Here is a 57,671-nt window from a genome sequence, read left to right as displayed (position 1 = left end):
TTTCCTTCCAGAAGGGCGCCTGGTTCCAGAAACGTGAACAGATCCATGTAAGAATGGACTTCTGTCTTGGACGTGCGGCGGATAATATGTTCCGGCCCAAGTTCAGACGGGTGCTTTAGTCCCGATGCTTCAAGCAGGTTCATCAGCGCCTCCAGAGTGTTTTTGTGATAGTTGTAAACACGCTGGCTTTTATCCTCGACATCGAGCTTTTTGCTGCGCCTCGGGTCTTGGGTTGCAACGCCGCTTGGGCACTTTCCAGTATGGCAGTTGAGCGCCTGTATACAGCCGAGAGAGAACATATAGCCCCTTGCCGCATTACACCAGTCTGCCCCCAGCGCCAGGGTTCTAGCTATGTTGAATGCCGAGGTGATCTTGCCCGCAGCGCCAATGGCAATGTGCTCACGCAGGTTGGTGCCCACCAGTGTGTTGTGCACCAGTAGCAGGGCTTCCGTCATGGGTGTTCCAATACGGTTGATGAATTCCAGCGGGGCGGCTCCGGTGCCACCTTCGCCACCATCCACAACGATGAAATCCGGTGTTTTTCCTGTCTCCAGCATGGCCTTGACGATGGCGAACCACTCCCAGGGGTGACCTATAGCGAGTTTGAAGCCCACCGGTTTGCCGCCCGACAGCTCACGAAGTTTTTCCAGGAACTCGAGAAACTCCTTTGGCGTAGAGAACGCTGAATGGCTGGCCGGGGAAACGACATCCTTACCAGGTTCGACGCCTCGGGCCTCAGCAATTTCCGGCGTCACTTTCTCGCCGGGAAGAATGCCTCCATGTCCAGGTTTAGCCCCCTGAGATAGTTTGACCTCTATCATTTTTACCTGGTCGAGAGTGGCGTTGCGGGTGAACATCTCTTCGTTGAAGGTGCCGTCTTTGTTGCGACATCCGAAGTAACCGGAGCCGATTTCCCAAACCAGATCTCCGCCGGGTTTCCGGTGATACCGGGATATGGAGCCCTCGCCAGTGTCGTGATAGAAATCGCCCATTTTTGCGCCCGTATTGAGGCTCAGAATGGCATTGGCCGACAACGACCCAAAGCTCATTGCCGAAATGTTGAAGACGCTGGCGTTGTAAGGTTTTGCGCACTGCTTTCCGATCACGATCCGGAAATCCGCATCTTTCAGGGTGGATGGCCGGAGAGAATGGTTGATCCACTCAAAACCTTCGTTATACATACCCAACTGCGAGCCGAAAGGCCGCTTGTCGAGCACGTTCTTTGCTCGCTGGTAAACGATGGTGCGCTGTTCTCGTGAAAAGGGGCGTTCGTCGGTGTCGGACTGTATGAAATACTGGCGTATTTCCGGGCCAATCGATTCGAGGATGTACCGGAGGTGGGCGAGGATGGGGTAATTCCGGCTAACAGTGCGTTTACGCTGGAGAAGATCCCATGTGCCGATCGCCGCCAGCAACCCGAACAGGATGGGTGCAAGATAAAACCAGCCTCCCCAAATGACACTGGCCAGTGACGAAACCATAAAGCCAGTCAGGCTCAGCGCATAAAGCGTATAGCGGAAGGGGAAGGTTTTGGTTTTATCCATAAGCTCCTCGGAGTGAATGTGCGGTTTGCTTGCGGAATGTTAACAGTATTTGCGCGGGACTTACGTTCCAGTATGGCAAAGCGGATCAAAGAGTATTTTGTACGAACACGGAAATATTGGTCTAAGATTGTTTTCAGGGCGTATGTGTCCGCTCTTTGATGTTTTGAACTCAAAGCAATAAGATGGCGAGCTCGTAACGTTTGCATCCGCATATTGAAACGTTTTACACAAACAGGAGGCTCAAAACGTGGGCGACGTTGTAAAAGACGAATACCAGACGGATTACGTCGCAGGCCAGGATAATATAAATCCTTTCGGCTTGGACCTACACGCGCCAGTTTTTCCGATTACGGCAATAATAGTCGTTGCGTTTGTAATCGGAACGCTGATTTTCCCGGGAGAGGCAAAAGAACTTCTCGACGGCGCCAAATGGTGGACCATCGCACAATTTGACTGGTTCTTCCTGCTCAGTGCCAATGTTTTTGTTGTTGTGTCTCTCGCGCTTATATTCATGCCGGTTGGCAAAATCCGCATCGGCGGAATGGATGCCAAACCGGAATTCTCGACAATGTCGTGGTTTGCCATGCTTTTTGCGGCAGGTATGGGTATCGGCCTCATGTTCTGGGCTGTTGCCGAGCCGGTCGCATACTACACCGGGTGGTATGAGACGCCACTGGGCGTTGAGGCCAATACGGCCGAGGGCGCGAGGCTGGCCATGGGTGCCACCATGTATCACTGGGGCCTGCACCCCTGGGCGATCTACGCGATTGTGGCACTGTCATTGGCATTCTTCGCTTACAACAAGAACATGCCATTGACCATCCGTTCCGCGTTCTTTCCACTGCTCCGCGATAAGGTTTGGGGTTGGCCCGGCCATATCATTGATATCCTGGCGGTGGTGGCAACCATTTTCGGTCTTGCGACTTCCCTTGGTTTCGGCGCGCAGCAGGCCGCTTCCGGTCTTGATTACCTGTTTGGTATTTCGTCCGGTATCAATGTGCAGATGGCGATTATCACGGGTGTGACGGCTCTTGCCCTGATTTCAGTGCTGCGCGGCCTTGATGGTGGCGTAAAGATTCTGAGTAATATCAACATGTCGTTGGCCGGCATTCTGTTGTTCTTCATCATCTTCGCCGGTCCGACCATGACCATCGTCGAGACCATCTGGGTAACTTCATCCAGTTACGTTGGCAATGCCTTGGCACTGAGCAATCCGTTTGGTCGCGAAGACCAGGCCTGGTTCCACGGCTGGACAGTCTTCTATTGGGCCTGGTGGATTTCCTGGTCACCGTTCGTTGGTATGTTTATCGCTCGCGTCTCCAAGGGCCGCACCGTTCGTGAATTCGTGACAGCGGTACTGATCGTACCGACCGTCATTACCGTGGTTTGGATGAGCGCATTTGGTGGTTCCGCTCTGGAGCAGATTCAGGACGGCATCGGTGCTCTGGCTGAGAATGGTCTGACAGACGTGTCTCTGGCAATGTTCCAGATGTTCGCTAACCTGCCGTTCGTTGCGATCTCATCCTTCGTGGGTATCGTGCTGGTGCTGGTGTTCTTTGTAACATCGTCTGATTCCGGCTCGCTGGTTGTAGACAGCATTACCGCGGGTGGTAAAACCGACGCCCCGACAGCGCAGCGTGTGTTCTGGGTAGTGATGGAAGGTGCTATTGCCGCGGCACTGATTTTCGGTGGCGGCGAAGATGCATTGGGCGCAATTCAGGCGGCTGCCATTACGGCAGGGCTGCCGTTCACAGCCGTGTTGCTGGTCATGACCTGGGGGCTGTTGAAAGGCCTCACCCATGAGCGCAAGCTGCTGATTGCCGAGGGCAAGCTCTGAGAAACGTGAGAAAGTAAAAAACCGGGGCTTGGCCCCGGTTTTTTTGTGCCTGCTATTCGAGGTTCAGATTTGAGACGTGAAGGTGTCCATGGCGAATGCGGCCCTTTCTTCCGGGGTAAAGTGTGTTCTTCGGAGGGCTTCGATCTGTCTCAGGCGCGGTAGCAGCCCGCGACCATTAGCCATCTGGATAGCGAGGCCTGGGCGAGCATTCAGCTCAAGCAATAAAGGCCCTTCATTGACATCCACCACCAGATCGACCCCCATATAACCTAGCCCGGTAGCTTCATAACACCGCGACGCCATAACCAACATCTCCTGCCAGTCATCAATCAACAGGTTCTCCAGCGCAAGACCAGTGTCGGGATGCAAGGTGATGGGGCGATTGAATTGCACTGCGTTCAGGCTGCGGCCGTTGGCGATGTTGAGACCAACACCAACGGCGCCCTGGTGCAGGTTCGCTTTGCCGTCCGAGGCCTTTGTAGCCAGCCGGAGCATGGCCATCACGGGATAGCCCTGAAAGACAACGATACGGATGTCTGGTACGCCCTGGAAAGAGTATTTCGCCAGTTCAGGAATGGATTCCACCAGGTTCTCTACAATCGCAACATCGGGCGTGCCGGCCAGTGAGTAGAGCCCGGCAAGAATGTTGGACAGGTGTCGCTCAAGGTGACTCGAGGATACCCGCGAGCCCGATGCCTTGATGTATTCGTCATCGTCCCGGCCGGTGATCACGGTAATCCCTTTACCCCCGGAACCTTTGGCCGGCTTGATGGCAAAGCCATCCAGGTCCTCTGCCATTTCCCGGAAATGGGAGATTTCGTGTTGCTGGCGAACGATCTGCAACAGTTTGGGCGTGCGAACGTCGTACTCTGCGACAACAAGCTTGGTTTTCAGCTTGTTGTCAACCATCGGGTATGACGAGCGACTATTGTACCGCGCAATGTAGTCAACATTGCGCCGGTTCATATTCAGCATGCCCAGTTGGTTCAGTTTGAAGGGCGAGATCCAGCCCATCAGCTGTACGCCTTCATCGGGTAGAAACGACGGAGCTCGGTCAGCTTATAGCCGGTGTATTGTCCCATCAGCAGAATGATCCCCAAGACCACGAAATGGAGTTCCGGGAAGTTAAATGTCAGATGACTGGCCAGGGGCGCGCTCATGATAAGGAAGGCACAGACCGCCACAAACAAGCTGCCGGCACCCTGTACGAACACCTCTCGGGCGCCTTCCTCTTCCCAGAGTATGGACATACGTTCTATCGTCCAGGCGATAATCACCATTGGGAAAAAGGTGACGGTCATACCCGTATTAAAGCCCATTTGATAACCTGCGATGCTCAGTCCGGCCGTGATAAAGATCACAAGAATGATAAGCGCTGAAATTCGAGAAACCAGCAACAGGTTGAGGCTCGACAGGTAGCCGCGCATAAGCAGGCCAATGGCCACCACGGAAATAAAGGCTATCAGCCCCGGAATCAACGTTGTCTGAACGAATGCCACGGCGATCAGTATCGGCATGAACGTGCCGGACGTTCGTATGCCGACGACAATACGCATAAAGGCCACGACAAGTGCCCCGAGGGGAAGCAACAGAAGCATTCTGAACATGCTCTGTTCCTCGATGGGGAGCTGGTAAAGACTCAGGAAACCGAGACCATTCTCGCTGGATTGGGCCTGCGCCAACTGCAGCGCCGGGATGGTTTGCCGAAGCATGGAGAAGCTAACGTCTGAATTGTCACCGCCGACAATATCCAGCAGGGAAGCCGCTGCCTGTCGCCAAAGCAGAACGTGCTCTGGAAGCCCCTGTTCCGCTGTGCGGGGGTTGAAAGTCAGCCATCGAGCCCCGTCGTAGATCTGCAGGAACGGACGAAGTTGCTGGCGTCGTCTCGCATCCTCCAGCGCCAGGCCGTCTGCCGTCCGGGCGGGAATACCGGCATGGTTGAGCATGCGTGTAAGCAGGTCAATGTAGTTTGCTTCGGACACCAGTAGAGTGGTGTTCTGGGCACCCTGGTCGGGCTGGAGCAGTTTAATCAGTTCCCGAGTCATGCTTTCAGGTGTGCTGGAGCGTTCAGCGGCCTGTTGTAACAACTCTTCTACGGCCGTTGCCTGTGGTTCTTCCCAGAATACGGGTTCAGGTTTGGGCGGTCGTTTGGGTTGGCTGCCCAGGGCTCTGTCATCAGGGATCAGTTGAACCTTGAAGTAAAGCGTCTGGGGGCCGCTGACGTTGCGCTTGGACCACTCAGCCCGGCGTTCACCAGAGTCATCTACAATAGAAAAGCCGTATCCGGGAGATGCAGCCTGCTCTGAAATAATGCGGAATTGGGGGGGCTGATCGGGGATGTTCAGGCTGGCGAGTACGGGTTCGCCAGTGCCGTCGAAGTCGACACGGGCTTCGACCATCCAGACGGGTTTTTGCTCCCCAGTAAACCAGGGAATGCCGAGCTCAACATGCCGCCAAATGGCGATAGAGATCCCCGCTGCAATAAGAAGGAGGATGGCGAAAAAAAACGGAATGCGTGAACGGCTCACGGTTGGCCCCCGTTTTCTTCGGCGGGCAGCTTATCGGGCAGTTCGGTGGCGAACTCCTTGCCCACATCAATCAGCATGACGTCCCTCAAAATGTTGCGGCCAACCAGCACCGTGTGCGAGAGATGCTCTCTGTTGGTCAGTGTAAACTCAGCCTGTTGCCGGTGGTTGCCAATCATGAACTGTAGTTCCACAACCACGCGGCGCTCTGATTCATCGGTGCTGGATTGGATAATCCTGACCCGGCGTGAGATTTCCCTCTCCAGCGTCACGAAGTCGTCGGCGCCGGGGACCGGAACGTCAAATCGTACCCAGTTGTTACCATCTCTTTCAAACCGGGTAATGTTCCTGGCATCCAAAGAGGAGGTTTCCGCTCCACTGTCAATGCGAGCGTCGTAAATCAGGCCAGGGCCAGCAAGATAGAATTTCTCCAGCTCACCAACAACAACCTTGCCCTTGAGTCGGTCGGCCCTTCCATCGCTTTTGGAACCAGACTGCCCCGCTGTGCAGGCCTGCTGTTTGGGGGTAGGAGGGCAGGCGGGTTTCTCGACTTGTTCGGTGATGGCATCGAGGATGGTTTTCGTGGATTCCTCATTCAGGCGGGTCAGTGCCTGGAAGTTCTCATCCGTTCGGTTCTCAAGGCGAACGACTTGTTCCCCCTGATTAATAACGGAGCTATTGAGTGCTTCAAGGTCCTGCTTCGGCACCATAAAGTAACGATCCGCAGTGCAGCCGGTGATGAGTGATATCACAAGGCCGGCCGCAGCCAACTTTCCAAACTCTGAACGTATAGACAAGATCCGAAACCCCTGAATCCACGGCTTTGATACTTTAATTACAGAGTGCTGCAAGGATAATTCGGGTGTGCTAGAACAGCCACTTGTAATCACAGGCCGGCAGTATACAACAACATAACTGTTGAGTTGGTTTACAGATCATTAACGGCGGGTATTATTTTCTTCCAGATGCCTGGGAAAGGAAGTGGTTCTCGGCAAGGACCTCTTCGGAGCGAAGATATTCCTGCACGACGGGGGAGCAGTTCAGGTAAAACAGCAGCAGTTCTCTCTGGACATCCTGATCCTGAATACGGGAAGCGAAGTGAATCAGGTCACGGATGGATTCGTCCCCATTGTTCTGAAAGGTCCTGCCGTAGCGCCCCTTAAGGATGCCGGTCAACCGTTCCAGGTGGAATTCCCCGGTGTGGGTCATATGGGGAAGCAGGCGGAAGCCGCCGTGGCAGGCTTGAGTGCCGGGCTTGCGGTATTCACGGCCTTCCACGTCCGAACACCCGGAATGGGAAAATTCAGATCCCAGTTTTCTCCATAGCTCTTTGAGCATGTTGAATTCCTGTCCCTTATACTGCTCCTGGACCTTGGTACCTGGCAGCAAACCAGCCATTCTGTCGGCAATCAGGCCACATTCACCGTTTTAGATGATATTACGTTCCGAGTCCAGAGCCGGATGCTTTGGGTCGGGAAATTTGCCAATTGGTCCACTAGAACTACTGATTGGCAAACCTTTGACGGGGGGCCGAACAAAAAGGTTCCACCAATACGGTAAACTGTTGTTCTTTCGTAATGTTTGAGTCAGTTATTAGAGGAGATCGGGGTGCCCGAGGCAATCATCGAGTTAGTGGGGCGTAGGCCGGAAACCGTTACGTTGCTGATTTTGCTGGTGCTGGCGCTGTGCTGTCTGGTGTTTTCAATGGTTAAGGGTAGCCGTGCCAGCTCCGCACTGCGGGAGCTCGAGTACACACGGGCGACGGACGAGCAGCGCCTCCATCAGCTTGAAGCTGCTCTCGAAAACAGCAAAGCCGAGGCGGAACAGGCCAGCCTGGACACCGAACACTGGCGACAGCGTGCGGCAACCCTGGAAAATCGCGTGGCCGGGCTGGAATCCGAAAGTAAGGCGCGGCTGGACCGTATAGGGCAACTCGAAACCGAGAGGAAGTCCCAGCAGCAGCGCGCCGACGAACTCTCCCGCGAGCTCGGCGACGCCAGGGTTGCCCAGCGTGAACAGGAAGTAACGCTGGATAAGGAGCGCCGTGCAACCACGGAGAAACTGGAGTTGTTGGAGCGCAACCGTGATGCGTTGAAACAGGAGTTCGAGAATCTTGCCAATCGTATTTTCGAGCAGAAAAGCGAGCGCTTCAGCCAGCAGACTCGTACCAGCATCGACACCCTGCTGAACCCTTTCCGGGATCAACTCCAGGACTTCCGAAAACGGGTAGAGGATGTCTATACCACCGAAACGCGGGATCGGCAGGCGCTAAGGAGTGAGATCAAGTCCCTGCAGGAGCTGAATCGCCAGATCACGGAAGAAGCCTCCAACCTCACGAAGGCACTTAAAGGGGACAAAAAGATCCAGGGCAACTGGGGCGAGCTGATTCTGGAGCGCGTACTGGAACGCTCCGGTTTGCGAAAGGGTATCGAGTATGAAACTCAGGGCAGCTATCGCGATGATGACAATCAGTTGCTGCGCCCGGATGTCATCGTTCATTTGCCGGACAGCCGAAACCTGGTGGTGGATTCAAAGGTGTCTCTGCTGGCATACCAGCAGTGGGCAACGGAAGAGGACGAGGCTGCCAGGGAAGAAGCCCTTCGCCAGCACGTTGAGGCGGTGCGTAATCATATTCGCGCTCTGAGCGAGAAGGATTACAGTCAGCTTCACGGCCTGCATTCACCGGACTTCGTGTTCCTTTTCATGCCCATTGAACCGGCCTTTGTGGCAGCATTTCAGCAGGACGAGAACCTATTCGCAGAAGCATTCGAGCGAAAGATTATTGTGGTTACACCGACGACCTTGCTTGCGACCTTGCGAACCATTGAAAATATATGGCGATACGAGCGTCAAAGCCAGAATGCGCGTAGGATTGCCGACCGAGCCAGTGCAGTGTACGACAAGCTGCGGGTGTTTGTTGAAGCGATGGAAAAGCTGGGCAGCCAGTTGCATACCGCGCAGGGGACCTATGATTCGGCGATGAATACGCTCACCCGTGGTCGCGGCAACCTTATCTCGCAAGCCAACCGCTTTGTGGAGTTGGGTGTTCGTGTTAAAAAAGAACTCCCGAAAGCGATTTTGGATCAGGCCGAAGTGGACGCCGATGGTGTTGATGACGCCAGAGATCCGGTCGAGCCCACGGTGGACGAAGACGCCGCCCGGGATAATCAGCAGGAGTAAACAAGATGGTGAAGATAACCCGAGTCGGGCGTCGTTCAGTCAGTGGTTTTATGGTGGCATCCCTACTGATGGCCGGTCAGGTTAGTGCCCTTGAGCCCAAACACGAAACCCGTCGATTAATGCTTGCCACAGAAGAGGCCGTTTCCGCAGAGAGCTGGGGCGAGGCGGGGGAGTACCTGAATCGCCTCCAGCAACTTGAGGGGGAGAAGCCGGCGAACTATTTCTATTTTCGCGGCCGCGTGATGCTGGAATCTGATCACTACAACGAGGCACAGGCAGCGTTGGAAAAGTACGTCAGCCTGGCCGGTAGTGAAGGCGAGCACTACACCGACGCCCTTAAATTGATAACCAATGTGGAGAAAGCCCGTCAGCAAGAAGGGGCGAATGCCAACAATAACGGCGCCGTTGACCCGGCACCAGTGGCCATTATCGAACCGTCAAACGAGCAATCGCTGGGGAAACTCCGGGAACTCTACCTGGCGGATTCAAACGCCGATGCATTGGTGATTCATGCCAATACGCTCCTGGATGTCGCTGGTTGGCGTGAAGATCAGCGAATCTTGAGGCTGGACCGCCCTGCCGATGTGTCGTACCGGATTGAGAGGCTGAACGACACTATCAGTATCCAGGAGTCCCGACGAGAGCCCGGTGGCCGTGTTGTCAAAACGACTGAATCCATGGGTGTTTTCGGAGTTAACCCGCAGATTGAATGGAACTGCGAGAGTTCAACCGCCAGTTGCTGGATTTACGACCCGCGAGATGGCTCGCGGTTGATGAAGCTCAGCCCGGATCGCGAGCGGGCCGAAGAAATTGCCCGCACCCTTGGCCGCCTGATTCGCACCATGCAGAGCCCCAATCAATCCTGAAGCTGACCTCGCTCGCCTTCGCGATAAGCACCGGGAGTGACCCCCGTCCACTTCTTGAAGGCGCGGTGGAACGTTGAGGGTTCGGTGAACCCGACCCGAAAGGCAATATCGTTGATCGGCAAGTCAGGCCGGGACAGGTAATAAATGGCCATGTCCCGGCGTAGCAGGTCCTTAATCTCCTGAAAGGAGGTGTTTTCCTGCTTCAGCCGGCGGCGAAGGGTCTGAGGGCTGGTGTGAAGCTCCGTCGCTATCCATTCGAAATCGGGCAGGGAGCGCGCAAAATCCCGTCCAATCAGTGCACGGATACGTCCGGTGAAGGTGTTGCTCTCGTCCGGGCGTGACAGCAGGTCGGCCGGTGAAGTTTTCAGGAACTGCCGCATTTCCGGCTTGTCGCGTATCACGGGTGCCTGCAGAAAACGCTTGTCGAACGTCAAGGCAGTTTCACTGGCTTCGAACGACAGTGGGCAATGGAAGATATGCCGGTATTCGTCGCCATGGGGCGGTCTGGGATAACTGAATTCCGCCTTTAGCAGCTCCACCGGTTGCCCGATCAACCAACTACCCAAGCGATGCCAGATGACCAGTATGCTCTCCCGGAAAAAGTGCATAGGGTCGTTGATGTCCCCTTCAATCGCCGTTACCAGCCGGGCCGTCTTGTCTTCCACTTCCAGTTTCATGGTGACCATGGGCTCGAACAGGCGGCAAAAATCAAACGCCTGGCGATAGACCGCCTCAAGATTGGGGCAGTCGATAACCAGCGCGCACATGGTGGCAAACGTGCCGGTACGGCAGCGGCGCGGGCCCAACCCCATAAACTCATCGTCCATTGCGTTCCAGGCAGCCTGCATCAGCCGGCTGTACTGGGTGCTGCTCACCCGGGCCATTTCGATCTTCAGCAGGTCCGGAGAAATTCCGGCTTCGCGCAGCAGTGTATGGGTATCAATCCCCGCTTTTTCGGCCCCAACCAAGGCGGCTTCCACGAAGTGCCTGGAAACGGTGAGTTCCGACATATCATCCTTTATCCTTATTGAACGAAACCCATCATAAAACCCCTTGGGTACAATGCAACCATCACCCTTGTGCCGCAGTGGAAGAAATAGTCAATTGGAATGATGGAACCGGCAGTTGGCCCCGCAGGGAAAACAGGGCAGCATCGGGGTTGTCCCAAAATAGAGAAGGAGGTTTGCATGCCCGGCCCACTGAGCAACCTGAAGGTTCTGGATTTCAGTACCCTGCTGCCAGGCCCTTACGCCACCATGCTGTTGGCGGATATGGGGGCGGATGTATTGAGGGTGGAGGCCCCTGGTCGTCTGGACCTGACCCGTGTGATGCCGCCGCTGGAAGACGGCGTCAGCACGTCCCATACTTTCCTGAACCGAGGCAAGCGATCCCTTGGGCTGGATTTGAAGCAGGAGGGCAGTGCTGACCTGGTCAAGCAGTTGGTGGCAGAATACGACGTAGTGGTTGAACAGTTCCGACCGGGTGTTATGGACCGGCTCGGGATTGGTTATGAAACCCTCAAAGCCATCAACCCCCATCTTATTTACTGCGCGATTACCGGCTACGGCCAGACGGGCCCCTACAAGGATCGGGCAGGGCATGATATCAACTACCTTTCCCTGGCCGGTGTTTCCAGTCACTGCGGCCGCCAGGAGAGTGGCCCTCCACCGATGGGTGTCCAGATAGCCGATGTGGCAGGCGGCTCACACCATGCCGTTATGGGGATACTGGCAGCTGTGATTCACCGTCAGCAAACAGGGGAGGGGCAATTTGTCGATATCAGCATGACCGACGCCGCCTTTGCTCTCAATACGATGGCCGGTGCAGCAGCCCTGGCTGGCGGGCAGGAACAGAAGCCGGAAGGCTCCATGCTCAACGGCGGCACCTTTTATGATTACTACCAAACCAGCGACGCCCGGTGGCTGTCTGTGGGCAGCCTTGAGCCGCAGTTTTCCGGTCGGCTATGCGATGCATTGGGCATTCCTGACATGAAGAGCTTCGCTCTGAGCCAAAACCCTGAGGACCAGCGGGCTATCCGAGAAGCGTTGAAAGCCACCATTGCGCGGAAAACACTGGCGGAATGGCAAGACGTCTTTGCGGATGTTGATGCGTGCGTGGAGCCGGTGCTGAGCATCTCCGAGGCAGCGCAACACCCGCAAATGAAAGCGCGTGACATGGTTATTGATGTGCCAAACGGGAACGGGGGGACCCAAAAGCAGATTGGCCACCCGATCAAATTCAGTGTAACGCCCTGTGAAAGCCGTTATATCGGCCGAGCATTGGGTGCCGACAATGGCGATTTCTGAAGCCTCCAGACAAAAGCTGAATGGTTCGTCAGTCCTTAGCTAAAGAACGGGTTGTCTGCTAATTTGTGAGAGTGAGTCATCTTTGGCTTACCCATAACAATCACAATGGACGAATCACTATGAAATCGCTTCGCAAACCTTTCAGGAGCGCAAACAAAGGCGCGTTGAAAGCTGCCGGGGTGGCGCTGGCCAGCAGCTTTCTGATTGCAGGATGTTTCGACGGAAGCAGTTCCTCTTCCGACTCCGATAGCTCGGTGAACGAACAGCTGTTCCCGGCGGACGGCAAATTTGAGGCAACCATAAGGAGGACCACCAACGGAGTTCCGCACGTAAAGGCGGACAACCTTGCGTCAGTGGCGTTTGGTGCTGGGTATGCCCAAACCCAGGATAATGTTTGCCTGCTTGCTGAAGCCATCGTCAAGGCCAGGAGTGAGCGGGCCAAATACTTCGGCCCAGGGCCAGGTGACATCAATATCATTAACGACTTCAGCTATAAAGCGCAGAAGATTCTCAGCGGAGCCGAAGAGGAATATCCCAATCTGAGTGCGGAAACCCGTGCCATGATTGAGGGCTTCACCGCTGGCTACAATAAATACGTGAACGAAACCGCCCCAGGAGACTTACCGAGTGAGTGTCGTGATCAACCGTGGGTGAAGGAAATTACGCCGGTGGATCTATTCGCTCACTACCGCATCGTTGGTCAGTATGCCAGTGGCGCTCTGTTTGCCACGGGAGCTGTATTTGTTGCTGTACCCGATGGCGAATCACCTCTGCCGACGCCGGTCGCAAGCGTAACTGGCACTGAGGGTAAAGAACAGCAGAATGATCTGAAGCGTATGGTGGCGAATGCTCATATAGGCGCCTCAAGCCAGACCGATTTTCAGGACATCGGCCTTGGCAGTAATGCCTGGGGTATTGGCAGCAATATGTCGGAGCAGGGCAAAGGTGCGTTGCTGGCCAATCCACACTTTCCCTACACGGGGCATCGCAGGCTTTACCAGGTCCAGTTGACTGTTCCCGGGTATCTGAACACTAACGGCGCAGGCTTGTTGGGCACCGCTATTCCATTGATCAATTTCAATGAGAATCTGGCTTGGTCTCATACTGTAACCACCAGCCGTCGGTTCACGCTTTACGAACTCACACTCAAAGATGGTGATGATTTCACCTATGTAAAGGATGGTGTGGAAAAGCCGATAACCTCCGAAACCTATCAGGTTGAAGTGAACACCGGAGGGCCGACACCGTTGGTGCTGGAGAAAACCTTCTACTTCTCTGAGTATGGTCCCATGCTGGCAGCGGACGCCGTCACTGGTGGGGCTCTCCCGGCCTGGGGTGCCAACGGAACAGCATATACTTACCGGGATGCCAATGCCGGTACGGAAAAACTGCTGGATACCTGGTTGCAGATGAGCAGGGCATCCAATCTGGATGAATTCCAGGCTGTCTTTGAAAACTGTGGCACAACGTTCTGGACCAACACCACCTATGCCGACGACCAAGGCAACGCCTACTACATCGACAGCAGTTCCGTGCCAAACCTCTCCGGTGCAGCGCTTGCGGTGGTGGACTTCAAGCGTGCAGTCAATGCCGGATACAATCAGTTGTTCAACAATGGCCTGACCCTGCTGGACGGCAGCAAATCCCGCGATGATTGGGTTGAAGGTAAATGCAACGGCCTCGTACCGTTTGAGCAACGCCCCCAGATGGTCCGTAAAGATTGGGTTCAGAATTCCAATGACAGCTATTGGTCGACCAACCCGGATCAGTTCCTGACGGGATTCTCGCCGCTCTTCGGTTCTGAGGAGACACCGCTCAATCCGCGGACTCGCATCGGGATCTCAATGCTGCAGAATCCGATGGATGCCGGTTTCGCTGATCGAGCACCGGCGGGTCAGGATGGAAAATTCGGGGCTATTGATCTTATCGAAGTCATCTACAACAACCGTACTTGGTACACGGATATGTTCCTGGCGGAGCTCAGGTCTCGATGCACAACGATCGGAGCGACCCCCGTTAATCTGTCCGCTGGAGGTACGCGCACCGTCAATACGGCATGTGACGTGCTGCAGAGCTGGGACGGTGTTTACGACACCGACAGCATCGGTGCTCATGTATTCAGGGTGTTTATTGCTAATTATCGGGAGGACTTCGGGACGGATCTGACTGTGCCGTTCGACGCAGCCGATCCCGTCGCGACGCCGTCAACCCCTTCGGCATCCAACGCCGGAACTGCTGACGATACGATGTTGATTGCGCTGGCGGATGGTCTGGAGGCTCTTGATTCCGTCAATATTGCCTACGACTCACCTCTGGGAGACGTTCAGTACTACCAACCCACAGGTGGTGTTCCACCTGGCGGCACACCAACAACTCTTGGTAATCCGTTTCCGTGGCATGGTGGGGATGGTTCCATTGATGGTGCGTTTAATGCGATTGGTGTAGTGACAAGCCCGGTTGCAGAAGACACGGTTTTTCCGAGGATTGCTCCTGAAACGATCTCCAACACTGCAGGGCTCTCCGACCAGTCTGGTGAGGGCTGGCAGATGGCCAGAGGCACGAGTTGGCATTTCGGCTTGGAGTTTACAGAGCAGGGGCCAGTGGCCTACGGGCTGACAAGCTACTCGCAGTCGTCTGATTCAGATTCAACCCACTTCAATGACCAGAGCCTCCGGTATTCTGAAGAGGACTATCGCCAGTTCTGGTTTGATGAAGCGGATATCGAGGCCAACCTCCTGGCCAACGGCGAAATAACGATTACCAATTGATAGTGTTTGCAAAGGAGGGGAGATAGTACGAGCGCGGGCAAAGTGAATTTGCCCGCGCTTTTTATTGTGCTCATGGAAACCAGGGAACAAAAAAGGGGTGGCTTCCGCCACCCCTTTTTTACGACTGAAGCTCTCAGTCTTGTTGCACGATCTCTGTGATATCCGGATCCGCGCCGGCGTCGGGAATGACCGCCGTTCCCATTGCGCCAATCACGGTGGCGGTTTGGGTGACCATTTCCGTGAACACCCTTACATCCAGCTCCCCACCCTGAGGCAGGACAGGCGTGCCGTGAGTCCCGGCGAGATAGCGGGTGATCGCAGCATTGTCCAGAGGAATTGGTGTTCCGCTACCAGTCACGGCCGTTGCTCCCAGAAGTTCCGCGAACGGCTCAGTACCCGACAGGTAAGCGTCAAATGCTTGCCCCAGAGGGTTGGCCAGAGGGTCGTTCGGGATAACCTGGTCGCCGTTTACCTGTGACAGCAGTACCGGGCTACCGGAGGCATTCAGGCTAGCCGCAAAGTTGATTGGGTCTGCGGAGTCTAGTGCGGCCTGGAAGACATTGAAGAATGTTTCCAGGTTTGCGTCACCTTGCTCAAGACCGGCTGCGGCCTGGAGCCCGCCCAGAATCTGAGGGGCGAAGGCCGGAGAGTTCTCAAGCAATCTGACGATGCCAGCGCCCGGAGTAAGAAGTTGTGCGGCAACGATGTCGTCGTCCGGGTTGCTGCTCTCATTGGCAACCGCAACAAACGGTGCGCCGACAATGGTGCCCAGAGAGTGGCCTGTGAAGTAGACACTGCTTGCGTCGAGATCGGCGCCTGCTGTGCCATCAAAGTCCAGCCCGCCGAGGGAGGCACGAACGTTCAGCAAGTCCACAATGGCCTGACGGTTCTTATCACGGGAGTTCGTGAAGTTAGTCAGGTTGATGAACAGGCTTCCGGATTCACCCGAGGTCGCGGTCATTGCCGTTGGCATATTGGCGGCATTTGCCGTGAAGTCGAAGTGGCGCTCATTCTCGGTTTTAGCGATACCGGGAACTGTGGAGCCGGCGTTTGCGACGGTGTTCTCAAAGGATCGCAATGATCGGATCGCCGCGTCCAGAAGCGGTGCCTGAGCTGCTGGAGCACCAAAGTCTTCGGTTGAACCACCACCGACCACCGCAGTTACAATAGTGTTAGCTGTCGCTGCATCCACACTGAGCGCGCCGACCGTAAAGCCTATCGCGATCTGGCCCGCGATCACAGCATCAATGTTGGCTTCTGAGGGGGCCAGAGAGGCAGGTAATCCGCCTTCCTGTCCTGAGGTCAGCAACTGCTCAGCCAAACCTTCCTGCTCAGTTGTGCTAAATGGAGTAACACCATGGAGCGGCTGGTCAATAACGACAACGGCCACCTGAGAGTTATGAGCCAATGCACTACCGAAGGTCAATGCAGCACTACGGTCAGTGGTAATACCATGCATATACATGACGGTTTCCAGCGGCGTACTGCCATCGTAGCCGGCCGGATAGAAGACCATGATCGGAACTGTCACTTCCTGGGTTTCAGCCGGGAACGGGAAGCGATAGTTTACAACCTGGCTGACGGTCGGATCTGATTGGGCCAGTGAAACGCCCAACTGATCTCCGGCAGCCGCAGCCAGAGCGGCATTGGCCGTCCAGCTCTGGGTGTTGATAACGGAGCCTTCTGCGTCGGAAGAGCCGGTCGGCACGCCGAGATAGTAGGGGAGATCGATCGTACCCTGAACCAGATTCACTTGCCCGAAGTCCACAAACTGGCTGGCCACGGCAGAGACCTGAGTTACGTCTTGCGGTGCGCCAAAGCTAGCAGTAGAGCTTTGGTCAGTTGGTGTCGGCAGAAGGTTGGCCATTGTAAAGGCGCCAACGAGCGCATCTGCTTGACCATCTGCCGTTGCATCGGCTGCAGCCACGGCATTGTTGCCGATGGTGTTGAGCGCGAAGAAGTCGGATTCTCCGCTTTCACGTGCGTCAGAAACCGCGCCAAAGCGAACCGAGCCAAGGATGGTTTCCTTGAAGAAGGCTTTCGGGTCAGCAATGTACTGAAGAACGCGCTGATCGTTGGAGGTTGTGAAGCTGTATGAAACTGCGATGTCGTCTTCTGTAAGCGTGTTACCCGGACGTGCCTGGTTTGGGACGCCAAAGAAGCTGGCGGCGACCTTCTCCCAGAAGCCATCAACGATGCGGCGTACCGGTGCCAAAGCAGTCGGGTTGCCCAGAACCGCATTGGGATCAGACACGTCTGTATACAGCGGTGAGCTGATGATCGGATCGCCGTTAACGTCCAGCACTTCCTTCGTCACGACAACAAGGTAGCGTTTGAACGGGTTGAGCGGCTTGGTTGGGTTGATTCGGATGGCTGAGTCGCCGTCCAGAGTTACGACCTCAGCGACATAGTCCGGAGATTGCGCAAGGCCTCCCAGATACGCACCTGCCTGTGCCTGGTCGCGGCCACTCAGGTCCTGAGGTGCGGCGCCGGCGGCAACTTGTGCGGTGATGGCCAGAGGAATGGTCGGTGATTCACCTGCACCGAGACCTCGGACGGGGTCGCCGCCTGCGTATTGGAGTTCAATCAGGAAAACGTTCTGGTTCGGGTTTGGAATCAGACTGGTTGGGTCGGTCGGGTCCGCAAAAATAAAGGCCCTTGAGTCCACGGAATCTGCATCAATCCGTCCGTTAAACTGAACCACTGGCGGTGCAACCGTTGATGCGCCGCTGAGTTGATTTAACGCAGTTGTTACGGGCGGCGAAGAGTCAGCAACGCTAAACGAACCATCGGCTTCGCTGATCGTCGTGGCCGGGTTGTCTGAACGGAATATCAGGTCATTTGGTATGGGCAGGTCACCTGTGACCGGGTTGAACAGTGGCCAGGTTTTACCATCAAAGTTGGGGTTACTGATCTTATAATCGGGATTCGCGTTACTGGACCCGGAACCAGCGCTGTCAAAGCAGCCTGTCAGTCCAACGGAAGAAGCCACGGCAAGACTTATTAGAGTTTTCTTGAACATGGGTGGAACCTTTTCCTGTTGTTGTGTCGTTATGTTCGGCAGCTGACGGGGCCGGTCTGGCCCGGTAAACCCGTTGTCAGTGGCCTGGTTTGCTTAGCTGTTGTCTGAAATTCTGGCCAGCGCTCTGTGCCTGATTTCTGTAACTCTGACTATAGCGGCAGTAAAGCAACAGTTGATCGCTCTAAAGTGTGATTCTGACCATTGGGAGCCTACCCGCACGGTCGGAGTTTGGCTTCATTGAAAAATAGTTGGCCCCGGGACGTTTGTCGAGTCTTTCGGGGCAGGGGTAGCCAGCCTAGCTGAAGCTTGAAAAATCCGGTTTTCGCTTTTCCGTGAAGGCTTTGATGGCTTCGGCATTTTCCGGTGACTTCAGGCGTTCTGCGAAGAGTTTACCTTCGGCCAGCATGGCGGCTTTCAGCTCATCGCCGCCGGCCCTGTTTAGCAATTCACGGGTGGTGCGGATGGCTGCCGGGGGCTGGGCTGCAAGCCGGGTACAGGCTTCCAGGGCCGTGGTTTCAGTTTGTGACGGTTCGCACACCCGGTTGATCAGACCCATACGCAGAGCATCTTCGGCTGTAAATGCGCCGCCCAGCATCAACAACTCTGCAGCGCGTACCCGGCCGAGCCAGGAGGGTAACAATAGGCTCGAGCCGCCTTCCGGGCATAGGCCGAGATTGGCAAAAGGCATCTGGAAGCGGGTGTTGTTGCCGGCAAATACCAAATCGCAGTGCAGCAGCATGGTGGTGCCAATGCCCACGGCCGGGCCGTTTACTGAGGCTATGATCGGTTTGTTGGTGCTGGCCAATAAGAGCAGGAACCGTCCTACAGGGGTGTCTTCAAACTCGCCGGGCAAGCCTGCGGCAAAATCACCCAGATCATTTCCAGCGGTGAAACACTCATCGCTTCCGGTGTAGAGAATACAGCGAACGTCGCTGTCGTCGCGGGCCTGTTCAATCGCATCACCGAGGGCGGTGTACATATCATGGGTGAGGGCGTTTTTGCGGTCCAGACGATTAATGCGGACGATTAGAATATGGTTCTTTTTTTCAGTTAAGACGAGGTCGGTCACGGTGTCTCCTGCTGTTTTTATGTCGAAGATACCCGCGATGTTACATTTTTTCGTGCCCGTTTAGGCAACTTTGTCGTTAAAAACCTTCGCGCCGGGGTTGGTCCCTCGGTTTTGGATTTTCTGGTAAACTTCCCGCTTCCTTTATTCGACAAGTTTATAACCCCTAACTAGACAAACCAGACCTGATGAGACGCCTATGACCACCGTAATCCGCCAGGACGACCTGATCGAGAGCGTAGCGGACGCGCTGCAGTTCATCTCCTATTACCATCCGAAAGACTTTATTCAGGCTGTGCACGAAGCCTACAAGAAGGAAGAGTCCCAGGCGGCCAAGGATGCCATGGCGCAGATTCTGATTAACTCCCGCATGTGTGCTCAAGGCAAGCGGCCACTGTGCCAGGACACTGGTATCGTTACCGTTTTTGTGACGGTCGGTATGGATGTGCAATGGGACGCCGACATGGCGCTGGACGATATCATCAATGAGGGCGTTCGCCGGGCCTACATGCACCCGGACAATGTGCTGCGTGCCTCTATCCTGGCCGATCCGGACGGCAAGCGCACCAATACCAAGGACAACACACCTGCCATCATCCACTACAAGATTGTGCCGGGTAATACCGTGGATGTGCATGTGGCTGCGAAAGGCGGTGGTTCCGAGGCCAAGTCGAAATTCGCCATGCTGAACCCATCGGATTCGGTGGTGGACTGGGTGCTGAAAATGGTGCCGCAGATGGGCGCGGGCTGGTGCCCGCCGGGTATGTTGGGTATTGGTGTTGGCGGCACCGCCGAAAAAGCAATGGAATTGGCCAAGGAGTCGCTGTTGGACCCGATCGATATCCATGACCTGCAGGCCCGTGGTGCCTCCAATCGTTCCGAGGAGCTACGTCTGGAACTGTTCGACAAGGTGAATGAGCTGGGTATTGGTGCCCAGGGACTCGGCGGCCTGACCACGGTTCTGGATGTGAAGGTGAAAGACTACCCGACCCATGCCGCCAACAAGCCGGTGGCGATCATTCCCAACTGCGCGGCCACCCGTCACGCACACTTCGTTCTGGATGGCTCGGGCCCTTCATTGCAAACTCCGCCAAGCCTGGAAGACTGGCCGGAAATCACTTGGGAAGTGGGCGACAGCGTGCGTCGTGTCAACCTGGATACGGTCACACCGGAAGACGTGAAAGACTGGAAACCGGGCGAGACCGTGCTGCTCTCCGGCAAGATGCTGACTGGCCGCGACGCTGCCCACAAGAAGATGGTGGACATGATCGAGCGCGGTGAAGAGCTGCCGGTGGACCTGAAAGGCCGTTTCATCTATTACGTCGGCCCGGTCGACCCGGTGCGCGAGGAAGTGGTTGGTCCCGCAGGCCCCACCACCGCTACCCGCATGGACAAGTTCACCCGCACCATGCTGGAGAAAACCGGCCTTACCGGCATGATCGGCAAGGCCGAGCGCGGTCAGGTGGCCATTGATGCAATCCGCGAGTTCGGTGCGGTCTACCTGATGGCCGTTGGCGGCTCCGCCTACCTGGTTTCCAAAGCCATCAAGCACGCAGAAGTGGTTGCCTTCGAAGAACTGGGTATGGAAGCCATCTATGAGTTTGAGGTGGAAGACATGCCGGTAACCGTTGCGGTGGATTCCAAGGGCTCTTCGGTTCACCAGACTGGTCCCGCCGAGTGGCATGAGAAGATCATCACCGCCAAGGCGGTGTGATCCTCGCTCGAACTCACGAAGAACAACTGATACTCAGGTGCTTCCCCCAATCCGGGGGCGGCGCTGAGTATTGTTCGAATTCCGGCTGTTCGTCGAATGGTTTTTTAAGCACCTCCAGCAACTCTTTCATCGGCTCATAATCGCCGTTCTGTGCTTCCAGAATCACCTGCTGCGCAAGATAGTTCCTCAGAATGTACTTCGGGTTCACCTTGCGCATATGGTATTCCCGCTCGTCATGGGCGCGGGTTTCGGATTGCAGGCGCTGTTCATACCGCTCGATCCAATCATCCGCCACACTGCGGTCTACAAACAGGTCGCGGATTGGCGAAGAGCCTTTGGATGTCAGATTGGACAATCCCCGGAAAAACAGCGTGTAGTCTATATGGTGCTCGTGCAGCATGCTGAAGGTGTCCATGATCAGGCTGAGGTCGGATTCGTCTTCCTGGGCCAGCCCCAGCTTGTCCCGCATGTTCTGTAGAAAGCGTTCGTTGTAGGCAATCTCGTAACGCCTTAATCCACGCCGTACATCGTCCTCGTTCATTACAGGAAGCAGGGCATTCGCCAGGTACTGACAGTTCACGAACCCGGTGTTGGGTTGGCGATTGTAGGCGTAACGTCCGCCCTTGTCGGTATGATTGCAGATGTAACCGGCGTCGAAATCGTCCAGGAAGGCGTAGGGGCCGTAGTCAAAGGTATCCCCGATAATCGACATGTTGTCGCTGTTCATCACCCCGTGGCAGAACCCCACGGCCTGCCAGTCGGCAATCATCCGCGCCGTGCGCTCGACGACCTCCACATACCAGCGCTGGTAGCGTTCATCTTCCGGCAGACTGATCAGGTGAGGGAAGTGCAGGGCAATCACGTGCTCAATCAGCGTTTTCAGGGCCTGTTCGCCCTCATGATGCGCTGCAAACTCGAAATGCCCGAAGCGGATGTGCGTTTCCGCCACTCGCACCAGGGCCGCCGCCGTCTCAATCGATTCTCGCCGCACGGGGTCTTTCGCACTTACCATGAACAACGCCCGCGTCGTAGGAATCCCCAGCGCCGCCATGGCCTCACTGCACAGGTATTCCCGGATCGTGGATCGCAGCACTGCCTTGCCGTCCCCGAACCGGGAATAGGGCGTCATTCCTGCTCCCTTCAGGTGCCAGTCCCAGCGTCGGCCATCAGGGCCCACCGTCTCCCATAACAGTAGCCCACGGCCATCGCCCAGGTCCGGGTTATACATTCCGAACTGGTGCCCGGTGTATTTCATCGCCACCGGGTCCATTCCTTCCAGCAATTCCGTTCCGGCACCGATGCCGGTCCAGTCCGCAGGGTTCTGCGCATGAAAACCCATCGTCTTGGCCAGTTCGTGGTTAAAACACACCATCCGTGCGTCTTTCAGCGGCGTTGGCTGAACCCGGGTATAAAAACTGTCCGGTAGCTCAAGATAGCGATGTTCGACTTTAAAATGATTGCTGCTCATTGCATCAGTGTCCCAGACAACCCCGTTTGCCCACAAACCCAAAAACCACCGCCTATACTCCAATTGGTACAAAACCTGCAAATCCCAACACAAACCAAAAGGGAAACCGTCAACCGTGTCTTCACCCGAATTGACCAACACCATCCGTACATTGATCAAACAGGAATCCCTTCCCGATTCCTACGCTGACACCGTCAAAAAAACCATACTACCCTTGGCCCAACACCTTTACAGCCTCAAGCAGGCCCGAAAAGAGCCTATCATCATTGGCATCCATGGCGCCCAGGGCACTGGAAAGTCCACGCTGACTCTGTTCCTTCGGGAACTGTTGACCAATCATTATCGAATCCCAACAGCCAGCTTTTCCCTCGACGATCTCTATCTCACCCGTGCAGAGCGGGAACAGCGAGCAAGTGAAATCCACCCGCTGTTCATAACCCGGGGAGTTCCCGGCACCCACGACCTGGCACTGGGGCAGAACGTTATTGACCAACTGAAAGCCGCCCACCAGGACACGGAAACCGCCATTCCGGCGTTTGATAAGTCCCGGGACGACCGTTACCCGAAAGCGCAATGGCCTGTGTTCACGGGCGGGGCCGACATCATCCTGCTGGAAGGCTGGTGTGTGGGAGCCGCGCCTGCGGGTAGCGAAGAGGAATTGATGGAGCCGGTCAACGAGCTGGAGCGGTCTGAGGATCTTGAAGGCCTGTGGCGTCGAAACGTCAATAGCTGCCTGAAAGGCGAGTATGGCCGGTTTTTCAGCCAGTTTGACAGTCTGATTATGCTGCGCGCTCCCTCCATGGAGTGTGTGCTGGCATGGCGCACCCTACAGGAGCAGAAGTTGCGGGATCGTTCTTGGGTCGCACCAAAAGAGGGCGTTTTTTATGAAGGGACTGAAAACGAGTTACGCATCATGAGCCATGAGGAGATTGCCCGATTCATCATGCACTACGAGCGGATCACCCGCGCCAGCCTGCAAGAAATGCCGGCCCGCGCCGATTGTGTGATCAATGTCGGTGAAGACCACAGTTTCGGTGAACCGCTGATCCGTCAGCGCCAGTAGAGGACATTGCCATGCCCAAACCCCGACTGCTCCTGTTTTCCGATCTGGACGGCACGCTTCTGGACCACAACAGTTACGACTGGTCGCCAGCGAAGCCAGCGCTTGAGCGGCTGGCGGCATCGAACATCCCGGTGGTGCTCAATTCCAGTAAAACCGCTGGAGAGATACGGATGGTGCGAGAGCAACTGGGAAACACGGCGCCCTTCATTGTTGAAAACGGCGCCGCCGTTATCATCCCTGCGAACTGTTTTGGGCCGGGCCCTGAGCAAGTGCAGAGTTTTGGGGCACCCAGGGAGGAGGTGTTAGCACTGTTGAAGGAATGTCGGGCTGAGGGTTTCCAGTTTCGCAGTTTCGCGGATATGAGCCCGTCCGAGCTGGCCGGGCACGCCAAACTCTCTGAATCTGAGGCCGAGCTGGCGAAGGACCGCGCCGGTACAGAACCGTTGCTGTGGCAGGGAGACGAGGATTCGCTGGCCAGATTTCGTCAGAAACTGGGTGAGCATGACTGCCGGCTGGTTCAGGGCGGGCGCTTTCTTCATGCCATGGGCACCTTCGATAAAGCCGATGGGGTCCGTTTTTTGCTGGGCAAGTACAGGGAACACTTTGAGCAGGATCGGTTGGTTGCCATTGCACTGGGCGACAGCCCCAACGACCAACACATGCTGGAGGAAGCCGATATCGCGGTTATCGTTCGGGGCGTCCACTCAGAGAGCGTATCCCTGCCATCCCAGAGCCGGGCAATAAGGTCCATTAAGGCCGGTCCGGCGGGGTGGAACGAATGCGTGCTGAATCTTCTGATTGAGTACGGTTACTGAAACCGGGTACTAACCACAGGAGAGCCGCCATGGGCGACTTTTACCAGAACGGCATCATTACAACCCTTCATAACCTGTGCCGCCGTCCGGTGGAAGAGTTGGAGCGGGAGCTCATGGCGTTCCGCAAGGAGCGACCGATGTCGCTGGTGTTGCCATCCCTGTATTCAGAGCTTGAAGGCCCGGCCCTCAAGAACATTGTCAAAGAACTTGCCAAGGTGCCGTATCTCGAGCAGATCGTCATCGGCCTTGATCGCGCCAACGAGCAGGAATATCGGCATGCCCTGGAATACTTCTCCGAACTGCCCCAGCATGTGCGTGTGCTCTGGAACGACGGCCCCCGACTGAAAGCGCTGGACTTGCAACTGCGGGAGCAGAACCTGGCACCCACAGAGATGGGGAAGGGGAGGAATGTCTGGTATTGCTTTGGTTACGTGCTCGCCTCGGGCAAGAGCAAATCGGTAGCCCTTCACGATTGTGACATCCTGACCTATTCCCGTGATCTGGTGGCAAGGCTTATCTATCCTGTGGCCAATCCAGGTTTTAATTACATGTTCTGCAAAGGCTACTACGCCCGGGTAGCGGATGGGAAAATGAACGGCCGAGTCAGCCGTCTGCTGGTCACACCACTGATTCGTGCGCTGAAGAAAGTGTGCGGCCCCAGCGACTTCCTGGATTATCTCGACAGCTACCGGTATCCCCTGGCAGGGGAGTTCTCGTTCCGGACCGACGTCATCAACGACCTGCGCATTCCCAGTGACTGGGGGCTGGAAGTGGGCGTGCTTTCGGAGATGAAGCGCAACTACGCCACCAATCGCTTGTGCCAGGTGGATATCGCTGACACCTACGATCATAAACATCAGGAGTTGTCGCCGGAGGACGCCAGTCGCGGCCTCTCCAAAATGAGCACGGACATCAGCAAGGCCCTGTTTCGCAAGCTGGCCACCAATGGCGAAATCTTCTCCAACGAAAAATTCCGCACCATCAAGGCGGCCTATTTCCGCATTGCCCTCGACTTTGTCGAAACCTACCAGAGCGATGCGGTGATTAACGGCCTGAGCTTTGACCGGCACAAGGAAGAAAAAGCGGTGGAGTTGTTTGCCCAGAATGTCATGCGGGCAGGGGCCTACTTTCTGGACAACCCCATGGACACACCGTTTATTCCGAGCTGGAATCGCGTCACCAGTGCCATTCCGGATATCAAGCAGCAGCTTCTGGAGGCTGTGGAGTTGGACAACGAGGAGTATCGGTAGCATGAGCAACACCCTGCATCACAAGCTCGCCACGATGCTGGATGTGGTTTACCCGGCAACGGATACGGGCCTTCTTGCAGATCAATTGCTCGAAACCATGGCGCTGGCTAGGGATACTTCGGCGCCCCCGGCCCACCAGAATAACTGGGACGAAGCCGATGTCATGTTGATTACCTACGCGGACACCGTCCAGCGCACTGGTGAGAAGCCACTTCAGACACTCAACCGGTTTCTTGACGACTGCCTGAAAGACACTGTGTCTGCTGTGCATATCCTGCCGTTTTTCCCATACAGCTCAGACGACGGTTTCTCTGTGATGGACTATCTGGCGGTCAATGAATCCCATGGAGACTGGGAAGACATTGAGCGTATTGCCGGCGACTACAAATTGATGGCGGACCTGGTTATCAACCACATGTCGGCCCGCAGCCGCTGGTTCGAGAACTTCCGGAAACGGATCGATCCTGGAAAGGACTACTTCTTCGAGGCCAGGCCTTCAGACGACCTGAGCGCTGTGGTTCGGCCCCGCACATCCCCCTTGCTGAACGCCGTTCAGACAGAAGACGGTGAACGTTACGTATGGTGTACCTTCAGTGAAGACCAGGTGGACCTGAACTTCGCAAATCCTCAGGTGCTGAACGAGTTTGTGGGTATCATCCGTTATTATCTGGAGCGGGGCGTGACCATTTTCCGGCTCGATGCGGTGGCTTTTCTATGGAAAGAGGTCGGTACGTCGTCGATCCATCTGCAACAAACCCATGAACTGATCAAGATCCTGCGCCTGTTGATCGAACACCACACCCCAGAGAGCGTTGTCATTACGGAAACCAACGTTCCCAACCGTGAGAATCTGACCTACTTCGGCAATGCCAACGAAGCCCACGTGATCTACAACTTCTCCCTGCCACCGTTGCTGATCAACACTCTGGTCACCGGCAACTGCCGCCATCTGAAAACCTGGCTGATGAGCATGCCGCCGGCGCAGATGGGCACCACCTACCTTAACTTCATTGCCTCCCACGATGGCGTAGGCCTGCGCCCAACGGACGGCCTGTTGACGGAAGAAGAGAAGCTACGGCTGATTAACACCATGGAATCCTTCGGCGGTAAAGTCTCCTATCGGCGCACGCCAGATGGCAAGGATCAGCCCTATGAAATGAACGTGGCGTTGTTTGACGCCTTGAAGGGAACAGCGGAGGGAGGCGCTGATGATTGGCAGTTGCAACGTTTTATTTGCGCCCACACCGTTATGCTGGCGCTGGAAGGGATTCCTGCATTCTACATCCACAGCCTGCTGGGCACTGAGAACGACCATGAGCGGGTTGAGAATACCGGTCGCCTGCGTTCCATTAACCGAGGGCAGTGGAACCTGGACACTTTGGAAGCAGAGTTAGCGGACCCGCTGAGCCATCATCACAACGTGTTCACCGAGCTCAAGCGCCTGATTGCCATTCGCCGCAAGCAGCCCGCCTTCCACCCCAATGCCACCCAGTTCACCCTCCACCTCGGCTTGCAGCTTTTCGGCTTCTGGCGCCAGAGTATGCGTCGTGACCAGTCGATCTTCTGCATTCACAACATCACCGATGAGGTCCAGCAGGTTTCCCTGGGTGACATTAACCTGATAGGAACCGATCAATGGCAGGACCTGATCTCCGGCCTGAAGATTGACGACCTGTCTGGCAGCCTGACCCTCAAGCCCTATCAAAGTGTGTGGTTGTCGAACCGGGAATGATGGCAGAATGCGCGGATGCCATCGACAGCCCAGCCCCGCATTCTATTATTGTCCGCCTACGACGCCGGTAGCCACCAGCGCTGGCGTGAACAACTGGTGTCCAGCCAGCCTGATTTCGATTGGGAAGTACTGGCGCTCCCGCCCCGGTTCTTCCGCTGGCGGATTCGCGGCAATGCACTGACCTGGTTGCAGGAGCCGGCACTGAAGGCCCACTATGATCTGCTGATCGTGACATCCATGGTGGATCTGGCGTCCCTGAAGGGGTTTCATCCTCATCTGGCGCGCACGCCCACGATTCTCTACATGCATGAGAACCAGTTTGCCTATCCGGATTCCGGCCGGCAGCATGCCAGCGCCGAGCCCAAAATCGTCAATCTTTACAGTGCCGTTGCTGCGGATAAAGTGCTGTTCAACAGCGCGTGGAACCGAGACAGCTTCCTGGACGGCGCTCGCCGCTTCCTGGAAATGATGCCGGACGGGCTACCCGATGGCCTGTTGGATGGTATTGGCAGGAAATCCCAGGTAGTTCCCGTGCCGATCGAAGACCGCCTGTTTGTTGAAAGAACGAAACCAATCAACGCTCAGCGCCCTCACATCCTGTGGAATCACCGCTGGGAATACGACAAGGCGCCAGACCGGCTGTCTCTGTTGCTGGATTCGCTTGCCGACGCCGGCCAGGACTTCCGGTTGAGTGTGGTAGGGGAGCAGTTTCGCAAGGAGCCCGAGGCATTCGGTGGTATACGTGAGCGACACCGGGAGCGCATAGTGAACTGGGGATACCTGCAGAGCAGGGCGGATTACGACCGTTTGCTGGGCGAAGCCGATGTGGCCATCTCAACGGCTCTGCATGATTTCCAGGGGCTGTCGGTATTGGAGGCCATGGCATCTGGATGCGTGGCATTGGCGCCGGACCGGCTGGCCTACCCGGAATACCTGCCGGCGGCGCAACGCTATGCCAGTCACGTGGATAATCCAGCGGCGGAGGCTGACGCCGCGGCCGGCCTACTAAGCCGCTTAATACATCAACCACCGGAGACTTGTAGGCCTGGAGATTGGCGACTTAGTGAGCTGCAAAAGAAATATTACAAAGTGATCAGTGCAACCCTGGGCCAGCAGACGGTATCCTGAGCCTGACCCAAAATACGGAGTAAGCGCAGATGATGAGAGCCATCAAGATCAGTGGCGACACACTGAGCTGGGAGGCCTACGAAGAGCCTTCCGAGGTGCCCGAAAATCATGTGGCTATTGATATTGCGTGGACCGCCATCAACCGTGCGGACCTGATGCAGAAAGCCGGTGTGTATCCGCCACCGCCCGGTGCGTCGGATATCCTGGGCCTTGAAGTCAGCGGGACTGTTTCCAGGGTGGGAGAGGGCGTTGATCATCTCAAGCCCGGTGATGAAGTATGCGCTCTGCTCACCGGCGGTGGTTACGCCACCCATGTGGTGGTGCCTGCGGTTCAGGTGTTGCCCATTCCGAAGGGTTACAGCCTTAAAGAGGCAGCGGCCATTCCGGAAGTGTTCGCGACCGCCTGGCTGAATCTCTATCACGAAGCCGCCCTCAAGCCCGGTGAAAAAGTGCTGGTCCACGCTGCTGCCAGTGGCCTTGGTACGGCCGTTATTCAATTGGCGACGGCTCTCGGTAACCCGGTGTTTGCCACGGCCGGTGACAACGAAAAACTGGAGACTTGCAGGAAGCTGGGGGCCAGCGGTGTCTGGAATCGCAAGGACGGCTCGTTCGTCGATGCCATCAAATCCTGGGGCGGGGTGGACATGGTGCTGGACCCGGTTGGCGGCAACTACATCGCCGAAGACCAGAAAGTACTGAATATGGACGGCCGAATCATACTCATTGGCCTGATGGGCGGCCGCATGGCGGAAGTGGATCTGGGGCTGATGTTGATGAAACGCCATCGTCTGATCGGCTCAACCCTGCGTTCCCGACCCGTGGCGGACAAGGGGGATGTTATGAGTGCCCTGTATAAGCATGTCTGGCCACTGCTCAGTGCCCGACAGATTGATCCGGTGATTGATAGTGCCTGGCCTATCGAAAAGGCGGGGGAAGCCATGGCCTATGTGGCGGAGAATCGAAACATCGGGAAAGTCTTGTTGCAGGTTGCCGGGTAAACCTCCTTCCCTGGAGGTTTTCCGGATCAATCGGCGATGTGTACCAACTGCTTGCCGAAGTTTTTCCCTTTCAGCATACCCTTGAAGGCTTCCGGTGCGTTTTCCAGGCCTTCCGCGATGGTCTCGCGGTATTTGAGTTCGCCAGAAGCCACACGGTCCGCCAGGAGGTTGGTGATTTCCTGATGTTTGTCCTGCCACTCTGTGACCAGGAAGAAACGGTGCTCCGGCACCGGGTCCAGCGCCTTGAAAACGTGGAAGGGGGTTTCCACCGAGCCCATGTCTTCGGCGTTGTAGGCAGACACGAAGCCGCAGATAGGCACTCGTGCGCCAGGGTTGAGTAACGGCGCCACGGCACGGGTAACGGCCCCGCCCACGTTTTCGAAGTAGATGTCGATGCCGTTGGGGCAGGCAGCTTTCAGATCGGCTTCCAGATTGCCAGCCTTATAATCCACGCAGGCATCAAAGCCCAACTCTTCCACCACATACCGACACTTCTCTGGGCCTCCGGCCACACCGACGGTACGGCAACCTTCTTTCTTGGCGGTTTGCCCAACCACCGTGCCTACAGGGCCGGACGCGGCGGACACCACAACGGTCTCACCGGATGTCGGCTTGCCCACGTACATCAGGCCGCAATAACCGGTGCGTCCGGGCATCCCGGCAACGCCAAGGTAGGCCTGCAGGGGCACATTGTCCTTCGGGTCAATCTTATAGACCATTTCCGCATTGGCAGGGAACACCACATACTCCTGCCAGCCCGAGTAACAGGTCACCAGGTCACCCACCTTGAGATCATCTGACCGGGACTCGACAATCCGCGCGACGCTCTCGCCAACGATGACCTCGTCAAGGCCAATAGGATCCATGTAGCCCTTGGCATCGTTCATGCGGGGGCGCATGTAAGGGTCCAGAGACAGCCATAGCACTTTGGCCAGGACCTCGCCTTCCTTCAGTTCGCGGACTGGCCGTTCCTCAAGAGCCAGGTCGCCCTCCTGAATTTCACCTTGAGGACGCTGCTTGAGAATTACCGCTCGATTGGTATGGTTGCTCACAAATCATCTCCGGTTGCATAATGAAACCAGATTAGGGTGCAGCAGATTCGTTTTGAGGTCAACATCCCGGCTTTGAGAAACCGGGGTTACATTCTCCGGCCTGATCGTTATAATCACCCAAGCTCAGGACGAGCTGTTTGTTGATCGACGCCAATTTCAGACTTCTTCAGGGACCGAAGACATGCCCCAGGCAACCGGACTGCAGTTCACGGCCACCCTTGGCCAACTCCCCAAAGACCTGTTCGTGGTCGCCCGTTTCGAGCTGACCGAGCACCTTTCCAGTCTCTGCTACTGCACGCTGGAGCTGGCCAGTACCTCGCCCGACATTGCCCCCGAAGACGTGCTCGAACAGCCCGTGGACCTGGTGATGTGGCAGGACGGTGTACCGCTGCGGCGCTTCACCGGCGTGGTCAACGAATTTGTCCGGGGCGACTCCGGCCACCGCCGCACCCGCTACGACGTCATCGTCCAGCCCCCACTGTGGCGCCTCGACCTGATGCACAACAGCCGCATCTTCCAGACCCAGAGCACCGACACCATCGTGCGCACCCTGCTGGAAGAGCGGGGCATCATCGACACCGTCTTCGATTTGAAACGGACCCCCGAAGAACGGGAATACTGCGTCCAGCACCGGGAAAGCGACCTGGCCTTTGTCGAACGCCTGGCCGCCGAAGAAGGCTGGCACTATCGGTTTAACCACGGCGACGTCAATGGCGAAGAGCCATCCGCCCTGATCATCGCCGACCACCACGGCGACGCCCCCAAACTGGACCCGGTGGAGTACAACGCCAAGGCCGGCGGCAGCACCCGCCAGAGCACCGTCTACCAGTTCCGCTACCGGGAACGGGTCCGGGCCGCCTCCGTGGCCACGAAGGACTACACCTTCAAGAACCCCGCCTATGCCCTGATGCACGAACACCAGGCCGACAAACTCGACGGCCAGCGGGAAGACTACCAACACTACGACTACCCCGGCCGCTTCAAAGCGGATGCCAGCGGCCAGCCGTTCACCGAAACCCGGCTGGATGCCCTCAGGAACGACGCCGCCATCGCCGACGGCCAGAGCAACCGCCCCGACTTCACCGTGGGGGCCAAAGTCGAACTCACCGACCACGACAACCCGCGCCTGAACCGGGAATGGCTGTTCACCAGCATCACCCACACCGGCGAACAACCCCAGGCTTTGGAAGAAGACGGCAACAACGGCGCCACCACCTACCACAACGCCTTCAACGCCATCCCGGCGGACAGGACCTGGCGGCCCCAGGTGGAACATCGCCCGATGATGGACGGCCCCCAGATTGCCCTCGTTACCGGCCCGAAAGGCGAAGAGATCCACTGCGACGAACACGGACGCGTCAAAGTGCGATTCCCGTGGGATCGCTACTCAAAGAACGACGAACACTCCAGCGCCTGGCTCAGAGTCAGCCAGGGCTGGGCCGGTGGCCAGTATGGTTTCATGGCCTTACCGAGAATCGGCAACGAAGTCATCGTCAGCTTCCTGGACGGCGACCCGGACCAGCCGATCATTACCGGCAGAACCTACCACGCCACCAACACACCGCCGTATGCGTTGCCGGAACATAAAACCAGAACCACCCTCAAGACCCAGACCCACAAGGGCGAGGGCAGTAACGAACTAAGGTTTGAAGACGAAGCGGATAAGCAACAGATCTACGTCCATGCCCAGAAAGACCTGGACCTGTTGACGGAGAACAACCGCACCGAGGTTGTTAAGAACGAAAGCCACCGAACGGTGGACAACAACGAGTTCAGCAATATCAAGGGCAGCGACCACTGCACTGTGGACGGTGAGAAGCGACAGACAGTCGGCGGCGACTGCAGTCAGAACATCGGCGGCACCTTCCACCAGAAATCCGCCCAGGGCACGCTCAGTGAAGCCGGCACCGAAGTTCACCACAAGGCGGGCGCCAAAGTGGTGCTGGACGCGGGTGCAGAACTCACCATCTCCGCTGGTGGCAGCCTGCTGAAACTGGATCCGAGCGGCGTGACCCTGGCAGGGCCCGGTATCAAGATCAACTCTGGTGGGTCACCGGGCAGTGGTTCCGGGCAGGTTGTTGTGATGGCGGAAATGCCGCAGACAATCGAAGCCGGCCAGCCTAACAAGTCCCAGCAAGAAGCACTTGCAGAGGTTGATCAGCGGGAGAATGCTCCGTCAATCAACGTGGAGTCCCAGCTCGCTGAGCTCAGGAAGGGTAATGCGACCTGTCCGGTTTGTGAGGGGCAAAACTCATGAATCCCGATTGCTGTCCTCTATCAGAGTCGCCGTTTACCCATTTTAACTGGCCTGACCATCATCCGGTTGGGCTTGTTCTGGATGGTGTGGCTATTCCCGACCTCGGCGAACAGATATACCAGTGGGCCGGAGACCAATCCGTTAATGCGGAATGCCTGTTCGCGGAAACCCGCTGGGAGGCTGTATCGGCGCTTTCTCCCTGGTTAGTTTGGCTTAGCGGGCCGGAAGACCCGGTGCTGAAAGGCTTTCTGGAACTTGGCCCCGCGCGAGAACAGGGGTATCTGTTGGTATCTGACACAGACCGTACGACCTGCTCCCGCTGGATTCAATCTCATCTGCAAATAGAGATGGCACCGGGTTGTGAAGAGTTGGTACGCATAGCCCATCCAGCAATAGCCAGAACGGTGATTGGGGGCAACCTGCCCCGGTTCCCCGTTAGGGCCATAGAACGGCTCATGATTCCGGATAGTATCAGCGGGCAGTGGCACCTTGTCGAGCCTCCGGCCGTCCAGCCAGGCACCACAGGTGATCAGCCCGAAAAAATGATGGCCTCGCCGGACCTGAAGAGTGCCTTCGATGCCTTCAATCGGCGTAAAGATGCACTGCAGATATGGAACAGCCTTGATGAATCGGTGCGCAAGCAGTTGGGTGGCTCCGAACTAATAGATGCTTACCCGCTGCTTCGAAGCGTGCTGGACAAGGCGATTATCAACGGTTGCAACAGCGTGCGAGAGATTATGCAGTTCCTATTCGCAAACTTGCCCCGAACAAGCTGATACAATGCGGTGATCGAAACAGTGCCCCAACTGGCTCAAGGATGAACCATGACACGGATACAACGCCCCACGGACGACCGAACAAGTAACGATCTTTTGTGCTGGGAACAGCCAGGCACCCCCATTGATGAACCCGCTTCATGCCCCTTGCTGAAAACCGTGCACCTGCTGCCCATCCGCTATGGCAGGGTAGAGGTTGCGCCTGCGGATACCGATCCGGGATATCCGTACTCACTAACTTCTCGTCCCATCGGTTACCGTCTTCTGAGGCATGGCTATCTTTATGTCCTGGATGCCGATGCCGAGGAGCTCCACGAGTACCTGCATGAAGACGGTGAACTAACGGGCCACAATGACGGCAAGCTGGAGTACCCGGTATCCCATACGTTGTACGTCGCCTTCTCGGAACTGGCATGGACTGCTCGCAAGAAAGCCCAGGTGCTGGATGATCTTCAAGAGCGTGATGCCCTGCTGCAGAAGATCGATCTGGCCAGCGCATCGCCGCTTGGCGGCGGCCGGCATCTCCTGACACCCGACCAGGCCAAACAGTGGGTGGCGGAGTTTGCCGAGGACTACACGCCGGATGCTCCCGAAGACGGTCACCGTCAGGAAAGCGAGCCCTATCACTGGGAAAATCAGCCCTACTACCACCAGACCCGCTTTGGCAGACTGATCAAGCAGCAGGCCATCGATGATGTCTCCAATTGCCTCTGCCTTGTCCTGAGGGACGATGTGGGTGTGATGCTGGATCTGGCGCAACATCAGGACGACGTGGTGGGCTGGCTGGATGACTGGGCCGCCAGCGGCGAACAGGAAGGCCACACCGAGCGGGACTACGTACTTGGCAGCCTGATCGAATCCATGACCACCGTCAGCGATGAGGTTTTGAGCCAGACGGCCGCCAGCACCGGCGATAAAGCTTTGGACGCCTTGATTGATGACACCACCGCAGTCGAGCGCCAAAGCATCTACCGATACCTGGAAGTACGCAAAGACTATCGCGGACCGGAGCCGCTGGGGCCAGAGGCTTGGCTCCGGGAGCACCACAGCGATAACCCTCTGGTCCAGGTGCAACTGGATATGGTGGACACACTCGGTTACGACCGATTCCAGCAGCACCGCCCGGCCATCAACGCACTCAATCTGCAGAACTATTACAAGCTCAATGGTGCCAAGTTGGGGCAGCGGGGCATCAATGACCTGATTGACCGCGAGGGCATGGCCGAGTTTCTGTCGGCCCAGCGCAAGAAACTCGCGCGCTGGCACGCTCTACTGGAGAAAATCACCGATGACCGTGCCACCCTCCTATGCGATGGGCATTTCCACAAGGCGGCCTGGTATTTTGACAATCAGGACGATACGCAAATTGAGGCCGCCCTGGCCCTGCAGTATGGCTGCATGAAGGATGTCTGCCGTAGTGACAGCGCCGCCGAACGGGTATTGGCCTGGATAGAGGCTAACCCCCAGTATGCACGCCCCTTGTTTCATACGCTGCCACTGGCGGAGCAGGCCCCGGATCAGGAGCCGTATACGACCTACACCTCGATAGGCAAAGCCGGTTATGACCTGACGAAAAATGCGTTGGAATGGGCACAAACGCTCAAAAACGCGGAGGCTGGGCGGCTACCGGATATCAAAGCGCTATCCGAGGAGATACAGCTAAAAGCCGCCGCCGTCGGTGACACCCTGTCACCGGCCATGGCATTGGGCCTGGCCCGTGCGCTCCAGCCGCTCTATGAGGTCGCTGAGGGTAGAGCCTTGCCACCGCTGGACGACATCTTTCGAGACCTGCCGTTTTTCTTCAAGGGCCAGATGCTGGATGCCATCCATGCGGGCGAGGTAGAGTTCAGGGTCGCCAGCCCCGAAGCACTGGCTGCCTTTCAGGACAACATCCGCCGCTTGATGGGCCTGAGTGATCAATTGCGCAACCTGGCCCATGAGCACGAATTGGCGAAAGCCCGCCATGGCCACCGTTCCGAGGCCGCGACTCGACTGGTGAATGAATTCAAGGCCACCCGGGAAGAGCATCGTGAATTGGGCCGCCGTGTGGCGGCGGGCATGAGCCCTGTTGAGGAAACTCAACATGGTATCAAGCTGGAGCCTGCCGAATCCGGCCGTGCCGGATTAACGGTATTGGCGCCTGCCGCTGCCCATCAAGCTATCGGCAATGCCATGGCCGATTTGCGGCTTGGACGAGTGCCTTCGTTGAATGTGAACACGCTGGGAGATGGATTGGGCGTTCTTGTTGCAGTGGCGCAGGCGGTAAATTTTTACTCTGTTACTCAGGCGACGTTTTCCGAAGATCGGGAAGCGATTGTATGGAAACCATTTATTGAAAGTGCTTTCGCGACAGCAGGCGCTGGTTTTCTGGCCGCCCAAAGCATTTCGGACACCCTGCTGACCGCGCGTGCTACCAAGTTGGCCGGAAACTGGCAGCGTGGTGCGCTGAAAGCCGTGCATATTCGGCTTGGAATGTTGCATGGTGGCTTGGGCATCGTCAGCTACATTGCCGGAATGTTCGGTTATGCATTAAGTACCGTTAAGCACGGGGGCGAATGGGTTGACGCGATGAAAACCGGGAACAGTGCGGCGGCCACGGGCGCCACGCTGAGTTTTGTTGGCAGCGCCGGTCTGACCGCAACCAGCACTTATGGCACGCGCCAGACGATCAACGGTCTTGCCCAGGTTCTCAGGTCAGCGCCGGGTGAGGACCGGGCACTGGCCTGGGCTTCGTCAGGTACCCGGCTTTCTAGCCTCTTTGCGCGCCTGAACCTTTTTGGGTTGGCGTTTTCGGTCCTGGAACTGGCAGGTACATGGCTTTACAACCACTACAACCTGAGCGAGCGGGACAAGTGGCTGCTGAGCACCCCCTGGGGTACTGAGCCGGAGCGCAACAAGAACCTGAGCCTGGCAGAATATGAAGCGGCCCTCGCGGCCCTTGCTGACCCGGTCAGCATTACGCCTGCAACAAAAACCGAGGGTAAGACCTCCGACGTTATCCTAAATATTCACAACTGGGGGGCAACCGCCCTGAACCAGGATCTGGGGCTGGTTAACAAGGAGCCCTATCGCCTGTCGCTGTCCGCCTGGCAAGTACAACCGGCTCGGTCGGGTATGCTCAATCGCCTGCCGGAAACCTGGGTACGCCGTGCCGCACCAATCATCGAATCCATGCAGGTACTGGACAGCAGCGACCACCTGCAACTGCAGTTCACCGTGCCACAGCCGGTGAAGACGAAGTACGGAAAGGAAACCCGTGATCTTGTGGTAATGGTCCGCTTGGAAACCCTGGGGGCGGACGGAGCCTATCGCACACACGACCACCTGTTAACCCTGCCGCCGGAACCGGTATTCCCGATCACACCGGTGGACGACTCACCCCATGATGAGCCTCTATGGCGCCCCATTCGCCAACCCCTGACCGCGCTGGACCTGTATCCATGAACCAATCCGAACCCTTGCGCCCATCCCCAAAGCCCCATCAGGCCGGAGAGGTTGAAGCCTTCCCGACCGGTCGCTTGACCTATCTGGCTCCGAAGCCGCTTCCAACCGGTGCATTGCCGGTGGACTACGGGCGTGCTGTGGGTACTGTCACGGGCCACTATCTCGATTTTGGCGTTGGCAACTCCTTTGCCTTTGCCTGGCAGATGGTGTTGGGAGGACCGTTTTTGGGCTTTCTAATGGGGGCTGTATTTATTCCACTATTGGCTTTTTGGGGCGGATTTCATTTTGGTAATGGATGGTCCGACGCGACCTGGGCTTTTTGGGACGTTATGTCGCTTTCATTCTGGATCGGTCTGGGAGGGGGGCTGTTTGTGCTTTTGCTTGGTCTGCAAACCCGCTGGCAGATGCATGGCCGCGTTGAAAAAATCGTCCCAACCCGCTTTAACCGCCAACGCCGCGAAGTCTGCTTCGTGCCGGAAGGCCACAGCGAGCCGATCTATATTCCGTGGGAGGAACTGGAAGCCTGGGTGGTTGAGGCACAAGGCGTCAGCGAATACGGAGTGCGCCGCCAGTATGGGTTCGGGATTGGTTTCCGGCACCCGGAGACGGGCGAACAATTCAACCTGGAATTTGAAACCCACGGCCTGCCGCTCTCTATTAGTAACTGGGAAGCCCTGCGGGCTTACATGGAATACGAGGTGCACACTCTGGAAGAGATCCAGCCTCACGGCGAGTTGATGGCATCCGACGAGCCCCAGGCCCCGGGTGCAGGGCCGGAAGAGGGCGTAGAGTTTTTCCACAATGCCCGGCGCAACCTTCACGCGCGCCGCAAGGCGGGCAAAGTGGGCTGGATTTACGTGTTCTTCTGGTATCTGTATCACGTGATGACCTTCTGGACGATTCCCAACCGATTGGTGGTCTGGGAAAACGCCAAGATGCGCCGCCTCAGCCAAAAGGCTTTGCCGGAGAGCATGGAAGAATGGTCACAGCCGCTGCCGGAAAGCGAGTGGGCCCAGCCCAGCGAGAAACTGAAGCGCCAAAGCAGACGGGTGCTGGAGCTGCAAAAGGCGGATCCGCAAAAGCCGGCTACTGAGATCTTTGCGCAGGTCAGCGAGGAGTTTTCAGGTGATGCCTCAATGACCGCATAAACAAGCGGTGGTAGTACTGAATAATTTGAGCCAGTTTACCCGCCGGCCCTTACTCTATGGTCAAAGTCTTCGGGGAGAGCATCGTGAACGAAGTAACGAAAGCAATTTGCCTTTCGTGCAATGGATTTAGCTAATTTGCAGTCGTTCGTCGTTGATCACGGAAGAAGTTTTAAGCTAAGGAAACAAGGATGTGGGATTTCATCGGGTACGCAGGTGTTGCTATTATTTCAGGTGGGCTTGCGCCCATGATGCCGCGCTAATTGTTGAGTCAAACCAATTTAGCTCTGTGCCGGCCTCTGATCGGGGGGGGGGCGTAAACGTCTATCTAATTCCCACACTGCGAATCTTCATCCTCCACCACCAAATACCGAGCCGGCAAATCCGGCAGTGAGGTTGTAATCAACTCCTCCAGCCTGCCAGACGCCCGCAACTCACTGAGTCCTTCGTTGAATTTCTCCAGATACCGTTCACTTTCTGGCACCAGTTTGGACAGGATCAGGTACAAGTAATCCGATTGCAGCGGTGTGGTGTGGAAGGTGATTTGGTCGCTGAGACCGAGCTTTTTCAGCATGCCCATGCCCACGGCGGGTTCCATTGGGAAAAGGTCGATTCTGCCGGCCGCAAGTTTACGGAAGTTCGATTCGTCGGAGGTGGTGACATCGGCACTGATGGTGCCGGCGGCGACGGCTTCCTCGAATTCCTCGCCGTAATTGTAGTCTTGGGTCAGGCCTACACGATAGCTTTCCAGGTCTTTGACGTTATCCCAGTCGAAATCCATGCTGGTGCGATGAAACAAGGCGTAGTTATGGGCGACGATGGGGTCGCTGAAGTGGAAATGCTTTAGTAATTGCCTGCGGCAGGTCCAGGCGACTGAACCGTTCCACCGGCCTTTTTGCGCTAGCAGGCGGGCGCGGGACCAAGGGAAAAAACCATAGGATACGGGAATGTCTTCTTTGGCGAAGGCCAGGGTGACGATCTGGGAAATGACCCCGAAGTGAGGTGGGGTGTTTTCCATGTAGGGAGGCCAATGGCCGTTGGTGAGCCTGACAGTGGGGACCACTTCGTTAGCTTGCAGTGGCAAGGCGAGGGCACCGGCAATCAATGCACTGGCAAGTGGGTTGTAGAGGTGGCTCAATAGCTGCCTGATTAACCGATTGAATAGTCGATCGTACCCGTGCGATCCCTGCTTATACATCATTCCATCCACCAAGTCGGGTGCTGACCGGACGACGGCTTGCTATGTCCAAACACCGCCGTAAATCGGTAGCGCTGAAAATTGATGTTAGCCAAAGAGTAGCAGTCGCTCAGCGCATTACAATCAATTCGCCATCCGTCAGGCCTAGCGGTCATTCCCTCTCAGGGTTTTGACCTTTTCTTCCAGCATTCCCGCATTGGCCTTCTGCGCGGTCACGGGCTCTCCGGCAATCAGTTCGATCCGCGACCAGAACCGTTTTGGGAAATGCTTTAGTGCAGGGCCGCCGCAGTGGCTGAAGAAACTGCCCCATAGCCCTCGCAGCGCCATCGGCACCACCGGCACCGGACGTCGTTCCAGGATGATATCCACACCGCCGCGGAAGGTGGCTACTTCGCCGTCGGAGGTCAGGCGGCCCTCGGGAAAGATGCAGACGACATGGCCGGCGTCCAGTTCTTCGTCAATGCGTTCGAAGGCGGCGTCGTAGATCTCCGGCACGCGATTGCGAGAGCCAATGGGAATGGTCTTGGCGAGCCTGAAAATAGCGCCGAGTATCGGCGTTTTGAAGATCTGGTAGTCCATCACGAATCGAACCGGTCGCTTGATTGCGCCACCGATAACCAGAGCATCCATGTAGGTAACGTGGTTGCAGACCAGCAATACGGGGCCTTCTTCGGGAATGCGATGCAGGCCTTCATGGTGCACCCGGTAAAGAGTGTGGGAGAGAACCCAGATAATAAACCGGAGTGCGAATTCCGGCACCTGCTGGTACACAAAGCCCGCCACAATCAGGTTCATGATGGCCAGTACCAGGAAGAATTCGGGGATGCTGAGCCCGATCACGCCCAGCATCAGAACGCCCATGATGGCGCTGACCACCATGAACAGGGCGTTGAACACATTCAGCGCCGCAATAACACGGGCACGCCGTTCCTCAGGCGTTTCTCGTTGGACGAATGCGTAAAGGGGAACGATGAACAGGCCACCAAAGAAGCCAATACCTAACAGGTCGATGGCGACTTGCCTGTGCTGGCTGTCGCTGACCATCATCCACCAGTCGGTGGGGACCGGGTTGGCGGGCATGTTGAAGTAGAGATCGAGCCCGAAAAGGCTGATACCTAGGGAGCCAATGGGCACAATGCCCAGTTCTATCCGGTGTCCGGAGAGTCGTTCGCAGGCCACTGAGCCTAGGGCAATGCCGGTGGTGAAGATGGCCAGCAGCAGGGTAACGACGGTTTCATCACCCATTAGGTCGGTTTGGGCAAAGCTGGGGAACTGGGTGAGGTAGGCTGCACCGAGGAACCAGAACCAGGAAATGGCCATGATACACAACAGCACGGAATGGTTTTCGGCGGCCAGACGCATCAGGTGCCAGGTTTCCCGAAGGGGGTTCAGACGGATGGCCATGTCGGGATTGATGGTGCCGGTCACCGGGACTCGCCGCGCTGCAAGGTAGCCAATGACGGCCAGGGCAAGGACCCCAATGGCGGCGAGTTTCTCCGGTTGGTCGCTCCCCATAAGCAGGCCAGCGGTGAGTGTGCCCACAAGAATAGCCACGAAGGTGCCCATTTCCACCAGCGCATTGCCGCCCACCAGTTCATCGTCCCTAAGCACTTGGGGCAGGATGGCGTACTTCACCGGGCCGAAGAAGGTGGATTGCACGCCCATCAGGAACAACAATAGCAGCAGCGATTCGTACCAGCCGACCCAGAGCCCGGCGGCGGCCAGCGCCATAATGGCGATCTCCGCGAGTTTCACCCAGCGAATCACACGGGACTTTTCATACTTGTCCGCCAGTTGGCCAGCGATACCTGAAAACAGGAAAAAGGGCAGGATAAACAGCAACGCCGCGATGTTGACCACCACATCAATGGGCAGCCCCAGCAGCCCACCAGCCGTGTAAGTAATCAGCAACAGCAGGATGTTGCGGAACAGGTTGTCGTTAAAGGCGCCTGAGAACTGGGTCAGGAAGAACGGCAGAAAGCGTCGCTCTGAAAGCAGCCGGAACTGGCTGTGGTCGTCCATGATAGTGTTCCATCATCTCGTTGTTGATGGGGAATATTCTGCCACAAACCGGCTACTGATACAGGATACAGGTTGCATGAGGCTTTACACGGAGCGCAGTTCCTTCATGGATTTTCAGTATTTTACGTTTGTGGTGAGCAGGTTTGTGATTTTCGGGGTAACCTGAATACAACTGTTTTGGAAATTACCGTTTATGAGTCAGGCCAGGTCCATGTCTGCCAGAGAGTCAATCAGAGAGCGTCGTCCGCAATTCTGGCAGGTGGCCAAGCGTTGTTGTCAGATCGCAGCCACGGTTGATGTGGCGTTCTTCTTCCTTTTCCATATCCTCGGTTCACCCATACTGGCATGGATAAACGTTGTGAGTGTCACCATTTACGTGGTGGCTTATAGGGCCTTGGGGAATAAACAGAACGGTCTTGCTATTGGCCTGATCTGGGCGGAAGTGATTGTCCACGCCGGGTTGGGAATTGTGCTTATCGGCTGGGACAGCGGCTTTCATTATTACCTCTTGATGTTTATCCCGGCGCTGTTCGTCAGCATGGCGTTGCGGGCAGCGGTGATCTGCCTGGTGGCGTTGTGGAGTTACTACATCGCCCTGTACTTGATGATGTGGACTATCGAACCGCTACAGCCCATTGCCCCTGGAGCGTTGATGGCCGTTTATCTGTTTAACCTGAGCGTGGTGTTTGCCATGTTCAGCTACCTGTCGTTCTTCTACCTCACCATGGTGACCACAGCAAACCGGAAACTGCGGCGGATGGCGACAACTGATTCGCTGACGGGCCTCTTTAACCGGCGCCATATGACCTACCTTGCGGAAAAGGAACTGGCGCGCTTCGAGAGGACGGGGCGTCCGGTTGCCTTCCTGGTACTTGATGTTGACCACTTCAAGGCCATCAATGACCGCCACGGACACGAGATTGGTGATCGGGTATTGATTGAAGTCGCCAAAATTATCGAGGCTCAACTGCGTACCCAGGACCTGATTTCCCGCTGGGGTGGTGAGGAATTTCTAGCGGCGCTTCCTGACACTAGTCTGGATAGCGCTCAAGCCAGTGCGGAGCGTGTGCGTAAGGCACTTCTGGATCATGACTGGCTGGCGACAACCGGTGAGGCCATTGGTCTGACCATTAGTGCCGGGGTCAGCGAGTACCGACGGGGTGACACACTGAATTCGGCCATCAGTCGTGCGGATCGCGCACTCTATCGCAGCAAGGAGGGCGGCAGGAACCGGGTGGAGCTGGAAGCCGGTGAGACCAGTGAGGCATCAACCGCGAAGGGGTAGGCCCGGCCACGCATTGGGAACCACAAACACGCGTGACGTTTCCCACCAGTGCCCGTCGTCGCATTGCTCAAGGGCCGCAAACAGGCGAGGAATTCCGGCGGAGCGGACCATGTCCAGTGCGTCCTCCGTTTGGTTTCGGTCTGGAGCCTCTTGCTGGCGCCAGGGGCCGAGCCAGTGCGGCTTGATCAACGGAATCCAGTGTTTCGTGTCAGTGGTTTCTTTATTTCCCGTTGTATCTTTCGCATCGAGATTGTCGATATAGAGCCAATGACCACGCAGATGCCCTGGCGGTATGCTGTTGGGTGAGGGCAAGGCTGTTTTTAGGGGGTAGAAAAGATACCCGGGCATGAAAATCCGGGGCCGTGCGGGCATATCAATACCCAGGGATGTGAGCAGGTTTCGGGCCTCTGGTTTTGCTGTTAACTGGCTCTGGTGGTCCGTCAGCCGCCTGGTTTTGATGTCCAGCCGGTCCCGGGCATTGGGTCCGTACCAGAGTGGCTTGTCCTTCTCTGTTTCATGGTGGCCCAGGTAAAACTTCACGGCTATTTCGTGGTGTTCGATAACGTTATCCGCAGGGTTGCGGACCACGAAATCCAGTTCGCCCAGGGTAATGCCATTGTTTCTGACCGGCTGGTTCTTGAGCAGGATCTCCCAGCCGAGCAGGTCCTTCATCAGGCATTCGTAAAGGCGTTCGAAATAGTGCCCCAACCGTGGTGCCGGTTCTTCCGTCAGGACTGACGGGCCAAGGTGGGGGGCATGGTCCCATACCTTCAGGCGTTCTACTGTGTCATCCGGCAGATAATTTTCGGGATCAAAACCCATTGACGAGCTGATAAGCTGGGGGGCACGACACATCCATGCCAGATGTCGCACGGCTGGCACATGGTATTGGTGAGGGGTGAGGCTTTCGGGACCTTGGTTCATAAGTGCAGGATAACCCAAACGGTTGCCCGGATCAGTCCTCACTGGTCGTTATGGAATGGATCCTTCAGGAGACGCGATATGCAGTACCTTCACACAATGATCCGGGTCAGCAACCTGGAAGAAACCCTGTACTTTTTCTGCGAACTGCTCGGTATGGTGGAAATCAACCGAAAAAGCAGCGAAAAGGGGCGCTTCACGCTGGTTTTCCTTGCGGCTGCAGAGGATGAGGTGCGAGCCAGGGAAGACCGGGCCCCGATGATAGAGCTCACCTATAACTGGGACCCGGAAGAATACACTGGTGGTCGCAATTTCGGGCATCTGGCGTACCGGGTGGACGACATCTATGCATTGTGTAGTCTCCTTCAGGCCAACGGCATTACCATCAACCGTCCCCCGCGCGACGGCCATATGGCGTTTATCCGGTCTCCAGACGGCATTTCCATTGAACTGCTCCAGAAGGGGGAGTCACTGCCAGCGAAGGAACCCTGGGCCAGTATGGAAAATACCGGCACCTGGTAAGAAAGTGCGAAGATTTGCACGTCGGAACCGGTTTAATTGCCACCGGCAGGACAGATTGACGGTTTTTGGGGTAAAATTCGCGAAAATTCAAGACAAGGACGACCCATGCTTGCAGTGATTCTTTCTGGTGGTTCCGGCACCCGTCTCTGGCCGTTGTCCCGTGAAGCCTATCCCAAGCAGTTTCTACCGGTGGTGTCTGACGCTTCCCTGCTGGCGGAAACGATTGATCGTGGCCTGGCACTGGATGACAACGCCCGGGTGTTGGCCATCACCAATGAAGAGCACCGGTTTGTGGTAGCGGCCCATATGCAGGCCCAGGCACCGGAGCGTACCGCCGGGATCATCCTCGAGCCGGTGGGTCGCAATACGGCCCCGGCCATTGCAATCGCGGCCCTCGCGGCTGCGGAAGAAAACCCGGAAGAGCTGCTGCTGGTGATGCCTTCGGACCACGTATTGAAGAATCAGGATGTGTTCCGTCAGGCGGTGAGTCAGGGCGCTGAAGCTGCCCGTTCAGGCAAACTGGTTACCTTTGGTATTGTGCCCAGCGCACCTCATACAGGCTACGGCTACATCAAGGCCGGTGCGGCCCACGAAGGGTACAATGATGTAGCGGCCTTTGTGGAAAAACCGAACGAAGACACCGCCCGCCAGTACCTGAAAGAGGGTGATTATTTCTGGAACAGCGGCATGTTCCTGTTTCGTGCTGATCGTTACCTGCAAGAACTGGAAAGCCAGCAGCCTGAGATGATGAAAGCCTGCCGGGCTGCCTGGAAGGAACGCAACGCTGACATGGATTTCACCCGCGTGGGGGCCGAGAGCTTCAGAGCTTGCCCGGACGATTCCATCGACTACGCGGTGATGGAAAAGACCCACGATGCGGTGGTGGTGCCTCTGGATGCCGGTTGGTCGGATGTGGGCTCCTGGTCCGCCCTTTGGGATATCCAGCCCCACGACGAGAACAACAACGTGTGCCGGGGGGATGTGATTACCGAGGACGTCTCCGGTTCCTACATTCACTCAGAGGGCCGTCTGATTGCGGCTTTGGGCATCACGGATCACGTCATCGTTGAAACGGATGATGTGGTATTGGTGGCCGATCGTGATCGGGTTCAGGATGTGAAAAAGCTGGTTGCCCAGGTCAAGGCTCAGGGCCGTCACGAGCATCGGTTTCACAAGAAAGTTCATCGCCCCTGGGGTACCTATGAGGGTATTGCGATGGGGGAGCGTTTCCAGGTCAAGCGCATCACGGTGAAACCGGGTGCGTCCCTGTCGCTGCAGAAACATCATCATCGTGCCGAACACTGGGTGGTGGTGAAGGGAACGGCCACGGTCAACCGCGGTGACGATGTGTTATTGCTGACCGAGGACCAATCCACCTATATTCCGTTGGGTGTGACCCATCGACTGACCAACCCTGGCGTTATTCCCCTGGAACTGATTGAAGTGCAGACAGGTAGCTACCTGGGTGAAGACGACATTGTACGTTTCGAGGACACGTATAACCGAGTTTAATCGATATACATGAAATGGCATCAGGACGATGCCTGACAACACAAGGAGAAGTGAATGGAAGACTGGCAAGGATGCCTGAGCCCCCTCTGTCAAACCGCACTGCAACGGGCACGTGATAGCGTCGCCCAGCGAGGCGGTTATGCCATCACCGTTGAGGATTTCCTGTTGGCGCTGCTGGATGGTGAGCCTGCCATCTGCGGATTCCTGCGCAGCCGCGGTGTGGATATTGACGAACTGACACGCACTATCCAGTGCGAGCAGCCCATCGTGACCGAAGTGGGCGGAGAGGGCCAGTTGTCCTCACAGCTCATGTACTGGTTTTCGTCTGCCCGTGAATTGAGCAATGCCCCCTGGCTGGACTGGCCCATATTGTTGTCGGTGCTGACTCGCAACGCCGAACGCCTGCAGGAGAAAGCCTATGTGGCGGTGTTGGAATTGGTTGATCGCTGGCCTGCTGCGGACGACCAGCAGCACGTCGCTGAAACCTCCGACGAAGGCGATGCGCCCGTTGTGATTACCGATCTGGAATGGCTGGAATTGGCGGAAGATGTATCGATTACGCTGGCTTCGGTTCCAGGAGCACTGGTGTGGGTGAGAGGGGCGAGAGGCACCGGTAAAACCAGTTGGCTACAGGCTCTATTGCCGTTTCTGTATTGTGGCTTTATAAGGTTGGACCTTCGCAATGAGACGGAAGTCATGGCCAGCGAAAACCCCGCCATCCCGGCCAAAGGCATCGACCGTAAGGATTATCCCGCGCTGGTTCTGGATAACGTTTCTCCGGTGGATCTGGCCGCGATGATGGCGCCCGAGTTCAGTGTGGCACGCAACCTGGTAACCGGGTATCCGGGCCCCGTGGTGATGCTGGGGCCAGATTCACCGGAGGCAGACGCTGCCGTTGGGCAATTGGAGCGATGTCTGGGGCGGGATTTCGATATTTTTGACATGCCCGGCACGAGTTCCAGCCAGAAGGTTGCCATTCTGACGGCTCATCAGTCAGCAATTGAAAAGCGCTGGAACATAGAGTTGTCCCCAGCGCTTATCCGCTATGCCGCCTCGAGTCGTAGCCGGTTGGTCGGCTCACCAGGTGGCATGATCCAATGGGTGGAGCGTGCAGCCGCGCGGTTGAACCTGTTCGCCGAACGCGGCCCTATTGAGAGTGTGGCGCTGGCTGGTAGAACGGATACCGTGCGGCGGCAGTCACTGGTGGCAATGGCCAGGCAGCAACCGACAGAAGCGCTGGAGCGATCCCTTGAAAGCTTGGCCGTCGAGCGTGCGGCGGCGGAGGTGGCGTGGCATGAGCGAAAAGCAGAGGGCACGCTCAGGACCCTGAAAATGGATGACCTCCGCCATGAACTCGAACGCTGGGTTGCAGCCCGCCCCGGGCCGGTTCACTATGTGGTCCATTGTGATCAACCGGCAGGAGAAACAGAAGGTGCGGGATCTCGAAATCTACATTCGTGACCTGGAGTCGTCAGCGGTATCGAGCTGGCTTGCCAGTCATCTGGACGACGTTGAGCTCAGGGATGACGCGCTGGGTGATAAGGCCGAGAAAGGGGTAGCTTACTATCGGGCGCATAACGTCCGTATTAATCTGTACCCCGGTGCAGGCGGCAAGCGCTATACCTCTCTGATTCTTGAGGGTGAGGATCTGCCCTGGGTGTCCGACCTCGATTGCGCCCGGAGTGCCTGGCGCGCCATGGATACCGAGATTCGCTGCAGCCCCGGTGACTGGAAAGAAGGCGAACCCGTGGAAGACGAGAAATGGTGGCGGCTGGACCAGCGTGGAGAGCAACTGGCGGTCTGGAACTGAGTCTCTTCACGGCAACAAAAAAGGGGGCAGCCGATCGGCTGCCCCCTTTTTTGTGATACACGTTCTTGCGGTCAGTCGCTCAGGATGGACACGTTGTCCGCCTGTAGGCCCTTGTCCGCTTCGACGACACTGAACCGGACCAGTTGGCCCTGACGCAGTACCCGGCGGCCACGACCACGAATGGCGCGGAAGTGTACAAAGACTTCATCGCCACTATCGCGAACGATAAACCCGAAGCCTTTCTTGACGTTGAACCACTTGACGGTGCCCTCTTCGTTGCCTTCAGGAGTGCTGTCGTCGTAGTCATCGTCGTCCTCGTAATCCGGTTGGGATTGCTGCTTGCGCGGGGCCGGCTGACGAGGTGCCGTGCTGGCGCGAGGCGCTTGCGGTTTCACGGCTGAGGGTTTCTTGGCTGCCAGAGCGACGGTCACGAAGCCTGCCAGGCCGAAAAGGACAACCGCAATAACATAGGCTGCGATGCCCTGGGCGCTGCCCAATACAAACGTGGTACTGGTTGCTTCCTCGCTAGTGCCGGCCTGAGACAGAATCTGGAAGAGTTCCGGGGTGAAAGTCACCAACAGAAAGCCGAGGATAAAAGGTGACGGAATCGCGACCAGGAGAGCAAGAACGATCGCTTTTGCTGGGTTTTGCATGGACTGAAGTTTCTCCATTCATCTAACGCTAACGATAAAGAGCCGGATATCGGGTAAAATCGGGTCTCCGGCGGTGAAAACCGCTGGGAACCTGCAAGACATAAACGGGTCTTTCAGGTTCCCGCGCGGGCAAAAGCGGGATGATACCAGATAACGGGGAGCGCTGACCAAGCGGCGTGTCCGCCGACACCAAATTGATCACACAATACCTTGATGGGAATCCTTCCCGGAGAACCAAAAACTTTATGAGCGACAAAGATCTGCAAGCCAGGCTGGACGAACTGGAAACCCGTCTGGCATTTCAGGATGACATCATTCATACACTGAGTGAGCAGGTGGCTCGTCAGGAGCTGGATATCCGGGAACTCTGGGAGGCGAAGAAGCAGCTGAACACTCAGCTCAAGGAAGTGTCGTCATCGAATATCAGAAAGGAGGAGGACGAAACGCCTCCTCCCCACTACTGATCAGGCCAGGAGCTCTACAAGAACCTGCTCGTAGATCTCAGACAGGGTGTTCAGGTCTGCGGCTTTCACGCACTCATTGACTTTGTGGATGGTGGCGTTGATGGGGCCAAGTTCCAGAACCTGGGCGCCGGTCGGAGCGATAAAGCGTCCATCCGACGTACCGCCCGAGGTCGACAGCTCGGTTTCCCGGCCGGTGACGGAACGGATGGCACTTTGTGCAGCCGAGACCAGCGATCCACTATCGGTCAGGAACGGCCGGCCGCTCAGATGCCATTGCAGGTCATACTTCAATTCATGACGGTCGAGAATGGCAACGACCCTTTCTTCCAGACTTTCCGCGGTGTTTTCCGTGCAGTAGCGGAAATTGAAGTGAACCAGGCACTCCCCGGGAATGATGTTGCTCCCGGTGCCAGCTTCGATCTTGGTGATCTGGAAGGTGGTTGGCGGGAAAAAATCATTGCCATCGTCCCAGAATTCCTTCGCGAGGGCGTCCAGTGCCGGGGCAACAGTATGCACCGGGTTTTCCGCCAGGTGCGGATAGGCCACGTGTCCCTGGGTGCCCTGTACCGTGAGATAGCCGTGGAGTGAGCCCCGCCGGCCATTCTTGATGACATCGCCCACCTCGCGGGTGCTGGATGGTTCGCCGATCAGGCACCAGTCGATTTTCTCGTTTCGGGCTTCCAGGGTTTCCACCACTTTCACGGTGCCGTCCTGGGCCGGACCTTCCTCGTCACTGGTGATCAGCAAGGCAATGGAACCCCGATGATCCGGATGGCTGGTCACAAACCGCTCGCAGGCCGTGATAAAGGCCGCCAGGCTGCCTTTCATGTCGGCTGCGCCCCGGCCATGAAGAAAACCATCATCTATCACCGCCTCGAACGGTGGGTGACGCCAGTTTTTCTCAGGTCCGGTGGGTACAACATCGGTGTGACCGGCAAACGCCAGCAGAGGGCCATCCGAGCCCTTTCGGGCCCACAGGTTGTCGGTTTCACCAAAGCGCAGGGCCTCGCCCTTGAAGCCAAGGGCAGCGAGCCGTGACATCATCAGTTCCTGGCAGCCAGCGTCGTCCGGGGTAACGGACGGCCGGCGGATCAGGTCAACGGCGAGCTTGAGGGTCGGGGAAAGCTCGGCGGAATTAGTTGTTTGCATGCAGTTCTTCGTTCAGCTCGATGGCGGACTTGTTGGTTTTGCATTCAACCGCGCCAGTCTGGCTGTTGCGGCGGAACAGAAGATCCGGCTTGTTGGCCAAATCCCGCGCCTTGATGACTTCAACCAGTTCGTTGTTGTCGTCCAGCAGAGCTACCTTGGTGCCGGCGGTAATGTACAGCCCCGCCTCGACTTTGCAGCGGTCTCCGAGAGGAATGCCGATACCGGCATTGGCGCCAATCAGGCAGTTCTCACCGACTGAGATGATGATGTTGCCACCGCCGGACAGGGTGCCCATGGTGGAGCAGCCGCCGCCAAGGTCCGAGCCCTGGCCGATCATCACGCCGGCGGAGATACGGCCTTCAATCATGCTGGTGCCTTCGGTGCCGGCATTGAAGTTGATAAAGCCTTCATGCATCACGGTGGTGCCTTCACCCACATAGGCGCCCAGGCGAACGCGGGCGGTGTCGGCGATGCGCACGCCCTTCGGTACCACGTAATCCGTCATCTGCGGGAACTTGTCGACGGACTTCACTTCCAGGGTGCGGCCTTCGAGGCGGGCCTTGAGCTGGCGCTCTGGCAGTTCGTTGAGATCGATGGCGCCTTCGCTGGTCCAGGCCAGGTTCGGGAGTAGACCGAAAATGCCGTCCAGCTTCAGCTCATGGGGCCTGGCCTGACGGCTGGAGATCAGGTGCAGCTTGAGGTAGACCTCTGGCGTGCTGGAGGCAGTGTCGTCGGTGTCCAGCAGGGTCACCACGACCGGGCGGCGGCTCTCGGCTGCTTTGCCCGCCAGGGCGGACTGTTCCATCTGACCCAACTGGCGTAATCCGTCCGACAGCGCCTTGAGTTGATCGGGCGTCACCGATACAGCCTGATTGCCTCCCTGGTAATCCAGAACGTTTTGAGCCACTTCGATGAGGCCATTATCGGGGGTGATGACCGGCTGCTGGTAAAACACTTCCAGCCACTCGCCCTGATTGTTCTGGGTGCCGATACCAATTCCGAATGCAAAACTCATTGATGTGCTCCTGGTTCTCAGTGTTTGAATCGTTCGGCCCACTCATCGGCATTAAAGCCGACGCTGACCGTGTCGCCGTGCTCAACCACGGGCCGCTTGATGATGGACGGATTGTCGAGCATCAGGTCGTGGGCGGATTGGGCGCTAATATTATCACGAACCTCGTCCGGAAGTTTGCGCCAGGTGGTGCCGCGACGGTTCAGCAACACGTCCCAGCCGGCTGCCTGCTCCCACTGACTCAGACGGCCGCTATCCAGTCCATCCTTCTTGAAGTCGTGGAATTCGTAGTTGATACCGGCCTCGTCCAGCCATTTTCGGGCTTTCTTGACGGTGTCGCAATTTCGGATGCCGTAAAGTTTCATGTCCTGTTTGCCTTTACAAAAGTCACAATGCGTTTTGCCGCTTCCACGCATTCTTCAACCGGCGCCACCAGGGCCATCCTTACCCGGTTTTCGCCAGGATTGTGGCCATTGACGGTGCGGGAGAGGTAGCGACCGGGGAGTACGTGCACATTCTGCTGGGCTGAAAGTTCCCGTGCGAACGTCTCGTCATCCATGGGGGTTTCCGGCCAGAGGTAGAACCCGGCATGAGGAAAGTCCACGTTCATCACTTCCCGCAGGATGGGTATCACTGCCTCAAACTTGGCACGGTAGGCCGCCCGGTTCTCCCGTACGTGGTCTTCATCGTTCCAGGCGGCAATGCTCGCCAGCTGGTTGTGTATGGGCATGGCGCAGCCATGGTAGGTGCGGTATTTGAGATAGCCTTTGAGGATATCGGCATCGCCAGCCACGAAACCGGACCGCAGGCCCGGCAGGTTGCTCCGCTTCGACAGGCTGTGGAACACGATGCAGCGGGCAAAATCGTTGCGGCCAATAGCAGCACAGGTTTGCAATAATCCTTCCGGCGGCTGGCCTTCGTCGGGGTAGAGCTCGGAATAGCATTCATCGGACGCGATGATGAAATTATGCTGGTCCGCCAGTTCGATGACCCGCACCAATGTCTCCCGGGGTATCACCGAACCGCTGGGGTTGCCCGGTGAGCACAAGAACAGCACCTGGCAGTCTTTCCATACGGATTCTGAAACCTTGTCAAAGTCCGGTATGAAATCGCTGTCTGCGTCGCAGGCAAGGTAATGGGGTGTTGCGCCGGCAAGGAAAGCGGCGCCTTCGTAGACCTGGTAAAACGGGTTGGGGCTGACCACGGTGGCGCTCGGGCAGGATTCCACCACCGATTGCACCAGCGAGAAAATGCCTTCCCGAGTGCCGTTCACCGGAACAATATGGTGCTCAGGCGTCAGTGATCCGGGGGCCAATTCAAAGCGGCGGATGGCCCAGTGCGCGATGGTCTGGCGCAGTTCGTCGGTACCTTTCGTTGTAGGATAGTTGGCGAGTTTGTCCAGATTATCCGCGATTACCTGTTTGACGAATTCCGGCGACGGATGCTTGGGCTCACCGATGCCCAGGGAAATCGACGTCAGGTCTTTGGGAACGCTGATGCCGGACTTAAGTTTGGTCAGTTTCTCGAACGGGTAGGGGTGTAGCCTGTCCAGGTCGGGGTTCATTGGGTGTCATCCAGCATTTGGCAAAGATCCTGCTGCAGGGCCTGGCAGACTGCGGGGTCGCTGATCTGCTCGCCATGCTCGTCGGTTACAAAGAATACGTCTTCCACCCGTTCACCCAACGTCGCGATCTTGGCGTTGGTCAGCCGCACGCGATGCTCCAGCAATACCTGTCCTACGCGGGCCAGTAACCCCGGCCGGTCCGGTGTGATCACTTCCATCACCGTGCGCTGGTTAATGGTGTCGTTGGAGAAGGTCACTTCCGTGGGGAAGGCAAAGTGCTTCAGCTGTCTGGGAGTGCGGCGGTGGATGATGTCAGGGTAATCTTCCGGGTCGTCCAGCTCTTCGATCAGGCGCATGCGAACCCGATCCTTGCGGGCCGGGTCAATGCCCAGGGGTTTGCCTTTCTCGTCCAGAACAATGTAGGAGCTGATGGAGAAGGGGCCTTCGCTTGAGCTGATGCGGGCATCGACGATGTTGAGGTTAAGTTGTTCCAGCACCGCCGTGGTAGCCGCGAACAGGTCAATACGATCACTCATGTAGATGATGATCTGGGAGTAGCCGTCGGTCGGCCCGCCACGGGTGTCACGAATCAGCACCAGCGGGTCGGGGTCATCGCCATGGCGGATGATGGCGGCGGTCTGCCAGGCAATGTCCACCGTGGAATCCTGCAGGAAGTAGTCTTCGTCCAGGGTTTCCCAGATGTTGTCGATCTGTTCGTCCGTCATGTTCTGGGCATGGAGAATTTCCCGTGCCTCAGACTGGGTGGCGCGCACCCATTCCTGACGGTCTACCGGTGTTTCCGAGCCACGCCTGAGTGCCCGTTTGGTCTCGATGTAGAGCTGGCGCAACAGTGAGGCGCGCCAGGTGTTCCACAGCTTGGGATTGGTGGCGCTGATATCGCACACCGTCAGGACGTAGAGGTAGTCCAGGTGCACCTGGCTGGGCACGGCGCGCGCGAATCCATGGATGATGTCAGGGTCGGAAATGTCCTTGCGCTGGGCGGTCATCGACATCAGCAGATGATTTTCCACCAGCCAGGAAGCCAACTGGGTGTCCCGCTCACTGAGGTGATGGCGTTCGCAGAAGCTCTCAACATCAATTGCGCCCAACTCCGAGTGGTCGCCGCCCCGGCCTTTGGCTACATCGTGATAGAGGCCGGCAATATACAGTGTTTCCAGCTTCGGTAACCGGTGAATCAGACGCGACGCCAGCGGGTATTCGTTGCGGGCTTCGGCGCTGTCCAGTCGCACCATATTACGAATCACCCGCATGGTGTGGGCGTCTACAGTGTAGATATGGAACAGGTCGTGCTGCATCTGGCCGATGATCTGGCCAAATTCGGGGAGGTAGCGGCCCAACACGTTGTATTTCTTCATGGCCGACAGGGTCTGGTCGAGGGCGTGCGGCGTCCGCAGCAGCTCCATGAACAGGGAGGTAACGGCCAGGTCCGAGCGGAAAGCGTCGTCAATCAGGTGTCGGTGCGCCCGCAGAGAGCGGATGGTGGTTGCGCGGATGCCCTTGATCTCCGGATGCTGCGCCATCAGGACGAATATTTCCATGATGGCATAGGGCGCGTAGGCGAAGACCTGGTTGTTGACGGCTTCGATGTAGTAGTTGCGAATCTGGAAGCGCTTGTTCAGGGGCAGTATGTCGTCGTCACTTCCGGCGCCCAGGATGGCCTCGTCGTAGTACTGAAGAATAACGTCGGTCAGCTCCGCCAGGGCCAGGACGGTGCGGTAGTACGACTGCATCATCAATTCAACGCCCAGCCGCTTGCCCTCATCCTTGTAACCCAGCATCTGAGCGAGTGCCCGTTGATGATCGAACAGAAGGCGATTCTCGTTGCGGTCGGCAATCAGTTGGAGGCCAAGGCGAAGTCGCCACAAGAAGGTTTCGCCCTGCAGCAGTATCTGGTGCTCCTCTTCGGTCAGGATACTAAAGCGTGTCAGATCCGCGATGTTCTGAAGGCCGAAGTGTCGTTTGGTAATCCAGCCGATGGTCTGTATATCCCGGAGTGCGCCTGGGGAGCCTTTTACATTGGGTTCAAGGTTGTACTCCGTGTCACCGTATTTCGCGTGGCGCTGCTTCTGCTCTTCCCGTTTGGCGATGAAGTAATCGCGGTCAGAGCTGATGGCGTCTGAATAAACCTGATGACTGAGCTCGTCCCGTAAGTCGTCCGGGCCGGCGATGGTGCGGGTTTCCAGAAGGTTGGTGAGGATCGTGACATCTTCCCTGGCGGCGTCCATGCTTTCCTGAATGCTGCGGACGCTATGGCCGATATCCAGTTTCAGGTCCCACAGCAGTGTTATGAAGGCACCAAGGTCTTCCTGCCAGTTTTCTTCTATACCATTCCGGGTGAGGATCAACAGGTCGATATCGGAATGTGGGTGGAGTTCTCCCCGGCCATAGCCGCCAACTGCCACGAGAGAGACATCGGCAGAGGCGGCAAAGGCGTAGCGGTTCCAGATCAGGGCAAGAACGGTATCCAGGGTTCCTGACCGGGAATGGACCAGTGCGCGAACATCAGCTCCCTGCCGGAACGCTTCTGCATCTGCGTTGTAGCGTTCCTTTAACAGCTCCCGGGCCGCTACAACAGGTGAGATGTCGTTGCTTATCCTGGATTCCAGTTCGCTGAGGTCCACCTAGAATGACTCTTCCGTGCGCTTGGTCAGTACTTCGTGGCCGTCCGACGTTACCAGAATAGTGTGCTCCCATTGCGCGGAGAGCTTGTGATCCTTGGTAACCACGGTCCAGCCATCCGGCAGCAGCTTGGTGTGGTATTTACCCTGGTTAATCATCGGTTCGATGGTAAAGGTCATGCCTTCCTGCAGTTCCATGCCGGTACCGGGCTTGCCGTAGTGCATCACCTGAGGGTCTTCGTGAAACACCTTTCCAATGCCATGGCCGCAGTAGTCGCGGACCACAGAATAGCGATGCTTCTCAGCATGCTGCTGGATCACGTGACCAATGTCGCCCAACCGGGCGCCCGGCTTCACCAGTTCAATACCTTTATAAAGACACTCCTGAGTGATCTGGATCAGGCGTTCGCTACCGGGCTTGGGCTTGCCGACGATGAACATCTTGCTGGTATCGCCGTGCCATCCGTCCTTGATCACCGTGACGTCGATATTGACGATGTCACCGTCCTTTAACACCTTTTTTTCGTTCGGGATGCCGTGGCAGACCACATGATTTACCGAGGTGCATACTGATTTCGGGAAACCCTTGTAGTTCAGCGGCGCCGGAATGGTCTTTTGCTCGTCCACCATATAAGCGTGGCAAATACTGTCGAGCTTCTCGGTTGTTACGCCCGGTTTGACGTGTTCGCCAATCATCTCAAGAACTTCGGCCGCCAGGCGGCCGGCGACACGCATCTTCTCGATTTCTTCCGGAGTCTTGATCGATACCTGCATTGGGGGTCCCGTTGATTTGGATCAAACACGCATTTTAAGGGGGAGTGTTGCCCGGTACAAGGAAGAGGCGGTTTTGCCGTGCTTTCCGGGGCACAAATTAATGGAATCCGGCGGGTGATTTATGGTATAAACGCGCCCGCTGGAAACAAATCCGGCAAATTCGCACACACGTCGGCACGTTGTCCCAGGGTGCCTGCTCATGTTGTCTCTATATAAAGGCAACGGAGCCAGGTTGGGGCAATCGGACGTGTGGAGGACTAACCCGAAGCTAAAAAGGTAAATATCATGGCTCAGGTAAATATGCGTGACCTGCTGAAAGCAGGCGCCCACTTCGGTCACCAGACCCGTTACTGGAACCCGAAAATGTCGAAGTTCATCTTCGGCGCTCGCAACAAGATTCATATCATCAACCTTGAGCAGACTGTTCCTGCCATGAACGATGCGTTGAACTTCGTTCATAACCTCGCGGGCAACAAGAACAAGATCCTGTTCGTTGGCACCAAGCGTGCGGCGGCCAAGATCATCAAGGAAGAAGCACTGCGCTCCAATCAGCCATACGTGAACCATCGCTGGTTGGGCGGCATGCTGACCAACTACAAGACCATTCGCCAGTCAATCCGTCGCTATCGCGACCTGGAAGCCCAGAGCCAGGACGGTACGTTCGACAAGCTGACCAAGAAAGAAGCCTTGGACCGTACCCGCGAAATGGACCGCCTTGAGCGCTCCATCGGCGGTATCAAGGACATGGGCGGCCTGCCGGATGCCATGTTCGTGATCGACGTTGACCACGAGCGTATCGCGATCAAGGAAGCCAACAAGCTGGGTATTCCTGTGATCGGTGTTGTGGACACCAACAGCGACCCTGACGGCGTTGATTACGTGATTCCGGGCAACGACGATGCCATCCGCGCGATCCAGATTTACGTGCAGGCCGTTGCTGAAACCTGCATCGAAGCGGCCCAGTCTGCCGGTGCCGGCGCTGACGAGTTTGTAGAAGTCAGCGAAGACGCGGAAGGTGCTGCTCCCGCTGCGGAGTAATAGCTCCTTCGCGAACAGGTTGTAGGGTGTGCCCGTGGTTTGCTGCCGGGCGCACCGGTCCAGAATTCGGAACAGTTAAGAGGAATGAACATGGCTGCAATTACTGCTGCAATGGTCAAAGAGCTTCGTGAGCGCACCGGCCTTGGCATGATGGAGTGCAAAAAGGCGCTGGTGGAAGCTGACGGAAGCGTTGATGCCGCAATTGAAGAACTGCGTAAGTCTTCCGGCCTGAAAGCCGCCAAGAAGGCGGGGCGCACCGCTGCTGAAGGTGTTTCCCTGATCAAGGTGTCTGACGACAACACCGTCGCTTACATCCTGGAAGTGAACTCCGAGACTGATTTTGTTGCTCGTGATGACAACTTCATGAACTTCGCCAACGACGTTCTGAACGTGGCTTTTGAAAATGGCAAGACCGACGTTGCCGACCTGATGAAAGGCGATCTGGAAGCCAAGCGTGAAGCGCTGGTTCAGAAGATCGGCGAGAACATCACTGTTCGTCGTATCGTACGGGTAGAAGGCCCGGTTGTGGGTGCCTACGTTCACAGCACTAACAAGATTGCGTCTGTTGTGGCCCTTTCTGCAGGCAGCGCTGAAGTTGCTCGTGACGTTGCCATGCACGTTGCCGCTGTTAACCCACGGGTTGGCAAGCCGGAAGACATGCCGGCCGACGAACTTGAGAAAGAAAAGGACGTCATCAAGGCCCAGCCGGATATGGAAGGCAAGCCTGCAGAAATCGTCGAAAAGATGATGGGCGGCCGGATCAAGAAATTCCTGGCGGAGAACAGCCTGGTCGAGCAACCGTTCGTCAAGAATCCTGACCAGAGCGTGGGTCAGCTGATCAAAGACAACGGCGGTGAGCTGGTTAGCTTTGTTCGCCTGGAAGTCGGTGAAGGTATCGAGAAGGAAGAAGTGGATTTTGCGGCAGAGGTCGCTGCGGCGGCAGGTACCGGCAAGTCCTGATCCTTCTGACAGGTGCCAAGGCGATGTCCGGGGCACCTTCCAAGTCTGCCACGTTAGCCGGAGTTTTCCGGTTTTCGTGGCGGGCTTGTATCTGAGATACCCCTTTTTATTGAGGAGTATGTCAGATACAAGCCTGAGAAGCTTGTCCTGCCAGGCACCAAGCCAGACATATAGAAGGGGATCCTCATGCCG

At 56.7% G+C, this 57,671-nt stretch carries 45 protein-coding genes (2 of these 45 running past the window's edge); 25 read left to right on the top strand and 20 right to left on the bottom strand.

Going from position 1 to position 57,671, the window contains the following annotated elements:
* Window positions 1-1,544: the 5' portion of an FMN-binding glutamate synthase family protein gene (locus tag MDG893_RS00985; RefSeq protein WP_007151835.1), read on the bottom strand. Its footprint begins 103 nt before the window's first position; only the first 1,544 of its 1,647 coding nucleotides appear in the window; its start codon is at window positions 1,542-1,544; the stop codon falls past the left edge of the window.
* 247 nt (window positions 1,545-1,791) lie between these two features.
* Here MDG893_RS00985 and MDG893_RS00980 point away from each other — a divergent pair, with 247 nt between their 5' ends.
* Window positions 1,792-3,381, top strand: coding sequence for a BCCT family transporter (locus MDG893_RS00980; RefSeq protein WP_007151834.1), 1,590 nt, complete (start codon window positions 1,792-1,794; stop codon window positions 3,379-3,381).
* Between the two features lie 63 nt (window positions 3,382-3,444).
* Here the strand turns inward: MDG893_RS00980 and MDG893_RS00975 are convergent, their stop codons facing one another.
* The 4 genes from MDG893_RS00975 to MDG893_RS00960 form a co-directional block, all read right to left on the bottom strand.
* Window positions 3,445-4,395 carry an alpha-L-glutamate ligase-like protein gene (locus MDG893_RS00975; protein ID WP_007151833.1) on the bottom strand — a complete coding sequence of 317 codons (951 nt, stop codon included), beginning with the start codon at window positions 4,393-4,395 and terminating at the stop codon, window positions 3,445-3,447.
* A complete protein-coding gene (locus MDG893_RS00970) occupies window positions 4,395-5,909 on the bottom strand; it encodes an inactive transglutaminase family protein (protein WP_007151832.1) in 1,515 nt (504 codons plus the stop codon). Before MDG893_RS00970 ends, MDG893_RS00975 begins: the two co-directional genes overlap by 1 nt.
* Window positions 5,906-6,703, bottom strand: a complete 798-nt coding sequence (locus tag MDG893_RS00965) for an ATP-dependent zinc protease family protein (RefSeq protein ID WP_007151831.1) — start codon at window positions 6,701-6,703, stop codon at window positions 5,906-5,908. Before MDG893_RS00965 ends, MDG893_RS00970 begins: the two co-directional genes overlap by 4 nt.
* Before the next feature lie 154 nt (window positions 6,704-6,857).
* Complete coding sequence (locus MDG893_RS00960) at window positions 6,858-7,244, bottom strand: hypothetical protein (RefSeq protein ID WP_040474187.1); 387 nt, start codon at window positions 7,242-7,244, stop codon at window positions 6,858-6,860.
* 366 nt (window positions 7,245-7,610) lie between these two features.
* On the opposite strand from MDG893_RS00960, the gene MDG893_RS00955 reads away from it, so the two are divergent.
* Together MDG893_RS00955 and MDG893_RS00950 are read left to right on the top strand one after the other, a co-directional pair.
* On the top strand, window positions 7,611-9,086 hold the full coding sequence (locus tag MDG893_RS00955; protein ID WP_208855158.1) for a DNA recombination protein RmuC: 1,476 nt from the start codon (window positions 7,611-7,613) through the stop codon (window positions 9,084-9,086).
* A 5-nt stretch (window positions 9,087-9,091) separates the two neighbouring features.
* Window positions 9,092-9,952 (top strand): hypothetical protein, encoded by an 861-nt coding sequence (locus MDG893_RS00950; protein ID WP_007151828.1) that lies wholly within the window; start codon window positions 9,092-9,094, stop codon window positions 9,950-9,952.
* Here the strand turns inward: MDG893_RS00950 and MDG893_RS00945 are convergent.
* Entirely contained in the window at window positions 9,943-10,962 is a 1,020-nt protein-coding gene (locus MDG893_RS00945) for an AraC family transcriptional regulator (protein WP_007151827.1), read from the bottom strand. The genes MDG893_RS00950 and MDG893_RS00945 overlap by 10 nt on opposite strands.
* Before the next feature lie 177 nt (window positions 10,963-11,139).
* Between MDG893_RS00945 and MDG893_RS00940 the strand changes: the two genes are divergently transcribed.
* Complete coding sequence (locus tag MDG893_RS00940) at window positions 11,140-12,258, top strand: CaiB/BaiF CoA transferase family protein (RefSeq protein WP_007151826.1); 1,119 nt, start codon at window positions 11,140-11,142, stop codon at window positions 12,256-12,258.
* 119 nt (window positions 12,259-12,377) lie between these two features.
* Window positions 12,378-15,026 (top strand): penicillin acylase family protein, encoded by a 2,649-nt coding sequence (locus MDG893_RS00935; protein WP_007151825.1) that lies wholly within the window; start codon window positions 12,378-12,380, stop codon window positions 15,024-15,026.
* Window positions 15,027-15,159: 133 nt separating this feature from the next.
* On the opposite strand, the gene MDG893_RS00930 is transcribed toward MDG893_RS00935, so the two are convergent.
* On the bottom strand, window positions 15,160-18,048 hold the full coding sequence (locus MDG893_RS00930) for a hypothetical protein (RefSeq protein ID WP_007151824.1): 2,889 nt from the start codon (window positions 18,046-18,048) through the stop codon (window positions 15,160-15,162).
* 295 nt (window positions 18,049-18,343) lie between these two features.
* Window positions 18,344-19,117 carry an enoyl-CoA hydratase gene (locus tag MDG893_RS00925; protein ID WP_007151823.1) on the bottom strand — a complete coding sequence of 258 codons (774 nt, stop codon included), beginning with the start codon at window positions 19,115-19,117 and terminating at the stop codon, window positions 18,344-18,346.
* A gap of 196 nt (window positions 19,118-19,313) precedes the next feature.
* Between MDG893_RS00925 and MDG893_RS00920 the strand changes: the two genes are divergently transcribed.
* The gene (locus MDG893_RS00920) at window positions 19,314-20,828 is read left to right on the top strand and encodes a fumarate hydratase (RefSeq protein WP_007151822.1); all 1,515 of its coding nucleotides are present in this window, start codon (window positions 19,314-19,316) and stop codon (window positions 20,826-20,828) included.
* Window positions 20,829-20,841: 13 nt separating this feature from the next.
* Here MDG893_RS00920 and MDG893_RS00915 read toward each other — a convergent pair whose 3' ends face one another.
* A complete protein-coding gene (locus MDG893_RS00915; RefSeq protein WP_040474185.1) occupies window positions 20,842-22,296 on the bottom strand; it encodes a protein adenylyltransferase SelO in 1,455 nt (484 codons plus the stop codon).
* Between the two features lie 115 nt (window positions 22,297-22,411).
* On the opposite strand from MDG893_RS00915, the gene MDG893_RS00910 reads away from it, so the two are divergent.
* The 6 genes from MDG893_RS00910 to MDG893_RS00885 are packed head-to-tail and all read left to right on the top strand — an operon-like array spanning window position 22,412 to window position 29,282.
* Window positions 22,412-23,359 (top strand): hypothetical protein, encoded by a 948-nt coding sequence (locus tag MDG893_RS00910; protein ID WP_157132720.1) that lies wholly within the window; start codon window positions 22,412-22,414, stop codon window positions 23,357-23,359.
* Between the two features lie 11 nt (window positions 23,360-23,370).
* On the top strand, window positions 23,371-24,174 hold the full coding sequence (locus tag MDG893_RS00905; RefSeq protein ID WP_007151819.1) for an HAD-IIB family hydrolase: 804 nt from the start codon (window positions 23,371-23,373) through the stop codon (window positions 24,172-24,174).
* Between the two features lie 29 nt (window positions 24,175-24,203).
* Window positions 24,204-25,424, top strand: a complete 1,221-nt coding sequence (locus MDG893_RS00900; protein WP_007151818.1) for a glycosyltransferase family protein — start codon at window positions 24,204-24,206, stop codon at window positions 25,422-25,424.
* A gap of 1 nt (window position 25,425) precedes the next feature.
* On the top strand, window positions 25,426-27,156 hold the full coding sequence (locus MDG893_RS00895; protein ID WP_007151817.1) for a sugar phosphorylase: 1,731 nt from the start codon (window positions 25,426-25,428) through the stop codon (window positions 27,154-27,156).
* 15 nt (window positions 27,157-27,171) lie between these two features.
* Entirely contained in the window at window positions 27,172-28,284 is a 1,113-nt protein-coding gene (locus tag MDG893_RS00890) for a tRNA-queuosine alpha-mannosyltransferase domain-containing protein (RefSeq protein ID WP_007151816.1), read from the top strand.
* A gap of 29 nt (window positions 28,285-28,313) precedes the next feature.
* Entirely contained in the window at window positions 28,314-29,282 is a 969-nt protein-coding gene (locus MDG893_RS00885) for an NAD(P)H-quinone oxidoreductase (protein WP_007151815.1), read from the top strand.
* 26 nt (window positions 29,283-29,308) lie between these two features.
* Here MDG893_RS00885 and MDG893_RS00880 read toward each other — a convergent pair whose 3' ends face one another.
* Window positions 29,309-30,334, bottom strand: a complete 1,026-nt coding sequence (locus MDG893_RS00880) for an NADP-dependent oxidoreductase (RefSeq protein WP_007151814.1) — start codon at window positions 30,332-30,334, stop codon at window positions 29,309-29,311.
* A gap of 181 nt (window positions 30,335-30,515) precedes the next feature.
* Here MDG893_RS00880 and MDG893_RS00875 point away from each other — a divergent pair, with 181 nt between their 5' ends.
* From MDG893_RS00875 to MDG893_RS00860, 4 genes are read left to right on the top strand one after another with little or no spacing between them, the layout of a single operon-like run.
* The gene (locus MDG893_RS00875) at window positions 30,516-32,591 is read left to right on the top strand and encodes a type VI secretion system Vgr family protein (protein ID WP_007151813.1); all 2,076 of its coding nucleotides are present in this window, start codon (window positions 30,516-30,518) and stop codon (window positions 32,589-32,591) included.
* Window positions 32,588-33,367, top strand: coding sequence for a DUF4123 domain-containing protein (locus MDG893_RS00870; RefSeq protein ID WP_007151812.1), 780 nt, complete (start codon window positions 32,588-32,590; stop codon window positions 33,365-33,367). The genes MDG893_RS00875 and MDG893_RS00870 overlap by 4 nt, the downstream gene beginning before the upstream one ends.
* Before the next feature lie 48 nt (window positions 33,368-33,415).
* Window positions 33,416-36,811 (top strand): toxin VasX, encoded by a 3,396-nt coding sequence (locus tag MDG893_RS00865; protein WP_007151811.1) that lies wholly within the window; start codon window positions 33,416-33,418, stop codon window positions 36,809-36,811.
* Window positions 36,808-37,959, top strand: coding sequence for a hypothetical protein (locus MDG893_RS00860; RefSeq protein WP_007151810.1), 1,152 nt, complete (start codon window positions 36,808-36,810; stop codon window positions 37,957-37,959). The genes MDG893_RS00865 and MDG893_RS00860 overlap by 4 nt, the downstream gene beginning before the upstream one ends.
* A 325-nt stretch (window positions 37,960-38,284) precedes the next feature.
* Here the strand turns inward: MDG893_RS00860 and MDG893_RS00855 are convergent, their stop codons facing one another.
* Both MDG893_RS00855 and MDG893_RS00850 read right to left on the bottom strand, forming a co-directional pair.
* Window positions 38,285-39,157: a substrate-binding periplasmic protein gene (locus MDG893_RS00855; RefSeq protein ID WP_083797640.1), complete on the bottom strand. Its 873-nt coding sequence runs from the start codon at window positions 39,155-39,157 to the stop codon at window positions 38,285-38,287.
* Between the two features lie 141 nt (window positions 39,158-39,298).
* The gene (locus MDG893_RS00850; RefSeq protein ID WP_007151808.1) at window positions 39,299-41,176 is read right to left on the bottom strand and encodes an MFS transporter; all 1,878 of its coding nucleotides are present in this window, start codon (window positions 41,174-41,176) and stop codon (window positions 39,299-39,301) included.
* A gap of 211 nt (window positions 41,177-41,387) precedes the next feature.
* On the opposite strand from MDG893_RS00850, the gene MDG893_RS00845 reads away from it, so the two are divergent.
* Window positions 41,388-42,461 (top strand): GGDEF domain-containing protein, encoded by a 1,074-nt coding sequence (locus tag MDG893_RS00845; protein ID WP_007151806.1) that lies wholly within the window; start codon window positions 41,388-41,390, stop codon window positions 42,459-42,461.
* Here MDG893_RS00845 and MDG893_RS00840 read toward each other — a convergent pair.
* Complete coding sequence (locus tag MDG893_RS00840; protein ID WP_040474144.1) at window positions 42,444-43,385, bottom strand: DUF1853 family protein; 942 nt, start codon at window positions 43,383-43,385, stop codon at window positions 42,444-42,446. The genes MDG893_RS00845 and MDG893_RS00840 overlap by 18 nt on opposite strands.
* Window positions 43,386-43,463: 78 nt before the next feature.
* On the opposite strand from MDG893_RS00840, the gene MDG893_RS00835 reads away from it, so the two are divergent.
* From MDG893_RS00835 to MDG893_RS00820, 4 genes are all read left to right on the top strand, one after another.
* Entirely contained in the window at window positions 43,464-43,904 is a 441-nt protein-coding gene (locus MDG893_RS00835) for a VOC family protein (protein ID WP_007151804.1), read from the top strand.
* Between the two features lie 105 nt (window positions 43,905-44,009).
* Complete coding sequence (locus MDG893_RS00830) at window positions 44,010-45,416, top strand: mannose-1-phosphate guanylyltransferase/mannose-6-phosphate isomerase (RefSeq protein WP_007151803.1); 1,407 nt, start codon at window positions 44,010-44,012, stop codon at window positions 45,414-45,416.
* A 54-nt stretch (window positions 45,417-45,470) separates the two neighbouring features.
* Window positions 45,471-46,877, top strand: a complete 1,407-nt coding sequence (locus tag MDG893_RS00825) for a hypothetical protein (RefSeq protein WP_007151802.1) — start codon at window positions 45,471-45,473, stop codon at window positions 46,875-46,877.
* The gene (locus tag MDG893_RS00820; protein ID WP_007151801.1) at window positions 46,849-47,226 is read left to right on the top strand and encodes a hypothetical protein; all 378 of its coding nucleotides are present in this window, start codon (window positions 46,849-46,851) and stop codon (window positions 47,224-47,226) included. Before MDG893_RS00825 ends, MDG893_RS00820 begins: the two co-directional genes overlap by 29 nt.
* A 71-nt stretch (window positions 47,227-47,297) precedes the next feature.
* On the opposite strand, the gene MDG893_RS21285 is transcribed toward MDG893_RS00820, so the two are convergent.
* Entirely contained in the window at window positions 47,298-47,879 is a 582-nt protein-coding gene (locus tag MDG893_RS21285; RefSeq protein WP_007151800.1) for a cold-shock protein, read from the bottom strand.
* A gap of 245 nt (window positions 47,880-48,124) precedes the next feature.
* Between MDG893_RS21285 and MDG893_RS00810 the strand changes: the two genes are divergently transcribed.
* A complete protein-coding gene (locus tag MDG893_RS00810) occupies window positions 48,125-48,343 on the top strand; it encodes a SlyX family protein (protein WP_007151799.1) in 219 nt (72 codons plus the stop codon).
* Here the strand turns inward: MDG893_RS00810 and dapE are convergent, their stop codons facing one another.
* Genes dapE through map form a run of 6 tightly spaced genes read right to left on the bottom strand, consistent with a single transcriptional unit; the run spans window position 48,344 to window position 55,481 of the window.
* Window positions 48,344-49,492, bottom strand: coding sequence for a succinyl-diaminopimelate desuccinylase (gene dapE / locus MDG893_RS00805; RefSeq protein WP_007151798.1), 1,149 nt, complete (start codon window positions 49,490-49,492; stop codon window positions 48,344-48,346).
* The gene (gene dapD / locus MDG893_RS00800) at window positions 49,479-50,507 is read right to left on the bottom strand and encodes a 2,3,4,5-tetrahydropyridine-2,6-dicarboxylate N-succinyltransferase (protein WP_007151797.1); all 1,029 of its coding nucleotides are present in this window, start codon (window positions 50,505-50,507) and stop codon (window positions 49,479-49,481) included. Before dapD ends, dapE begins: the two co-directional genes overlap by 14 nt.
* Window positions 50,508-50,524: 17 nt before the next feature.
* A complete protein-coding gene (locus MDG893_RS00795; RefSeq protein ID WP_007151796.1) occupies window positions 50,525-50,869 on the bottom strand; it encodes an ArsC family reductase in 345 nt (114 codons plus the stop codon).
* Window positions 50,866-52,068: a succinyldiaminopimelate transaminase gene (gene dapC / locus MDG893_RS00790; RefSeq protein WP_007151795.1), complete on the bottom strand. Its 1,203-nt coding sequence runs from the start codon at window positions 52,066-52,068 to the stop codon at window positions 50,866-50,868. The genes MDG893_RS00795 and dapC overlap by 4 nt, the downstream gene beginning before the upstream one ends.
* Window positions 52,065-54,710: a [protein-PII] uridylyltransferase gene (locus tag MDG893_RS00785; RefSeq protein WP_007151794.1), complete on the bottom strand. Its 2,646-nt coding sequence runs from the start codon at window positions 54,708-54,710 to the stop codon at window positions 52,065-52,067. The genes dapC and MDG893_RS00785 overlap by 4 nt, the downstream gene beginning before the upstream one ends.
* Window positions 54,711-55,481 carry a type I methionyl aminopeptidase gene (gene map / locus MDG893_RS00780; RefSeq protein WP_007151793.1) on the bottom strand — a complete coding sequence of 257 codons (771 nt, stop codon included), beginning with the start codon at window positions 55,479-55,481 and terminating at the stop codon, window positions 54,711-54,713.
* Window positions 55,482-55,766: 285 nt separating this feature from the next.
* Between map and rpsB the strand changes: the two genes are divergently transcribed.
* The 3 genes from rpsB to pyrH all read left to right on the top strand — a co-directional run.
* On the top strand, window positions 55,767-56,519 hold the full coding sequence (rpsB, locus tag MDG893_RS00775; RefSeq protein WP_007151792.1) for a 30S ribosomal protein S2: 753 nt from the start codon (window positions 55,767-55,769) through the stop codon (window positions 56,517-56,519).
* Between the two features lie 90 nt (window positions 56,520-56,609).
* Window positions 56,610-57,479, top strand: coding sequence for a translation elongation factor Ts (tsf, locus tag MDG893_RS00770; RefSeq protein WP_040474143.1), 870 nt, complete (start codon window positions 56,610-56,612; stop codon window positions 57,477-57,479).
* A 186-nt stretch (window positions 57,480-57,665) separates the two neighbouring features.
* Window positions 57,666-57,671, top strand: partial view of a UMP kinase gene (pyrH, locus tag MDG893_RS00765; protein ID WP_007151790.1) — the beginning only. It continues 723 nt past the right edge of the window; only the first 6 of its 729 coding nucleotides appear in the window; the start codon lies at window positions 57,666-57,668; the stop codon falls past the right edge of the window.

This window comes from Marinobacter algicola DG893, from assembly GCF_000170835.1.
GTDB lineage: Bacteria > Pseudomonadota > Gammaproteobacteria > Pseudomonadales > Oleiphilaceae > Marinobacter > Marinobacter algicola.
The sequence above is the reverse complement of the archived record's forward strand: the minus strand, read 5'-3'. Positions and strand labels throughout refer to the sequence as shown.

Bases quoted from the DNA above. Each gene is read 5' to 3' on its own strand.
- MDG893_RS00950 (WP_007151828.1), top strand. From the start codon at position 9,092: ATGGTGAAGATAACCCGAGTCGGGCGTCGTTCAGTCAGTGGTTTTATG.
- MDG893_RS00855 (WP_083797640.1), bottom strand. From the start codon at position 39,157: ATGATGTATAAGCAGGGATCGCACGGGTACGATCGACTATTCAATCGG.
- MDG893_RS00960 (WP_040474187.1), bottom strand. From the start codon at position 7,244: ATGCTCAAAGAGCTATGGAGAAAACTGGGATCTGAATTTTCCCATTCC.
- MDG893_RS00945 (WP_007151827.1), bottom strand. From the start codon at position 10,962: ATGTCGGAACTCACCGTTTCCAGGCACTTCGTGGAAGCCGCCTTGGTT.
- dapD (WP_007151797.1), bottom strand. From the start codon at position 50,507: ATGAGTTTTGCATTCGGAATTGGTATCGGCACCCAGAACAATCAGGGC.
- MDG893_RS00920 (WP_007151822.1), top strand. From the start codon at position 19,314: ATGACCACCGTAATCCGCCAGGACGACCTGATCGAGAGCGTAGCGGAC.
- MDG893_RS00875 (WP_007151813.1), top strand. From the start codon at position 30,516: ATGCCCCAGGCAACCGGACTGCAGTTCACGGCCACCCTTGGCCAACTC.
- MDG893_RS00935 (WP_007151825.1), top strand. From the start codon at position 12,378: ATGAAATCGCTTCGCAAACCTTTCAGGAGCGCAAACAAAGGCGCGTTG.
- MDG893_RS00955 (WP_208855158.1), top strand. From the start codon at position 7,611: ATGGTTAAGGGTAGCCGTGCCAGCTCCGCACTGCGGGAGCTCGAGTAC.
- MDG893_RS00895 (WP_007151817.1), top strand. From the start codon at position 25,426: ATGAGCAACACCCTGCATCACAAGCTCGCCACGATGCTGGATGTGGTT.
- map (WP_007151793.1), bottom strand. From the start codon at position 55,481: ATGCAGGTATCGATCAAGACTCCGGAAGAAATCGAGAAGATGCGTGTC.
- MDG893_RS00825 (WP_007151802.1), top strand. From the start codon at position 45,471: ATGGAAGACTGGCAAGGATGCCTGAGCCCCCTCTGTCAAACCGCACTG.
- MDG893_RS00975 (WP_007151833.1), bottom strand. From the start codon at position 4,395: ATGGGCTGGATCTCGCCCTTCAAACTGAACCAACTGGGCATGCTGAAT.
- MDG893_RS00940 (WP_007151826.1), top strand. From the start codon at position 11,140: ATGCCCGGCCCACTGAGCAACCTGAAGGTTCTGGATTTCAGTACCCTG.
- MDG893_RS00840 (WP_040474144.1), bottom strand. From the start codon at position 43,385: ATGAACCAAGGTCCCGAAAGCCTCACCCCTCACCAATACCATGTGCCA.
- MDG893_RS00860 (WP_007151810.1), top strand. From the start codon at position 36,808: ATGAACCAATCCGAACCCTTGCGCCCATCCCCAAAGCCCCATCAGGCC.
- MDG893_RS00890 (WP_007151816.1), top strand. From the start codon at position 27,172: ATGCCATCGACAGCCCAGCCCCGCATTCTATTATTGTCCGCCTACGAC.
- MDG893_RS00845 (WP_007151806.1), top strand. From the start codon at position 41,388: ATGTCTGCCAGAGAGTCAATCAGAGAGCGTCGTCCGCAATTCTGGCAG.
- MDG893_RS21285 (WP_007151800.1), bottom strand. From the start codon at position 47,879: ATGCAAAACCCAGCAAAAGCGATCGTTCTTGCTCTCCTGGTCGCGATT.
- dapE (WP_007151798.1), bottom strand. From the start codon at position 49,492: ATGCAAACAACTAATTCCGCCGAGCTTTCCCCGACCCTCAAGCTCGCC.
- dapC (WP_007151795.1), bottom strand. From the start codon at position 52,068: ATGAACCCCGACCTGGACAGGCTACACCCCTACCCGTTCGAGAAACTG.
- MDG893_RS00870 (WP_007151812.1), top strand. From the start codon at position 32,588: ATGAATCCCGATTGCTGTCCTCTATCAGAGTCGCCGTTTACCCATTTT.
- MDG893_RS00885 (WP_007151815.1), top strand. From the start codon at position 28,314: ATGATGAGAGCCATCAAGATCAGTGGCGACACACTGAGCTGGGAGGCC.
- MDG893_RS00865 (WP_007151811.1), top strand. From the start codon at position 33,416: ATGACACGGATACAACGCCCCACGGACGACCGAACAAGTAACGATCTT.
- tsf (WP_040474143.1), top strand. From the start codon at position 56,610: ATGGCTGCAATTACTGCTGCAATGGTCAAAGAGCTTCGTGAGCGCACC.
- MDG893_RS00830 (WP_007151803.1), top strand. From the start codon at position 44,010: ATGCTTGCAGTGATTCTTTCTGGTGGTTCCGGCACCCGTCTCTGGCCG.
- rpsB (WP_007151792.1), top strand. From the start codon at position 55,767: ATGGCTCAGGTAAATATGCGTGACCTGCTGAAAGCAGGCGCCCACTTC.
- MDG893_RS00810 (WP_007151799.1), top strand. From the start codon at position 48,125: ATGAGCGACAAAGATCTGCAAGCCAGGCTGGACGAACTGGAAACCCGT.
- MDG893_RS00835 (WP_007151804.1), top strand. From the start codon at position 43,464: ATGCAGTACCTTCACACAATGATCCGGGTCAGCAACCTGGAAGAAACC.
- MDG893_RS00795 (WP_007151796.1), bottom strand. From the start codon at position 50,869: ATGAAACTTTACGGCATCCGAAATTGCGACACCGTCAAGAAAGCCCGA.
- MDG893_RS00850 (WP_007151808.1), bottom strand. From the start codon at position 41,176: ATGGACGACCACAGCCAGTTCCGGCTGCTTTCAGAGCGACGCTTTCTG.
- MDG893_RS00930 (WP_007151824.1), bottom strand. From the start codon at position 18,048: ATGTTCAAGAAAACTCTAATAAGTCTTGCCGTGGCTTCTTCCGTTGGA.
- MDG893_RS00905 (WP_007151819.1), top strand. From the start codon at position 23,371: ATGCCCAAACCCCGACTGCTCCTGTTTTCCGATCTGGACGGCACGCTT.
- MDG893_RS00900 (WP_007151818.1), top strand. From the start codon at position 24,204: ATGGGCGACTTTTACCAGAACGGCATCATTACAACCCTTCATAACCTG.
- MDG893_RS00915 (WP_040474185.1), bottom strand. From the start codon at position 22,296: ATGAGCAGCAATCATTTTAAAGTCGAACATCGCTATCTTGAGCTACCG.